Raw genomic sequence first — 55,125 nt, 5'->3', positions numbered from 1 at the left:
ACGCCCACCTCTCCTGATTCAAACTCCGGCCCGGCCAAGCCAAGCTCCTCCGGCAAGTCCTGGCTGCCGCGCTGGCTGGTCAAGTTCCTGTTGTGGAGCACGGGCCTGTTGCTGGCGGGCGTCGTCAGCGTCCTGCTGTTCGTGGCCGTGGCCCTGTCGGTCGCCTACCCCAACCTGCCCGATATCTCGGACCTGGTGGACTACCGGCCCAAGCTCCCGCTGCGCGTTTATTCCGCCGACGGCGTGGTAATCGGCGAGTTCGGCGAGGAACGGCGCAGCCTGACCCCCATCCAGGACATCCCCCAGGTCATGAAGGATGCCGTGCTGGCCATCGAGGACGCGCGCTTTTTCTCCCACGGCGGCGTCGACTACCTCGGCGTGATCCGGGCAGGACTTGCGAACGTCGGCCGTGCTAAAGCCCAAGGCGCCTCCACCATCACCATGCAGGTGGCCCGCAATGTCTACCTCTCGGCGGAAAAAAGCTATACCCGCAAGATCTATGAAATCCTGCTGACCTTCAAGCTGGAGCACATGCTGAGCAAGGACCAGATCCTTGAGATCTATATGAACCAGATCTTCCTGGGCAACCGGGCCTACGGCTTTGCCGCGGCCTCGGAGGCCTATTTCGGCAAGCCGCTCAAGAACATTTCCATTTCCGAAGCGGCCATGCTGGCCGGCCTGCCCAAGGCGCCGTCGGCCTACAACCCCATCATCAACCCCAAACGCGCCCGGGCTCGCCAGCTCTACATCATCGAGCGCATGGAGGAAAACGGCTTCATCACGGCCGAGCAGGCCAAAGTCGCCAAGGAAGAGCCCCTGAAGGTCAGGACCGGGCCCGACGCCGGCCGGGTGCATGCCGAGTACGTGGCCGAGACCGTGCGCCAGCTGGTCTACAACCAGTACGGCGACGAAACCTACACCCGCGGCCTGAACGTCTACACCACGCTGCGCGCCACCGACCAGACCGTGGCCTACAAGGCGCTGCGCAAAGGCATCATGGATTACGAGCGCCGCCAGATCTACCGCGGCCCCGAGAAATTCATAGACCTGCCCGTCAATCCCCAGGAAACCGAGGACGCCATTGACGACGCGCTGACCGACAACCCCGACAACGGCGACGTGATGTCGGCCGTGGTGCTGGAGGCCAATCCCAAGCGCATCCTGGCCATGCGCCAGAACAGCGAAACCGTCGAAATCACCGGCGACGGCCTCAAACCCGCGCAGTCCGGCCTGGCCGAGAAGGCCGGCCCGAATATCAAGATACGCCGCGGCGCCCTGATCCGCGTGGCGAAAACGCCGAAAAACACCTGGGAAATCACCCAGCTGCCCGAGGTCGAGGGCGCATTCGTGGCGCTGGACCCGCGCGACGGCTCCATACGCGCGCTGGTGGGCGGCTTTGACTTCGAGAAAAACAAGTTCAACCACGTCACCCAGGCCTGGCGCCAGCCCGGCTCCAGCTTCAAGCCCTTTATCTACTCGGCCGCGCTGGAAAAAGGCTTCACCCCGGCCACCGTGGTCAACGATGCCCCCCTGTTCTTCGATGCCGGCGTGACCGGCGGCCAGCCCTGGGAGCCGAAAAACTACGACGGCACTTTCGACGGCCCCATGAGCCTGCGCACCGGCCTGAAAAAATCCAAGAACATGATTTCCATCCGCATCCTGCAGGCCATAGGCGCGCCCTACGCCCAGGACTGGATCACCCATTTCGGCTTTGAGGCGGAAAAACACCCGGCCTACCTGACCATGGCACTGGGCGCCGGCTCGGTCACACCCATGCAGATGGTGACCGCCTACTCCGTGTTCGCCAATGGCGGCTACCGCGTCAATCCCTACCTGGTCACCAAGATCACCGACCAGCGCGGCAAGGTGCTGCTGGAGACCAAGCCTCCCGCGCTGGACGAGTCGGCCCGCGGCATAGACGCGCGCAATGCCTTCATCATGGACAGCCTGCTGCAGGAAGTCGCACGCTCGGGCACGGCAGCCAGGGCGCAAGCCACACTCAAGCGGCCCGACCTCTACGGCAAAACCGGCACGACCAACGACTCCATAGACACCTGGTTCGTGGGTTTCCAGCCCACGCTGGCGGCGGCGGTCTGGATGGGCTACGACACGCCCAAAAAGCTGGGCGACCGGGAAACCGGCGGCGGCCTGAGCCTGCCGATCTGGATCAATTACATGGAATACGCCCTCAAGGGCGTGCCGGTCGCCGAATACCCGCCGCCCGAAGGCGTCGTCAATGTGGGCAACGAGTGGTATTACAGCGAGTACGCCCGGGGCTCGGGCGTCAGCACCGTGGGCGTCCAGCAGGACCCGGCGGCCGCCAATGCCGGCCAGCCGGCCGCCCCGGGCGGCCCGATCCAGGTCTTGCCGCCTTCGGACGAGAAAAAGCGCATCCTGGATCTGTTCAAGAACTAAGCAGGCGGCGCGGCCCGCATGAAAAAGCGGCCCTCCCGGGGCCGTTTTTTATTTCCGGCAAAGCTTCCGGAACCTCAGTCCTGTGCCCTGAACGCCAGTGGCTGGCCGGCCTGCTCGCTGGCATAACGCGACAAATTGGCGAAGAACTCGCTGGAATCCTTGGTGTCGGCCCAGCGCCCTTCCCTGTATTTATAGTGAAACCCGCCGGCCTTGGCCGCCATCCAGATTTCCTGCAAGGGCTTTTGCAGGTTGATCACGATCTGGCTGCGGTTGGAAAATGTCAGCGTGACCATGCCGCCGGTGCGCTGGTTATCGATGTCCGCGTTGGTTTCATCGTTGATCCGGTCGCAGGCCGCTTCCACCGCCTGGAGCGCGCGTTCGGCCAGATCCTGGTATTCAAGGTCCGTCATTACAATCCCGTCATGGTTTCTTCAGTTCAAATTTTAGGTCGCCGCCGCAATCCCGCCTTACGGTATGGCCTTGCCGCCATTGTGGCCGGCGCCGCGCTGCTGGCCGGTTGCGGCCAGAAAGGCCCGCTGTACCTCCCGGTGCCGCCCAAGGTTCCAGCTACGGCCCGCCCCACCCAGCCCGCCACCACGCTTCCCGAGGCGCCGGTCACGGCGACTACACCGGCCTTGCCGGCTTCCGCCGCTCGCTAAGCCACCGCCCGTATTTGCCCGCCCGCGCCGCCAGGTTTCAGGCCATTACCGGCCTGAACCTTCAAATCCAAGGCGGCGGCTGAAATTCACCTTGAATCGGTCATGGCGCGCAGGCCGCGCGCTCCTTAAGATACCCCGAACCCTCACAGCCCACTCACTCCCATGACCCGTCCATCCCTCCCCGGCCATCCGCATTTCGCCTACCGCGAGGGCGAGCTCTTTGTTGAAAACCTCAGCCTGCGCGAGCTCGCCGCCACGCACGGCACGCCGCTCTTCGTCTATTCCAAGGCCGCCATGCTGTCGGCGCTGGCCGCCTACCAGCGAGGTTTTGCCGGCCGCGACGCGCAGATCTGCTACGCCATGAAGGCCAACTCCTCGCTGGGCGTGCTGCAGGTCTTCGCGCGCGCCGGCTGCGGCTTCGACATTGTCTCGGGCGGCGAGCTGGACCGCGTGCTGGCCGCCGGCGGCGAGGCCGGCAAGATCATTTTTTCGGGCGTGGGCAAAACCCGCGCCGAGATGCGACAGGCGCTGGCCGCCGGCATAGGCTGCTTCAACGTCGAGAGCGAAGCCGAGCTGGACGTGCTGTCCGAAGTCGCGCTGGCCCAGGGCCTGCGCGCGCCCGTCAGCATACGCGTCAACCCCAATGTGGACCCCAAGACCCATCCCTATATTTCCACGGGCCTGAAGGACAACAAGTTCGGCGTGGCACATGAGGATGCGCTGCGCATCTACCGGCATGCGGCTTCGCTCAAGGGCCTGCGCGTGGTCGGCATCGATTGCCACATCGGCTCGCAGATCACCGAGGCCACGCCCTACCTCGACGCCATGGACCGGGTGCTGGACCTGGTGGCCTCCATCGAAGCCGCCGGCATTGCGCTGGAACACATCGATTTCGGCGGCGGCCTGGGCATCAACTACAACAACGACACCCCGCCCGAGGCCGATGCCTTGTGGCAGCAGTTGCTGGCCCGGCTCGACGCGCGCGGCTACGGCGGCAAAAAACTCATGATCGAACCCGGCCGTTCGCTGGTCGGCAATGCCGGCGTGTGCCTGACGCAAGTTCTGTACGTCAAGCCCGGCGAGCACAAGAATTTCTGCATCATCGACGCGGCCATGAATGACCTGCCGCGCCCCGCCATGTACCAGGCTTTCCACGCCATCGTCCCGCTATCGGCCGTCGCCACCCAAGGCGTGCCCGAAATGACGTACGACGTGGTCGGGCCGGTTTGCGAAAGCGGCGACTGGATAGGCCGGGACCGCGCGCTCGCCGTGGCGGCGGGCGACCCGCTGGCCGTGATGTCGGCCGGCGCCTACTGCATGAGCATGGCCAGCAACTACAACACCCGCGGCCGCGCGGCTGAAGTGCTGGTGGACGGCGACAAGGCACACCTGATACGCCGCCGCGAAAGCGTGCAAGACCAGATGCGGCAGGAACAGCTGGTGGACGGCTGAAGGCCGGCGGCGGTGCCAGCTACGGCAGCTGTCGCTAGGACAGCTTGCCGCGCACGCCGTAGGCGGGCTGCGGCTTCTTTTTCCTGAGAAACTGCTGCACGCGCCAGCCCAGCAGTACCGCGATGATCGCGGCGTAGACAAACACCTCGGCGAAATTGTTCTTGCCCGCGCGCATCCAGAAAAAATGCAGCAGCCCCAGGCCGGCGATCAGGTAAACCAGCTTGTGCAGCCACTGCCAGCGCTTGGCACCCATGGCTTTGATCGCGGCGTTGAAAGACGTGGCCGCCAGCGGCGTCAGCAGCACAAAGGCCGAAAAGCCCACCAGGATGAAAGGCCGCTTGGCGATGTCCTTGGCAATGTCTGCAAAGTCGAAGCCCATGTCGAACCAGCTGTAGCTCAGCAGGTGGACGACCACATAGAAGTACGCGAACAGCCCCAGCATGCGCCTGAACCGTGCCAGCGACGGTGTACCACTGATGACCCGCAGCGGCGTGACCGCCAGGACGATGCAGATAAACCGCAGCGTCCAGTCGCCGGTCGCGCGTATCAGCGCTTCGGCCGGGTTGGCACCCAGCTGGTTGGTAAAGGCGCCGTAGAACAGCCAGGCAAAAGGCAACAGGCAGGCGACGAAGAGTATGGGTTTCGCGGCAGGATGCAGCAACCATTTTTGCCGCGATGCCAACAGGGTGGCCATCAGAAATTCTTCTTGAGGTCCATGCCGGCATAGAGCTGGCCCACCTGGGCTTCGTAGCCGTTGAACATCAGGGTCTTGCGCTTCTTGGCGAACAAGCCGTCTTCGCCGATGCGGCGTTCGGTGGCCTGGCTCCAGCGCGGGTGATCCACCTCAGGATTCACATTCGAATAAAAACCGTACTCCTGCGCCGCGGCCTTGTTCCAGGCCGTGCGCGGCTCCTTGTCGGTGAAGCGGATCTTGACGATGCTTTTGCCGCTCTTGAAGCCGTACTTCCAGGGCAGCACCATGCGCACCGGCGCGCCGTTCTGGTTGGGCAGCACTTCGCCGTACATGCCGAAAGCCAGCAGCGCCAGCGGGTGCATGGCTTCGTCCATGCGCAGGGCTTCCACATAAGGCCAGTCGAGCACGCGCGAGCCCACAAAAGGCATGGTCTTGGGATCGGCCAGGGTGATGAACTCGACGTATTTGGCGCTGCCCAGGGGCTCGACCTTCTTGATCAGCTCGGACAATGAATAGCCGACCCAGGGAATCACCATGGACCAGCCCTCGACGCAGCGCAGGCGGTAAATACGCTCTTCCTGTGGAGCCAGCTTGATGAGGTCTTCCAGCGTGAAGGTCTTGGGCTGCTTGACCAGGCCCTCGACGGCCACCGACCAGGGTTTGGTCACCAGCGTATGGGCATTCCTGGCCGGGTCGGCCTTGTCGGTGCCGAACTCGTAGTAATTGTTGTAGCTGGAGGCGTCTTTGTAGTCGGTGATTTTTTCCAGGGTCACCGCGCCGGCCACCGCCGACTTGCCGCCGGGCAGGGCCGCGAGCTTGCCGGGTTTTTGCACCGTCTGCGCCATCGCCTGGCGCCCCGCCCAGCTGGCCATGGCCGCACCCGCGGCGCCCGTGGCCATGAGCTTGATCAGGTCGCGGCGGCCGTGGTAAATGCCCTGCGGCGTGATCTCACTGGGAACAGGGTGGTCGAAGCCGCTGGCGTGGGTTTTGATGAGCATGGGGCGTCCTTGATAAATCCGTTATGGCTTAGTCTGAATACGCGTCAGGTTCTTACACGGATTCAGCCGGGGGCTTCTACAAGGACTCCTCGCCGGCTACAAGGTTCCGTAGCTGTGCAGGCCCGATAGGAACATGTTGACGCCCAGGAAGGCAAACGAGGTGACCGCCAGCCCCACCAGGGCCCACCAGGCGGCAACCGTGCCTCGCAAGCCCTTCATGAGCCGCATGTGCAGCCAGGCCGCGTAGTTGAGCCAGACGATCAGCGCCCAGGTTTCCTTGGGGTCCCAGCTCCAGTAACCGCCCCAGGCCTCGGCGGCCCACAGGGCGCCCAGCACCGTGGCGATGGTGAAGAAGGCAAAGCCGACGGCAATCGCCTTGTACATCACGTCGTCCAGAATCTCAAAGCTGGGCAGGCGCGCCGCGATGCGCTTGCGGCCCAGCAGGATGCCGGCGGCGATCAGCCCCGACACCGCCAGGTAGCCGACCCAGTAGTAGCTGCCGCCCACTTCGGCCGGCGACTTGCTGCGAAACACGATGGGCACAAAACACAGCACCACACCCAGCAGCCACAGCGGCGTAAGCCGGTACCACTGCTTTTCGTCGGCTTGCTGCTTGATCAGGTAAGACAGCGACACCATGGCGGCCAGCGAGAACATGCCGTAGCCGATGAAGTTGGCCGGCACATGCAGCTTCATCCACCAGCTTTTGAGGGCGGGCACCAGCGGCTGGATTTCATGGGCTTCGCGCACCACGGTGTACCAGAGCAGAAAACCAACCGCGGCACTGACCACCAGCATCACGAACGCGCCCAGCGCGCGCGTGTTGTACTGCGATTCGAAGTAGAGGTAGAAGGCCGCCGTCATCCAGCAAAACAGCACGAAGACTTCATACAGGTTGCTCACGGGAATGTGGCCGACGTCGGCGCCGATCAGGTAGCTCTCATACCAGCGCACCAGCGTGCCGATCAACGCCATGCCGACGGCAACCCAGGCGATTTTGGAACCCAGCGACTCCAGCGTGCCGCTTTGGCCTTTGGCGAACATCCCCAGCCAGTAAAAAATCGTGCTCATGAAAAACAGCACGCTCATCCACAGGATGGCCGACTGGCTGGAGAGGAAGTACTTGAGCCAGAACACCTGATCGGCCCGCGCGAGATCGCCCTGGTAGGACGCAATGCCCAGCAAGGCAAAGACACTCACCACCACCATGAGCACCCGCAGCGGCCGCCAGAACCAGCCCATCGCGACGGCCGCCGGAATGGCCGCCAGCAGGATGCCTTTTTCGTAGACGTCCATGAACGCGCCGTAGCGCGCGAAGGCGTAGAGAAAGCCGCCGGCGACCAGCGCGGCAAAGACCCAGTCCAGCACGTTGCGCCGCGCGAAATAGCCCTCATTGAGGCTGAGCGTGCTGTCGCCGCCGGCCTTCAGCGTGGTGGTGTTCACCGCCGTGGTGTTGATGGTGGAGGTATTCATTGGGGAGCCTGCAACAGTTTCGTTTTCAACATCTCGAACTCCTTGTCGCCATCCATCGTTTTGCGGTTGGTGGACAAGGCCATGGTGGCCTGGCTGCTTACAGCTGATTCTGGCACTGAACCCACGCCATTGCCACCCTCGACCTGGGCACCGTCTTTGCCGCGCGGCGCCAGCCAGACCCAGACGCGGCGCTCGCGCACATAGAGCATGGCGAACACGCCGAGGATCAGCAAAGCGCAACCCAGGTACACAATGGTCTTGCCTGGGGCGCGCGCCACCTGGAACACGCTGGCCTGGACCTGGGTGAAATCCTTGAGTTCAAAGGCCATGGGCGCGGGGTAAAAATGGGCGTCCGACAGGCTCAGCACCATCTGCGACATAAAGCCCAGGGTTTTTTCGTCCTGCGGCATGGGCTTGAGCCCGGCCTGCTCGCGCGTCATCTGGGCCAGCTCAAACAGCGCGCCGTTGAGGATGCGCACCAGCACCTCGCCGGCGCGGTTGCGCTCGGCCTCGGGCACGTTGGCCTCCATGAAGTCGGATATCGCCTGCAGGCCCGCCGTGGTCTTTCCATTGCCGTTGGCCGCATCGGGGCCGCTGCCGGCGAACAGCGCCAGCGCGCGCGAGGCCGAGGCCGCAAGCTGCTGCGCCAGTTCGGGCCGGTCGCGGCCTATGGCCTGGCTGGCATAGCGCTTGACGGCCAGCTCGCGCTGGGCCGGATTGGCCAGCGCGGCGCGCAGGCGCAAGAAGGTGTCCATGCCGCCTTCGGCATCGACCGGGATGCGCAGGTACTGGAAGGGGGCCGAGGGCGTCTCGCGCACGCCCAGCAGGTAGACCGCCGGGCTGTTTTCGCCGGGGTCGGTCTTGACCGGCAGCATGTAGTTGTGGAACTCGCGGGCCTGGCCGGCGGCGTCGCGCAGCTTGTAGCTCACGCTGGGCCCGACGTTGCGCAGCTCTTTTTGCGTGACCGTCTTGTTGGCCGCGCCCAGCCGCGAATCGATGGCCTGGTGCAGGTCGACCTTGCGCACGTCGGCGCCCGAGCCGGCCATGCTGCCGCCCGAGGCGAAGTTTTCGACGTTGATGACGCGCAGCGCGGTGTACTCGAGCGTCAGTTTTTCGGCGCCCTCGCCCTGGCCGTTGCTCAGGCTGCTGGTGCCGCCTATCGTGCCCTGGATTTCAAACGGCTTGGTGGCCGCCGCCATGGGAATGGCCTTGAGCGTGACGCTGGAGCCGCCGTCGTCAAAGCTGGACTGGTAAATCTCGATGCCGCGATGGCGCGCCGGGTGGTTGACTTCCACGCGCGCCGGAATCTTCTCGCCGGTTTCCTTGTCGTGGATGATGATGTCGCTGGCGAACAGCTTGGGCATGCCGGTCGAGTAGTACTCGACGATGAATTTTTTCAGCTCGATGGAAAACGGCAGCTCCTGCAGCAGCACGCCGCCGGGCTGGTTCAGGATGGCGGTGCCGGACTGCGTGCCCTCGGCCACCAGCAGGTTGGCGCGAAAGGTCGGGTTGCTGTCGCTCAGGCGGTATTTCGCCGGCACGTCGGCGATCAGGCCGCCGCCGGTGTAGATGGACTTTCCATTGAGCCACATCTGCGCGCGCACGATCATGTCGCCGTCCAGCAGGCCGCCCACGCACACCAGCACGATGGCGCTGTGCGCCGCGATGTAGCCCAGCTTGTTGGCCGCGCCCTTCTTGGCCGCCACCATCCAGCCGCCGCCTTCGGGCGTCTGGCGCTGCTGCAGCTTGACCTTCCAGCCGCTTTGCACCAGCGTCTGGCCGATGCGGCGCGCGGCGGCTTCGGGCGCTTCGGCCAGCGCGGCTTCGGCGCGGTGGCCGAAGGCCTTGAGGCTTTGCTCGCGGACGTTCTCCTTGAGCTGGCTCAGGTCCGCCAGGATTTTGGGCGTGTTGCGCGCGATGCACAGCGAGGTGGAAATGACCAAAAAGGCCAGAATCAGCAAAAACCACCAGGCGCTGTAGACGGTGTTCAGGCTCAGCAGGCTGAAGGCCTGCGCCCAGAACGGGCCGAATTGGTTCACGTAATTGCCCAGCGGCTCCGCCTGCTTGAGCACCGTGCCGATGATGGACGCGATGCAGATCACCGTCAGCAGCGAAATGGAAAACCGCATGGACGACAGCAGTTCCACCGACGCCCGCAAGCTGCGGGAGCCCCAATTGACCTTCAAACCCTGGGTGGAAACTGTCATGCTTTAAGTGGAACCGGATCGGCTGGCGGCAGCCGGCAAGGGAAAAAGAAAAAGGCGGGCCTTCATCAGAAAGACCCGCCTTGGTGTGATTGGTTTTAGCGGCTTGGGTTCAATACTGCAGTCGGCCTGCGTGTATTTTCAGCAAAAAAGCCCGCCTCCTGGCGGGCAGCGGCTCAGCGCAAGCCGGCAATGTAGTCGGCCAGCGCGCGGATTTCGCGGTCGTTGAGCTTGGCGGCGACCTGGGTCATGGGGATGCTGTTCTTGCGGCCGCCGTCACGGAAAGCCGTCAGCTGCGTCACGGTGTAGTCGGAGTGCTGGCCGCTCAGGCGCGGGTACTGGGAGGGAATGCCGGCGCCGGTCGGGCTGTGGCAGCCCGCGCAGGCGGCGATCTGGCGATCCTGCACGCCGCCGCGGTAGATGCGCTCACCGAGGGCGACCAGTTCCTTGTCCTTGGCAAAGCCGGTCTTGGCTTTTTTCGAGGTAGCCCAGTAGGCGATGTTTTTCATGTCGTCGTCGGACAGCGCCGAGGCGAAGCCCTGCATGATGGGGTTTTTGCGCTTGCCGGATTTGAACTCCTGCAGCTGCTTGACCAGGTATTCGGGGTGCTGCTGCGCCAGCTTGGGATTGGCCGGCGTGCCGGAATTGCCGTCGGCGCCGTGGCAGCTCGCGCACACGGCGGCGAAGCTGGCCTCGCCCTTGACCAGGTCGGGTTTGGCAACCTTGGCCGGAGCCGCTGCGGCGGCCGGGGCGGCATCGTGCGCGGGTGCGGCTGCTTCGCCGGCGGCGAAGGACGATACGGCGGGCACGGCCAGCAAAGCGGCCAGGAGGGAAGTAACGAACAGCTTCATATCGGGGGTTTTAATTGGTTGGCGCACAAAACGTATAACTTTCTGATTTTACAATGGCTTCAGGGCACCCCCGATTATTCGGGGTCTTGCCGCGGCAAGCCGCCAGGAGTTCCCTGCCGGTTGACGGCCTCCCAAGCCCCGCCCACAGGGGCTTTGGCCCCTTTCAACGCATGCCGCCGGCATGCAAACGACCTTCAGGGACCGCCCGACCATGACCTCCGCACCGCCGCCCAAACCAGCCCCCGCCGCACCCGGCGCCCCCGATCCCAAGATCGCCATGGGCTGGCTGCACACGGCCAAGTTCCTCACTACGGCGCCCGAGCTCAAGCATCTGCCGCGCGTCGACGTGCCCGAAATCGCTTTTGTGGGCCGCTCCAACGCGGGCAAATCCACCTGCATCAACACGCTGACGCAGCAGCACAGGCTGGCTTTTGCCTCCAAGACACCCGGGCGCACACAAAGCATCAACCTGTTCAGCCTGGGCAAGCAGGGCGTGATGGACGCGGTGCTGGCCGACCTGCCGGGTTACGGCTATGCGGCCGTGCCCAAGGAAGCCAAATACCGCTGGCAGCAGGTGATGGGCAATTATTTGCAGACACGCGACAACCTCAAAGCCGTGGTGCTGCTGTGCGACCCGCGCCTGGGCCTGACCGAACTCGACGAAATCCTGCTCGACGTGATCCGGCCGCGCGTCGAGGAAGGATTGAAATTCCTGGTGCTGCTGACCAAATCGGACAAGCTCAACAAGACCGAGGCGGCCAAGGCGCTGTCCATTGTGCGACTGCAGGCCGGCGGCGGAGACGTCAAACTCTTTTCTTCGCTGAAGCGCCAGGGCGTCGAGGAAGTCGCCCAGCATTTGTGGGACTGGGCGCACCCGGCCGACCATGAAAAACCGGGCAGGCCCGCCAAGGATGCGCCCGACGACTTGCCTGAAATCAACGATTGAGGCCGGCCGGCGCTTTCGGCCCCGGATAGAAAGCCTAGCGCCATGATTGAAACCCGTTTGCAGGCCCTGCCCCACGGCATCACCCTGTCCTGCCGCACCAGCGGCGCCAAAGGCCGGCCCGTGCTGATGTTTCTGCACGGCTTTCCCGAAGCCGCTTTTGTCTGGGACGGCTTGCTCGAACACTTTGCCCGGCCTGAAAACGGCGGCTTTCGCTGCATCGCACCCAACCTGCGCGGCTTTGAACAATCCAGCGCGCCCGCCGAGGCCGCCGCCTACCGGCCCAAGCACCTGGTGCAGGACATCGCGGCACTGGTCGCGCTGGAGGGTGGCCAGCTCGAATGCCTGGTGGCCCATGACTGGGGTGGCGCCGTGGCCTGGAACCTGGCGGCCGGCCATCCGGCCTTGATGAAAAAACTGGCCATCATCAACTCGCCCCATCCCGGCACTTTTTTGCGCGAGCTGCAGCATTCGCCGGCGCAGCAGGCCGCCAGCGCCTACATGAATTTCCTGATCCGCCCCGACGCCGAGGCGCTGCTGGCCGAGGACGACTTTCGCCGCCTCTGGGAGTTTTTCACCCACATGGGCGCGGCCGACGGCCCGCACGCCTGGCTCACCGATGCGCTGCGCGAACAATACCGCGGCATCTGGCGCCAGGGCCTGACCGGCCCCTGCAACTACTACCGCGCCTCGCCGCTGCGCCCTCCCCGGCCGGGCCCGCCGCACAACGACCCGGCCGCGGCCGCCGTGACGATTCCGCGCGAGATGCTGGAAGTTCACCTTCCCACCCTGGTGCTCTGGGCCATGGACGACATCGCCCTGCCGGCAGCCCTGCTGGACGGCCTCGAAGACTACGTGCCGCAAATGACATTGCAGCGCATCGCTGGTGCGACCCACTGGATCCTCCACGAACAGCCGGCCTTGGTGGCGGCCTGCCTGCGAGATTTTTTGCGCTAGCGGCCGCGGGCCTGCGCCAGCTCAATACATCGAAGGGTCGCCCTCGGGCCGGGTCTTGAAGCGCTTGTGCACCCAGTAGTACTGCGCCGGCATGGCTTCAATGTAGTCGCGCAGCCGCGCGTTCATGAGCGCGGTGTCGGCCACCGGGTCTTCACTGGGGAAATCGTCCCAGGCCGGCAGTACCTGCACCTCGTAGCCGGCGGCGGTGATGCGCGGCAGCAGCGGCAGCACCTTCGCGCGGCCCAGCCTGGCAAAGCGCGAGAGCGATGGCACGGTGGCAGTGGGCACGCCGAAAAACGGCACAAACACCGAATCGTCGGGGCCGAAATCCATGTCCGGCAGCAAATAGAGGGGCTGGCCTTCGCGCAACGCCGCGACGATGGGTTTGACGCCGGCGGCGCGGCCGAACAGCCGCAGGTTGCCGAAGCGCCGGCGCCCGCGCAGTATCCAGCGGTCCACCAGCTTGTTGGACTGGTCGGTGTAAATCGTGGTGGAAGGCCTGGGCATTTGCAGCGCCACCGCGGTCCAGGCCGCGTCCAGGCCCACAAAATGCGGCAGGAAAATCACCGTGGGCGCATTACCCGCGAGCTCTTCAACCGCGCCTGTCAGGTGCACGCGGCGCTGCACCCAGGCTTTGGGTGCATGCCACAGCCAGGCGCGGTCCAGCCAGGCCTGGGCGAAGTACACAAAAGTCTGCACATTCAGGCGGCGCCGCTCTTCGGTGGAAAGCGCCGGGAAACACAGGGCCAGGTTGGTGTCCACCACGCGCCGGCGCGCACCCACCACGGCATACAACACCCAGCCGAGCAGCACGCCCAGGCCGCGCGTCCAGGAAAGCGGCACCAGGGCCAGCAGCTGCATAAAAAGAATGCCGCCGCGGGTTACGAGCCGGCTGGCCATCTGGCGGACAGTCTTCACAGCGGTGCTTCCTTGCGTGGTGTCTTGTAGCGCGCGTAGCCCCACAGGTACTGGCCGGGCTGGCTCAGCACGATGGCTTCAATCGCGCGGTTGATCTGCGTCACGGCCTGCAGCAGCTCGGCGCGCGGCTTGCCGGCATCGTCGGGTTGGACCCCCTGGACCGCCGGCCATATCTTGAGGAAGTAGCCGCTGCCATGCGGCAAGCGCTCGCAGCTCACCGGCAGCAGCACCGCCCCGCTTTGCAGCGCCAGCCGCGCCGCCAGGGTCATGGTGTAAGCCGGTTTGCCGAAGAACGGCGCCCAGACGCCCAGCCCCTCGGGCGGCACCTGGTCGGTCAGCAGCGCCACAGCCTGGTTGGCCTTGAGGGTTTTGTGCATCAGGCGTATGCCGCTCAGGGAGGCCGGAACCACGGTGAGGTTGGCGCGGTCGCGCGCCAGGCGCTCCAGCCGCGCCAGCCAGGCCTTGCGCGCGGGCCGGTAGATCGCGGTGATGGGCCCGTACAGCTCGGCCAGCGCCTGCGGGCCCAGCTCGAAGCTGCCGCAGTGCGGGCCGAAAAAAATCACACCTCGGCCTTGCGCGAAAGCGCTTTCGGCATGGGCCTGGCCCTCCACGCGCACATTGCCCAGGCAGGATTCCGTGGCGGGCCGCATCCACAGCTTGGGCAGCTCGGCGATAAAGCGCCCGGCCTCGGCGATCGCCGGGCGGGCCAGCTCAAAGGGCAGGCCGGCCTGCGCCACATGGGCGCGGAACTGCGCGCGGTAGCGCGGGCTCAGCGCCCAGACCAGCCAGCCCAGCCCGGCGCCCAACGCATGCAGGGCGGCCAGCGGCCAGAGGGCAAAAAATCGGAACAACCAGGGCATTGATCAGGCAAAAGGGGTATTGATGGGCCAATCCAGCCGAAAAAGGGCTGTCTTATAATGGGGGCTGTCGCCGAGTTATTGAACAACTTGCAGGGCGACATTAAACCAAACTGCTAAAGCGTTCGCCGAAGCACCCCAGCCGGCAACGCGCCGACAAACTTCATGGAGTGTACGCAATGGCGAACGATTTTCTCTTCACATCCGAATCCGTCTCCGAAGGCCATCCCGACAAGGTTGCCGACCAGATTTCCGACGCGATTCTCGATGCGATCTTCAAGCAGGATCCGCGCAGCCGCGTCGCCGCCGAAACCCTGACCAACACCGGCCTGGTCGTGCTGGCCGGCGAGATCACCACCAACGCCCACGTTGACTACATCCAGGTCGCGCGCGACACCATCAAGCGCATCGGCTACGACAACACCGAATACGGCATCGACTACAAAGGTTGCGCCGTCATGGTCTGCTACGACAAGCAGTCCAACGACATCGCCCAGGGCGTGGACCACGCCTCCGACGACCACCTGAACATAGGCGCTGGCGACCAGGGCCTGATGTTCGGTTATGCCTGCGATGAAACGCCCGACCTGATGCCCGCGCCGATTTACTACGCGCACCGCCTGGTCGAACGCCAGGCCCAGCTGCGCAAGGACGGCCGCCTGCCTTTCCTGCGTCCCGACGCAAAAAGCCAGGTGACCATGCGCTACGTGGACGGCAAGCCGCACAGCATTGACACCGTGGTGCTGTCCACCCAGCACAGCCCCGACCAGAGCGAAACCCCGCACAAGATGAAGGCTTCTTTCAACGAGGCCATCATCGAGGAAATCATCAAGCCGGTGCTGCCCAAGGGCATGCTGACCAAGGACACCCGTTACCTGATCAACCCGACCGGCCGCTTCGTCATCGGCGGCCCGCAAGGCGACTGCGGCCTGACCGGCCGCAAGATCATCGTCGACACCTATGGCGGCGCCTGCCCGCACGGCGGCGGCGCCTTCAGCGGCAAGGACCCCAGCAAGGTGGACCGTTCGGCCGCCTACGCCGCCCGCTACGTCGCCAAGAACATCGTGGCGGCCGGCCTGGCCCGCCAGTGCCAGATCCAGGTGGCGTACGCCATCGGCGTGGCCAAGCCCATGAACGTCACGGTCTATACCGAAGGCACGGGCGTGATTTCCGACGAGAAGCTCTCGGCCCTGGTCAACGAACACTTCGACCTGCGCCCCAAGGGCATCATCCAGATGCTGGACCTGCTGCGCCCCATCTACGAAAAGACGGCAGCCTACGGCCACTTCGGCCGCGATGAGCCGGAATTCACGTGGGAAAAGACGGACAAGGCCGCTGCGCTTCGCGCAGCTGCGGGCCTGTAAGGCCCCGAGCGAAGCGAGCTTGTCCGGCTTTCAGCGCAGGCTCACTTCGCGCAGCGAAGTTAAGGGCCAAAGGCCCGTGCCGAAGCTAAAGAACCGATAAAGCTGCTGCACTCCGCGCTGCAGCCGGCCTGTAAGGCCGCCGGGCAAGGCGGCGTCCTACGCTGCAGCTGACCAAACGCCAGCAACATAGAGCCACCTTCGGGTGGCTTTTTCATGCCTGGCCGAAGGGCCGGTTTCTAGAATTTCGGGCAGGTTGCGCCCGGCCGGCGGCACCATTTCGAGAACGCCATCACGAAAGCTCCCATGCGAAGCACCCTCCACAAAATGGCCGCCAACGTCGCCTGCGCCTTGATCGCCGTGCTCACCCTGATCGGCATCAGCGAGCTGTCGTATGACAAATCCATGGATGCGATGGACGAGGTGGCGCAGGCCCACCTCACACGCAGCCATGTCCAGCGGCTGCTGCGCGACGTGCTCGACGCGGAGACCGGGCAGCGCGGCTACTTGCTGACCGGCGACACCATGTACCTGGAGCCCTACAAGGCCGCCATCGCGGACATCGGCCAGACGCAGGACCAGCTGCGCGAGCTGCTCGCCGCCCGCCAGGATCTGGCCGGGACGCTGTCGCTGCTGGGACGCACGGTGCAGCGCAAGCTGGCGGAGATGGACCTGTCCATCCGCATGAAGAACGAAGGCAAGGACGAGGCCTGGCGTTTTGTCCTGACCACGGAGGTGGGCAAGGAGCAAATGGACGCCATACGCAACAGCGCCGGCCGGCTCATTGATGAAACCAACCAGGACACCGCCAGGGGCTACGCGGAGGTCCGGCGTTCGCTGCTGCTCACGCGCATAGGCATCACCCTGGTGGCGACCGTCGCCTTTGTGGCCTTCTGGCTGTATTTGCGCCAGACCGCCGCCCTGGACCAGGCCGGGCAGCGCCAGCAACTGGCATTGCAGGCCGAGCGCGACCTGCTGAACGTCCAGGTCAAGGAGCGCACCAGCCGGCTGGCCGAGCTGGCCACCCACCTGCAGCAGGTGCGGGAACAGGAAAGAGAGCACCTGGCGCGCGAACTCCACGACGAGCTCGGCGCGCTGCTCACGGCCGCAAAGCTCGACATCACGCGCATCAAAGCCAGGCTGTCCGGCGAAAACGGCGACTTGCCGGCCCGCATCGAGCACCTGATTGAAACGCTCAACAGCGGCATCGCGCTGAAGCGGCGCATCATCGAAGACCTTCGCCCTTCCTCGCTGTCCAACCTCGGGCTGCTGCCGGCCCTGGAGATCCTGACGCGCGAGTTCGCCCAGCGTTCGGGCTTGAGCATCGTCACCAACCTCGAGCCGACGGAACTGGACGAAACCATACAGCTGACGGTCTACCGGCTGGCCCAGGAGGCCCTGACCAATATTGCCCGTTATGCGCAGGCGCAGAACGTGGAAATCAACCTGCTGAGCTACAAGGACTACATCATCGTGACCGTGCACGACGACGGCCGGGGCTTCGATCCGCAGGCCGTGCAGGCATCCAGCCACGGCCTGCAGGGCATGCGCCACCGGGTGGAGGCCTCGGGCGGCCACCTGGAGATCAACACCACCCAGGGCACGACCATTTCGGCCACATTGCCGCTGGTGGTGCGGCGGACCGCGGCGGCACATGTGGCGGGCGGCGCAAATGAAAGCCCGCCTCAGCCGCGCGTGTAAGGCGTCTTCCCAATATGCGGGGTATGGCCCAGTTCCTCTGAGGGCTGGCCATCGGCCTTGGGTTCGGGGATGGTTTTGTTGGTGCCTTCCCGGCCGAATTCATCGGAGGGCGTTTTTTCGGGCCGGCCTGCGGGCGTTTTTGTGCCGCCGGCCCGGCGGCTTTCCGGCGTGGCGCTGGTTCTGGGTTTCATCGCCCGTCCGTCCGAATTCATCAGGTGACAAAACTGCTGGCGGCCGCCATGCAGCCGGGCCCGCCCGCCGCGTGGGGGTTTGCCGATGCCGCCGGCAGGCCGAAATCCTTGCCGGACACAGGAAAAGGCCAGGGATGGCGCGACCGGGCCGGCTCGGCCGCCGGCTCCCGCACCGGGCGCATGGCACGGCTGTCCTGGGCTTCTTCGCGTGGAAAACTGTCTAGAAACATGGTGATGCCGGGTCCGGCCGTGAATGAAGAGGATTTGACTTTAGGGGCCGGCATGGGTGGCAGGTCGTCAGCGGCAGAGGAATTCCGTGTAGGACAAGCTCGGATCGGGTGCATGCCCGGCATCCAGGCCCAATCCCTTGGCGCCGAGGTGGCAACGGGGGCCCAGCTCACGCCCATAGCTTCCCGCTCCACACTTGAAAACAGGATTTTCCAGCCCGCTGCCTTGAAAACACCCCGAATTGCCCCTATGATTAGCACTCGATGGTATTGAGTGCTAACAAGGCCTCGTCAATCCACCAAAGTTAACAAGCACCCACTTTACGCGGGTGCTTTTTGATTCCCAAAACCCAGTGTTCTCAAACAAGGAGCTCTCATGAAACTTCGTCCTTTGCACGACCGCGTGATCGTCAAACGCGTGGAAAACGAAACCAAAACCGCTTCCGGCATCGTCATTCCCGACAGCGCCGCTGAAAAGCCTGATCAAGGCGAAGTGCTGGCCGTTGGCCCAGGCAAGAAGAACGACAAGGGCGAACTGAGCCCCGTGGGCGTCAAAGTGGGCGACCGCGTGCTGTTCGGCAAATACAGCGGCCAGACCGTCAAGGTCGACGGCGACGAACTGCTCGTCATGAAAGAAGAAGACCTGTTTGCAGTGGTTGAAAAATAATTCGCAACGCGAATTATTTTCGTCGAGGCTAACTTCGCGAAGCGAAGTTAAAGGCCGAAAGGCCCGGCCGGAGACAAAAGTAAATCTTCACCACAAACCCCTTATTAACTGAATTCTGGAGAATTAAACATGGCAGCAAAAGACGTCATTTTCGGCGGCGAAGCCCGCGCCCGCATGGTCGAGGGTGTGAACATCCTGGCCAACGCCGTCAAGGTAACCCTGGGCCCCAAAGGCCGTAACGTGGTTCTGGAGCGCTCGTTCGGCGCCCCCACGGTGACCAAGGACGGTGTGTCCGTCGCCAAGGAAATCGAACTGAAGGACAAGCTGCAGAACATGGGCGCGCAGATGGTCAAGGAAGTCGCTTCCAAGACCTCCGACAACGCCGGCGACGGCACCACCACCGCCACCGTTCTGGCACAAGCCATCGTCCGCGAAGGCATGAAGTACGTTGCCGCCGGCATGAACCCCATGGACTTGAAGCGCGGTATCGACAAGGCCGTGCTGGCTCTGACCGAAGAGCTCAAGAAGGCTTCCAAGCCCACCACCACCTCCAAGGAAATCGCCCAGGTCGGCTCGATCTCCGCCAACTCCGACGAATCCATCGGCAAGATCATTGCCGACGCGATGGACAAGGTTGGTAAGGAAGGCGTGATCACCGTGGAAGACGGCAAGTCCCTGCAAAACGAACTCGACGTCGTCGAAGGCATGCAGTTCGATCGCGGCTACCTCTCCCCTTACTTCATCAACAACCCTGAAAAGCAGTCCGCGCTGCTGGACAACCCCTTTGTGCTGCTCTACGACAAGAAGATCAGCAACATCCGCGACCTGCTGCCCACCCTGGAGCAAGTCGCCAAGGCCGGCCGTCCGCTGCTGATCATCGCCGAAGAAGTCGAGGGCGAAGCCCTGGCAACCCTGGTGGTGAACACCCTGCGCGGTATTCTGAAGGTCGTGGCTGTCAAGGCTCCCGGCTTCGGCGACCGCCGCAAGGCCATGCTGGAAGACATCGCCGTCCTGACCGGCGGCAAGGTCATCGCTGAAGAAGTCGGCATGTCGCTCGAAAAAGTGACGCTGGCCGATCTCGGCCAGGCCAAGCGCATCGAAGTGGGCAAGGAAAACACCATCATCATCGACGGCGCCGGCGCCGCTGCCGACATCGAAGCACGCGTCAAGCAAGTGCGCGTCCAGATCGAGGAAGCGACCAGCGACTACGACCGCGAAAAACTGCAAGAGCGCGTGGCCAAGCTGGCCGGCGGTGTTGCCGTGATCAAGGTCGGCGCTGCCACCGAAGTCGAAATGAAGGAAAAGAAGGCCCGCGTGGAAGACGCGCTGCACGCCACCCGCGCAGCCGTGGAAGAAGGCATTGTGGCCGGCGGCGGCGTCGCGCTGCTGCGCGCCAAGCAGGCTGCTGGCGCCATCAAGGGCGACAACGCCGACCAGGACGCCGGTATCAAGCTGGTGCTGCGCGCCATTGAAGCCCCCCTGCGCGAAATCGTCTACAACGCAGGCGGCGAAGCCTCCGTGGTGGTCAACGCGGTTCTCGGCGGCAAGGGCAACTACGGCTTCAATGCGGCCAACGACACCTACGGCGACATGATCGAAATGGGTATCCTGGATCCCACCAAGGTCACCCGCACCGCACTGCAGAACGCCGCTTCCGTGGCATCGCTGATGCTGACGACCGAAGCCATGGTGGCCGAGTCTCCAAAGGACGAAGCAGCTGCCGGCGGCGGCATGCCAGGCGGCATGGGTGGTATGGGCGGCATGGGCGACATGGGCATGTAATGCCCGCCTGAGCTTCTCGCTCCATCAAAAAGGGCCGCTTTCGCGGCCCTTTTTTTATGCGTGCTTTTTATTGCTCGCCCGTCGAGCCGGCGGCAGGCACAGCCGGCGCGGCGCCTTCGTCATACTGGTTGGGACCTTCCGAAGGCTGAACGCACCAGTACAACAGCAACAGGTTGACCAACGGGATCAGGCCGATCAGCAGCAGCCAGCCGGTCTTGCCGATGTCATGCAGGCGGCGCACACCCACCGCGATTCCCGGCAGCAGCATGGCCAGGGCGGCGATGCCGTACAGGATGTTGCTGATCATGCCGGTGACGATCAGGACGATGATCTGAAACAGGAAGAACCACCAGAATTCCGGACGCGATGCCCGGCCGGTGAACGTGACGTACTTGGAAAAGCAGGTAGAGATGGCTTGGCCAAAATTCATGACAGTAGTCCTCCTCGCAAGGTGTTAACAGGGTGAATTCCCTGCCGCATGATAATGCGGCGCGCCTCGCGGGGCTACCGCGGCGTCCGGGGGGCCGGCACGGCGGCCGGTTCGGGCGGGCAAAAGCGCATTGCGCGCATCCGTACAAACCTTGTACGAAGAACGTTTTCAATCGACAAAAGCCGTTGCGTCTGCGCTTCATCGCCTGGACAAAACCCCCATGCAAGCCAGCGCGCACCGGCGCTTGCCGCTACCATGACATTGACACCGATCCCCTGGATGAACCTCCAACACCTTAAAGCAGTCACCCAGCCACATCACCGGACTCGCCATGCCCCTTTCCAGACAACACCTGATTGCCGCGGCCATCATGGCCTCGTCCACATTCCCCGCTTTCGCGCAACAGGCCGGCACCTGGTCTTTGTCGGCCGGCGTCACGCGCATCAAGCCCTCCGTGGACAGCGGCACACTGACGGGCAACATACCCAACGTGCGTGTGGGCGTCAGCAACGATACCCGGGTGACGGGCGCGATCAACTACATGGCCACCGAGCACCTCAACCTGCACCTGCCGCTGGGCCTGGGTTTCCGGCATGACGTCACCGGCGACGGCACGCTCGCGGGTTTCGGCAAGGTGGCCGACACCCGGGCGCTTCCGGTCACGCTGATAGGCCAGTACCGCTTTTTCGAGGCCGAAGCCCGGTTCCGGCCCTACCTGGGCGCCGGCCTGTCGTATGTACGGTTTTACAAGGAGCAGGGCAGCGCCCTGCTGACCGCGCTGACCAACCCCGGCGGCCCGCCCACCGGGGTGTCATTCAAATCCAAGCTGGCCCCCTCCTTCCAGGTCGGAGGCGTCTACAACCTCAATGACAAATGGTTTGTGGAGGGCAGCTATACCAAGACACTGCTGAAAACCCGCGGCACGCTGAGCACGGGACAGACGATTGACGTGGTGCTCGATCCCAACTGCTTCACCCTGCAACTGGGCTACAAGTTTTGAGCAGGGCCACCGCCCCGCGTTGAGCGGGCACTGACGCGGCGCTACTTGCTCGCGACGGCCGAAGCCGAAGCGGGTATGAGCTTGAGCGGCCCGTAGAAGGCCTGCAGCTGGCCTTCGTCCCTTTCACCTTCGGTAAAGACCGCGAAGCTCAGCAAGGCGCCCGGGTCTTCGCCAAAAGCCTTGCGGTAGTCGGCGCGGATGTCGCGCTCGTAGCTGCGCCATTCGTTGTAACCGTGGTCGCCCGAATCGACCACGATCTTGCGGATGCGGTCGGTGCGATCATTGACGACGACCTCGCCGGGCTGCTTGACCCGCGACCACGAATAGACCAGGGTCGCGAACGGCATCTCCTCGCCGGTCAGCAGGCGGCTCAGCTCCGACAGCATGGCGTTTTTCATCGACAGCCGCGAGCGGTCGCCTTCAAAGGCGAGCACCACCCGAACCGGCACATCCTCGAGCTGCGGCAACGCGGCATTGGCACCCGCGCCCGCGACCGCGTTTGGCACGTTCCATGAAAAGCGCACAAGGCCGAGCTGGTCCGGCTCGATGCGGTGGCGGTGGCGCAGGATGCTGCCGGAAGCCTCGACCTTCGCGAGTACCGCATCGCGGCCTTCATGGCGCACATAGCTGTAGCTGGCCGGCTGCTTGCCGGGCACGCGGAATATCTCCCACCGAAGGTCGTCGGGCTTGAGCTCCCCGGCTTTGGGCGGTGCCGACATCGCCGCCCAGGCCGTGCCGGTCACCCCTTCGGCCACACCCACGGTGCCGCCCTGGCTGACGGGCTCGTCGGCGTCGGCGTCCTCAGCATCGGGGGCGCGCGTTGCGCAGCCGGCGGCCAGCGCTGCCGTGAGCACCGCCGCGGCGAACATCGAAAAACGGGAAAAAACTCGGCAAGGCGTGACGGGTAAAGACATCATGCGAAATCATCGAAAAATCAGCGAAGCGGCAAGTTGACCACGAAACCGCGCGCTCCCGTCAGGGAAAAAAGCACGGTTTTGCGCGAATCAGCCGGAAATCTTGCGTAACAGGCCGGCCGTCGAGCCGTCAAGGCCGGACAGGTCACCGCTTTGCAGGCGCGGCTCTATGTCCCTGGCCAGCACCTTGCCGAGCTCGACGCCCCACTGGTCGAAGCTGTTGATGCCCCAGATCGCACCGCTGACAAACACGCGGTGCTCCTGCAGCGCGACCAGCGCGCCCAGACTGGCGGGCGTGAGCCGCTCCAGCAGCAAGAAGGTGCTGGGCCGGTTGCCGGGAAAATGTTTGTGGCCACCCACATCGTCCTTTCCCTGCATCAACGCCTGCGCCTGGGCCAGCACATTGGCCAGCAAGGTGGCGTGATGCCCAGGCAGGCTATGGCCGGCCTGCTTGACGGCGACAAACTCCACCGGCACCACCGAGCTGCCCTGGTGCAGCATCTGGAAATAGGCGTGCTGGCCGTTGGTGCCGGGCTCGCCCCACAGCACGGGTGAGGTGGCAAAAGGCAAGGCCTGGCCCTCGGCGTCGACGCGCTTGCCGTTGCTTTCCATTTCAAGCTGCTGCAAATAGGCCGGCAAGCGCCGCAAAGCGCTGCTGTAAGGCGCGATGCTGCGGCTGCTGAAGCCGTAAAAATTGCGGTACCAGACGTCGAGCAAACCCAGCCGCACCGGCAGGTTGCGCGCCAGCGGCGCCGTGCGGAAATGCTCGTCCATGGCATGCGCGCCGGCCAGCAGCTCACGAAAGCCGGCCGCGCCTATGGCGATGGCGATCGGCAAACCTATGGCCGACCAGAGCGAATAGCGCCCACCCACCCAGTCCCAGAAGCCGAAAGTCGTCTTGATGCCGAAAGCACGGGCCGCCGCAACATTGGTCGTGAGGGCCGCGAAATGCCGGCCGACATCCGTGCCGCCCTGCGATTCAAACCAGCGCCTGGCCGAATGCGCATTGGTCATGGTCTCGGTGGTGGTGAAAGTCTTGGACGCCACCAGGAACAGCGTGTTTTGCGGCTTGAGCCCCTGCAGCACGCCGGCCAGCTCGCCGCCGTCGACGTTGGAGACAAAGTGAAAACGCTTGCCGGGGATGGCGAATTCAGCCAGCGCCAGCACCGCCATCTGCGGGCCCAGGTCGGAGCCGCCTATGCCGATGTTGACGATGTCGGTGATGGCCGCGTCGGCGCGCAGTTGCTCGGCATAGGCCAGCATGGCGTCCAGGGTTTCATGCACGCGCGCGAGATCGCCGTCCATGCCGGCAGCGGCCGGGCTCCGCAATAAAAAATGCTTGACGGCGCGCTGCTCGGTGCCATTGATCAGCTCGCCGGCAAACATGGCATCGCGGTGCTGCTCGAGCCGGCATTGCGCGGCCAGATCCAGAAGCAGAGTCTCGCTGGTCGTGTCGATCAGGTTTTTGGAGAGATCGGCAAAAACATGCGGCGCTTCCTGGCTGAAATGCGCAAAGCGCCCCGCGTCGGCCGCGAAGGCCTGGCGCAGGTCAAAGGATTTTCCCTGGGTGTCGAAGCAGTCCTGCAGCGCGGCCCAGGCCGGCGTGCGGTCGCAGCGGGGTCTTGGCTGCACGGCCATGCCTCAGGCCGCCAGCATCAGCTGTTCGAGCTTCACGGCGTCGGCCGCGAAGGCGCGTATGCCCTCGGCCAGCTTTTCGGTGGCCATGGCGTCTTCATTGAGCGCGTAGCGAAAACCCGCTTCGTCGTAGTTGACGGCGGGCAGGTCCAGCGCGGCCGCCGCCTTGGCGTCGAGCGCACGCGACAGCGGCGCGTCGGAAGCCGCCAATTGGCCCAGCAGCTCGGGGCTGATGGTCAGCAGGTCGCAGCCGGCCAGCGCGGTGATCTGGCCCACGTTGCGAAAGCTCGCGCCCATCACCTCGGTGGCGATGCCGAAGTGTTTGTAATGGTTGTAGATCTCGCGCACCGACTTGACGCCGGGGTCGTTGGCGCCGGCCATCGCGGCCTCGTCCCAGGCCGCGCCGGCGGATTTTTTGTACCAGTCGTAGATGCGTCCGACGAAGGGCGAGATCAGCTGCACCTTGGCCTGGCCACAGGCCACCGCCTGGGCGAACGAGAACAGCAGGGTAAGGTTGGTGTGGATGCCACGCTGTTCGAGCTTTTCGGCCGCCTGTATGCCCTCCCAGGTGGCTGCCACCTTGATCAGCACGCGGTCTATGTGTATGCCCTCGGCCTGGTAGAGCTCGACGATGCGCTCGCCGCGCGTGTAGGTGGCATTGGCGTCAAAGCTCAGGCGCGCATCGACTTCGGTCGAAACGCGGCCCGGAATGATGGAGAGGATTTCGCAGCCGAAGCGCACCAGCAGGCGGTCCATGGTTTCGTCGAGGGCGCGCCCCTTGAAGCGGGCCACGGTGTCCTTGAGCAAGGGCTGGTAGTCGGGCTTTTGCACCGCCTTGAGGATCAGCGAGGGGTTGGTGGTGGCGTCCTGCGGCTTGAACTGCCCCAGCTGCTTGAAATCACCGGTGTCGGCAACCACGGTGGTGAACTGTTTGAGGGCGTCGAGTTGGGTCATGGCGGGGATGCTGGGCATAAACGCGAAAGTGGTCCGGATGAAACACCGCGGGAGCACCTGGAGGCGTGCATCTCGCGGGTTCAGGGTCGAGTTACCATTATGCCCATAGAATATGAAACTTAATTACCAAGACACTTTTTTACCATGAGTTTTGACCTCATCCTCTTCGGCGGCACCGGCGACCTGGTGTGGCGCAAGATCATGCCGGCCCTGTTCCAGGCCTTTCGCCATGGCTCACTGCCGCCGGGCGGGCGCATTGTGGGTGTGGCGCGCGACGATCTGTCCGACGACCAGTACCGCGCGCTGATCAAGTCCCGCTTCGACAACGTCGAGCTGGCCAAGCGCCCCAGCGAGGAGGAGTTCTCGCGCTTTGCCGCGCTGCTGGGCTACCTGCGCATGGATTTGTCCAACCCGGCGGATTACGCGGGGCTGGCCGCCAGGCTGCAGCAACGGCCGGCCGATGTGGTCGTGATGTATGTGGCGACGGCGCCCAGCCTGTTCACCACGGTGTGCGAGCAGATCGCCGCCGCCGGCCTGAACGGCCCGCAGACGCGTGTGGTGCTGGAAAAACCGCTGGGCCACGACCTGGCCTCGAACCGCGCCATCAACAAAACAGTGCGCAGCGTGCTCAACGAGCAGCAGATCTTTCGCATTGACCACTACCTGGGCAAGCCCTCGGTGCAAAACCTGTTCGCGCTACGTTTCGGCAACTCGCTGTTCGAGCCGCTGTGGCGCCGCGAGACCATCGCCAACATCCAGATCACGATCGCCGAGGACCTGGGCGTGGAAAAACGCGGCGCCTTCTACGACAGCACCGGCGCGCTGCGCGACATGGTGCAGAACCACGCGCTGCAGCTGCTGTGCGCCATCGGCATGGAGCCGCCCATCAACTCGCATGCCGACGCCATACGCGACGAAAAGCTCAAGGTGCTGCGCTCGCTCAAGCCCTGGACGCCAGAAACACTGGGCCAGCACGTGGTGCGCGGCCAGTACGCGGCCGGCAGCATTGACGGCGAGGCCGTGCCGGGCTACCGCGACGAAAAAGGCGTGCCCCCCGACAGCCGGACCGAAACCTTTGTCGCCCTGCGCACCGAAATCGCCAACTGGCGCTGGGCCGGCGTGCCCTTTTACATCCGCACCGGCAAGCGCCTGGCCGGCCGCGACGCACACATCGAGGTCAACTTCCGGCCGGCACCGCACGCGATTTTCAAGGCCTCCACCTCCGGCTCCAACGTGGCCAACCGGCTGGTCATCAACCTGCAGCCCAAGGACGGCCTGGAGCTGCACCTGCTGGCCCAGGGCGCCGACCAACGCCGCGGCACATCCTCGCTGGCGCCGGTGCAGCTGGACCTGGATTTCGACAAACGTTTCGGCTCCGAACGCGTGGGCGCCTATGAAAGGCTGCTGCTGGACGTGATCGACGGGAGGCTTAACCTTTTTGTGCGCAGCGACGAACAGGAAGAAGCCTGGCGCTGGGTGGAGCCCATCCTGGACAGCTGGAGCAACGATTCCGGCGCGCCTCGGCCTTATGCCGCCGGTAGCTGGGGGCCTAGCGCGGCTAGCGCGATGATCGCCAGAGACGGATATTGCTGGTCTGAGGAGTGCTGAGCATGCTCGACCGGATCAAGGCGTCTCTTTCCTCCTTAGCCCCCGCCGAGCAACGCGTGGGCCGCCTTGTGCTGTCCGACCCACGATCTTTTGCCAACCTGCCGATCACCGAGCTGGCCGGCCGCTCGCATGTGAGCAAGCCCACCGTGGTGCGCTTTTGTCGCAGCATGGGTTACGACGGCCTGTCGGACTTCAAGCTCAAGCTGGCGGGCAGCGTGAGTGAGGGCGTACCCTTTATCCATCGCAGCGTGGACGCCGACGACAAGACCGCCGACGTGATGGTCAAGGTGATAGACAACACCGTGGCGGCGTTTTTGAAATACCGCAACGATGCGAGTTCGGTGGCCGTGGAAAGAGCGGCGGACGCGTTGCTGGCGACCTATAACACCGGCAAACGCATCGAGTTTTTCGGCGTGGGCAACTCGGGCATCGTGGCGCAGGACGCGCAGCACAAGTTCTTTCGCCTAGGCATCACCAGCATTGCCTACAGCGACGGCCACATGCAGGTCATGAGCGCCTCGCTGCTGGGCCCGGGCGACTGCGTGGTGGTGATTTCCAACTCGGGACGCACACGCGACCTGATGGACGCCTGCGACATCGCGCGCAAAAACGGCGCCACCACCATCGTCATCACCGTCACCGGCTCACCGCTGGCCGCAGCCGGCAACATCCACCTGGCGGCCGACCACCCCGAGGGTTATGACCGCTACAGCCCCATGGTGTCGCGCCTCATGCACCTGATGATCGTCGACATCCTGGCGACCTGCGTGGCACTGCGCATAGGCAGCAAGCTGCAACCGCTGCTCAAGGAAATGAAGAACAACCTGCGCAACAAGCGCTACGCCTGAGCTCAGGCCAGCGGCAGCGAACGCTCCACAATGCCCGCGAACAGCGCCGAGCCCAGCGGCAGCACGCTGTCGTTGAAGTCATAGCAGCTGTTGTGCAGGAAGCGGCTGCCCACGCCGCCGATGGTGCCGCCTTTGCCGTCGGGCAGTTGCTCGCCCTGGCCCAGGCGCAGGTAGGCACCCGGCTTGACGCGCAGCATGAAGGAAAAATCTTCCGAGCCCATGCTGGGTTCAAGGTTGCTCACCACGTTTTCCGCACCCACAAGCTGGTCCGCCACGGCGGTGGCCAGCGCGTATTCGGCCGGCGAATTGATGGTGGCCGGGTAGATGCGTTCATACTTCACCGTGGCGGTAGCGCCGAAGCCCTGGGCCACGGCCGCGCACAGCTCCTTGAGGCGGCGCTCGACCAGGTTCTGCACCTCGGGCTTGAAGGTGCGCACCGTGCCCACCAGCATGGCCGTTTCGGGCACCACGCTCATGGCGCCCAGGTCGCCCGCCTGCACGGCGCAAATACTGATCACGGCGTTGTCCATGGCCTTGACGTTGCGCGACACAATGCTTTGCACCGCGGTGATGATGTGAGCGGCCACCAGCACCGGATCCACCGTCAGGTAAGCGTGTGCACCGTGGCCGCCTTTGCCGGTCACCTCGATGGTGATGCGGTCGGCCGCGGCCATCATGGGACCGGGGTTGATGCCTATGGTGCCGGGCCGCATCGCGGGCCAGTTGTGCATGGCGTAGATCGCCTGCACCGGAAAACGCTCGAACAGGCCGTCCTTGATCATCGCGTCGGCCCCGCCGCGCCCCTCTTCCGCGGGCTGGAACACCAGCACGGCGTCGCCGGCGAAGTTGCGCGTCTCAGCCAGGTAGCGGGCGGCACCCACCAGCATGGTGGTGTGGCCGTCGTGGCCGCAGCCGTGCATCAGGCCGGCCTTGGAAGACTTCCAGCCGAATTCGTTGTGCTCGGTCATGGGTAGCGCATCCATGTCGGCGCGCAGGCCCACCATAGGCCTTGCACCCGCCTTGGCGGGCTGTTGGCCCTTGATGACGGCCACTACGCCGGTTTTGCCGATACCGGTGTGCACCTCGTCCACCCCGCACAGCTTGAGCGCATGCACGACGCGGCTGGAGGTATAGACCTCTTCGAAACCGAGTTCGGGATGGGCGTGAAGGTCACGCCGGAATGCCGTCAGTTCGGGGTGGTACTGCACGATCTGCGCGAAGGCACGGCCGCTGGCGCGCAGTTGGGGCGGCCGGTCAGAACTATCAGCGTTATCGGGGCTGTCTGCCGCGGTGGATGGGAGGGAGGAGGCAGCTGGAAGGCTTGGAAGGGTGGCCGGAGCGCGCATGTCAGTGAGGTTCCGAGTTCAGCAGTTTGAATACTAGTCTTGAAGGGATGGCGGTGCAAACACAGGGCTTTGGGAAATCCTGGCCGATGCGGCGGTCATACCGGGGACGGCCGTGGCGTTCAAGGACTTGCTCATCAATCTGACAGGGCCGTACCATGCCGAGGCTTTTTGCCGTGTGTTGTCGCTGTCCGTCATGATGGCAATGCCGACCAGTGCGCCCGGTGCTTCGCCGAAGGCTTTCTCATAATCGGCGCGGATGTCGCGCTCATAGTCAAGCCATCGGCCCAGCCGCGCGGGCCCGGACTCAAGCACCAGCTTGCGGATGCGGTCGGTGCGGGGATTGATGAGCACGCTTTCCGGCGCGCTATGGGTGCCCCACACATACATGAGGGTCGCATAGGGCATAGGCTCACCCGTCAGGGCCAATGCCAGTTCGGACAGCATGGCATTTTTGGCGGAAAACTTGGAACGGTCGCCCTCGAAGGCCAGCAGCACACGCACCGGAGAGTCATCGCTGTCGCGCTGCGTCATGTCGGCGCCGGAAATCATCGTGGGCACCTTCCAGGAGAAGCCCAGTTTGCCCAGCTCCGAAGGCTCGACCCGCAGATGTTGCCGCAGCATGCTGGCGGCGCTGTCGGACTCACTGAGGACGGCATCGCGTCCGTCCAGGCGAACCGCCCGGTAACGCGTGGATTTTTTACCCGGGAATGCGCAGTGCTGCCATTTCACCGTCTCGGGGTTTGAAAGAGGACTTGCATTGGAATTCAAGGGCGACGCCGAAGTCCAGTGCACATCCTGGCTGGCTGCGGGCGCGCTTGTTTCGACTCCCGCACAGGCGGTCAACAGCAACAGGCAACTGATGACCACAAGGGTGCGCAGCACGCCCAAGGAGCAAAAAAACGATGTGGTCATGAAAAAGATAGCGGGTATTCGGGGAGGTTGCCAGGCTTGCAGGCTTGATGTACCCGGAAAAACAGGGAACCAGATAACTCAACGCGGCGGGCGCGGAAAAGTTTCAAAAAACCGCACGGCTTTTGCCATAAAAAAAGCCGCCTCGGGTTTCCCCGAAGCGGCTTTTGGATTCTCATAAGAAACTGGCTTAAGCCAGCTTCAAATTAGAACGTGTGGCGAATGCCAGCTGCGTACGTGGTGGTACGGGTGATGTTGCTGGTAGGAGCCAGCGTCATGGTGCTGTTAGCCACGTTGTCGTAGTTCTTCGTGCTGACGGCACCCGTGTACAGGGTGGTGCGCTTGCTCAAAGAGTACAGAGCCTGGATACCCCAGCCAGTGCTGGAACCCAGATCGTCACCCTTGGAACGTGCATAGCCAGCGCTCAGGGTCGTTGCGCCCAGAGGCACTGCAACGCTCAGGCTGTACTCTTTTTGAGCTGCCAGTTCGTGGGAAACGCCGGTACGGAAGGTCGTCAGGACGTCCTTGAACTTGGCGCGGTTGGCACCGAAGCCGACTTTGGCAACGCCGAAGTCATAAGAAACGTTCAGCAGCGTGTTGACCAGGGCTGGCTTGGTCGTGGCGGTGCGAGCAGCGCCTTCGGACTGGTAGCCGCCGGAGATCAGCAGAGGACCGTTTGCGTACTTCAGGTTGGCAGAGATCGAGTTGCTTGCGCTGACAGCGGTCGTCTTGTCTTCGCCGAAAGCGTACATGAACGAGCCGGTGAAGCCGCCGAAATTAGGCGAAACGTACTTGACGCTGTTGTTGAAGCGGGTGTTGAAACCAACCCAGGTCACGTGAGCGCCGGAACCTTTGCCCGAGCTCAGGACGCCTGCGCTGGTAACACTACCGTGCGTCAACAGTGCGACATTGCCATTCAGCGTGCCGATTTGGCCAACGGTAGTCGTGCTGAAGCCGTTGTTGGTGTTCGAAGGATCGAACGGGCTCTGGGCCATCATGGCGTGGTCACCAGCGACGTCGTCGTAGGAGCTGGAGTTGCGACCGATGGTCACGGTACCGAAGCCGCTGGAGATACCCACGTTGGCGCGACGGCCGAACAGCAGGCCGCCTTGGCCGGAAGAACCATCGTCAAGGTTGATACCGCTTTCGAGGTTACCGATGACAGCCATGCCGCCGCCGATGTCTTCGCTGAAGCGAATGCCCCAACGCGAACCGTTCAGGCCGCCGGAGTCAATTTTGGCTTGGCTCAGGCCGGAGACTGCAGTACCAGCAGCGTTGAGCTGATTGGTCTTGTAGCTGCCGATGTTGGCGTCGAGCAGACCATAGATGGTCACGGTCGACTGAGCTTGTGCTGCACCAGCCATCGCGCCGAGTGCGGCCAAAGCGATAAGGGTCTTTTTCATTGAGAGTTTCTCCAAGGTTAAACATAGGGCTCCGGCACGGGGACCATTTCTGACTTGCGTCTTCATGGCTCCACCAGAGACCCGGGCCAACCCCCTTTCGGGAAGTTGGCTCTATTGCACCAGACTGGGCTTCAATTCGCAAAGGAATGCCCGAAAAAACAGGCAAGCCGTTGTGCTCAAACCACAAACAAAGGGCTGACAGTGGAAAAGAAACAACGCCCGAGCAAACCGGGGATTCCGGCTCGCCAAAACCCGCTTTTTGGCTGGTTTCGGCCAACCCAACAAAAAAAGCCGCTTCAAGGAAGCGGCTTTCCACGCAACCCCGCGCCAGGGCGGGGTTGAGCTTAAGACTCAGGCCAAGCCTGGATCAGAACGTGTGGCGGATGCCGACGCCGTAGGTGGTGGTCTTGCGATCAGCCACGCCGGTGTTGGTTTCCTTGCCGGTCTGCACGCCAGCGTACAGGTTCGAACGCTTGGACAGTGCATACAGGCCAGCCAGACCGTAGCCGGTGCGCTTCAGGTCAGGAGCGCCAGCCAGGCGGGTGCTCTTGGAGCGGGCATAGCCGCCGGACAGCGTGAAGGTGCTGGAGACAGGGAAGTCCAGGCCGATCTGGTATTCCTTGGTCTTGTCCGTTGCCAGGGCGGTCACGGGGCTGACGCCGTTCTTCACGTTGCCGTAAGCGCCGAGCAGCTTGACCACGCCGAAGTCATAGGAGCCGTTCAGCTGCGTGTACTTGACGGCGGTGGCAGCGGCAGTGGCCTTTTCGCTCTGGTAAGCCAGCGAAGCGCCGATGGGGCCGTTCGCGTAAGCAACGTTAAAGCTGATGATTTTGCCTGCGCCGACAGCGGCGGTCTTGTTTTCACCGAAGCTGTACATACCGGCAGCGGAGAAACCGCTGATGTCCGGGGTCTGGTAGTAGATCGAGTTGCCGGGACGGTCCGAGTAGTTGTTGCTGGCCCACACGCTGGTGGAAGGCGCAAACAGCAGCGAGTCAAAGCCGGCAGCGCCAGAACCCTTGACCATATCGTAAGGGGTCCACATCTTGCCGAGCTTCAGTTCACCGAAACCACCGGAAACGCCAACCCATGCCTGACGGCCGAAGACCGCGGTGGAAACTGCGTTGGTGTAGGGGTTGGTGTAGTTGTTGGCGGCGCCGGTGCTGGGGTCAAAGCCGGCTTCCAGCAGGAAGTTGGCTTTCAGGCCGCCACCGAGGTCTTCAGAGCCCTTCAGGCCGAAACGGCTGGTCTGCAGACCACCGCCGCTGCCGGAGAAAGGATGCGGGACGTTCACGCCGGACTGGCTGAGGTTGTTGTCCTTCACGGTACCGATCCATGCATCCACCAGACCGTAGATGGTCACGGTGGACTGGGCGGATGCCACGCCGGAAACGGCCAGCACTGCCAGGGCGACTAGGCTTTTCTTCATCATTAAAAATCTCCAAAAAGGTGGGGAACACATGAACACATAAAAATTGCGAACATTTAAAGGGCTTTCTGACTACCCCAGGTCGATTTGAATCGATCTGTCACAAATCACACAAAGCCCTTGCCGCTCTATTAGCAACTTTCACGCCCGATTGTTGGTGTCTCGCGACACATCGCTCGTTGCGCCTTTCAGCAGGGCATCACTTTGGCTCGATATGCCTTTTGATGCCGCGCGAACACACCAAAATGGCGCTTTTTTCGCGGCATGCATCGTTTTGGTGAAAAACTCGGTAGCAACCAGCAACCAGCAACCAGCAACCTGCGTTCGGCTGCGTTCGGTTTTCCGGTCTTCCATAGCAATCCCGAGGACACTGCGGCAAGCGGTTCTCGCCGAACCGCCGCGGTGATTCGCCGGAATGTGGCTCACTTACCACGGGCCGGCCAAAATAGAGCCCACCCCCTAAGCCGCATTCAGGCATCCGCCGACAGGGCGCCTAACCAGCCCCCGGCTGGACGCGGAAGCCGCCGCCACAGAGGGGATGAGCCGGAAATGACGGAGTTGCCCGGCATTTTTTCGGGCTTTGCCGGGCCGGCAAAAACCTCGGGTTTTCCCCTGTCGCGAAAGTGATACCCCCCGTAGTGGCACTCTTTACGGTTCACCCCATCGCCATTAATCTTTCCTTCACAAAGACGGCCTGCAGGGTAAGGACGGGCGTCAAAGTTTTCCCGCCATTCACCGCTTTTTTATCAATTACAAACTCCTGGAGACTCCATGAAAAAACTGACCCTCGTTGCAACTGCGATCATGGGACTTTTGTCCACCTCGGCCGCCATGGCGCAAAGCACCGTGACCGTCTACGGCATTCTTGACGCAGGCTATAACCACGTCAGCGGCCTGCGCCAAGGCTCCGTGAGCACGATCGCCAGCGGCATCATGGAAGGTTCGCGTTTCGGCCTTCGCGGCTCGGAAGACATAGGCAGCGGCTACAAAGCCATCTTCACCCTCGAAAACCGCCTGGAACTGGACACCGGTTCCGTGACCAACCGCCCGAACTCCGGCACCCAGATGCCTGACCGCGTCGCCACCTCGGTGGCCGCCGGTGTCGCGGGCCTTCCGATTCCTGTCGCAACCCGGGATACGATCATCGCCGGCGTGAACAACACGCTCGCGACCGGCGCATTCGGCGTGAACCTGGCCGGCAACCTGTTTGACCGCCAGGCCTATGTCGGCCTGGTGACCCCCGTCGGTGCCTTCACATTCGGCCGCCAGTACACGCCCGGCTACCTGGTCGCCGCGCAGTTTGATGCTTCGCAGACCCAGTCCAGCCTGGCCGCCGGCCAGGTCGCCAGCCTGCCCGCCGCATTTGACATCCGCCTGAGCAACACGCTGCAATACGCGATCCAGACCGGCGGCGTCACCGCATTGCTGATGTACGGCGCGGGTGAAGTTGCCGGCAGCAACTCCGCAAGCAGGTTCTGGGGTGGCATGGTCACTTACAAGGGCGACGGTTTCTCGGTGGGCTATGGCCACAACGGCAAGAACAACGAGCTGGGCCAGAAATCCCTGACCAACGACCTCATCGGCGCCACGGTCGACGTCGGCCCCGGCACGCTGTACGGCCAGTACGCCACCATCAAGGACGACAACCCAAGCGGCATCTCCTCGATCGCCTCCTCGGTCACCACCCTGTCGGGTAGCGCGGTTGTCGGCGCGGCGTTCCAGAACGCCTACAACGCCGCCTTCCGCCAGGATGCCCGTCTGATGCACATCGGCTACCGCCTCACCACCGGCCCACACACCTGGGTGGTGGCCTTCAACCGCCTGGATGACAAGCGCACGGTCAATGCCGATACCGATTCCTACGGTTTCACCTACACCTACGCACTGTCCAAGCGCACCAACCTGAATGCCGTGCTGACCCGCTTCAACAACAAGGGCCAGGGCCAGGTTGCACCCGGCGGCAACGGTTTCCTCGGCGGCGTGACCTCGTCTGCCGGCGTGGGCTCCACCAACATCGCCTTGGGCATCCGCCACACGTTCTAAACCGAACCCCGCTGCCCGATTCAAACCGGGCCGGTTACGCAAAAAAGCCTCCTCACGGGGGCTTTTTTCATGGGCGTTCCCATGGCGCGTGCCCGGCGCTAACATGGCACCATGACCACCGCACTCGACACCGCGCTGAATGCCGCCGACGGCGCATTGCGCACCCTTTTCGCCGCCCCCCGCGCCAGCCGCGCCTGCCCCACCGTGCCCGGTGAAAAAACCGAGCTGGCGCTGCAGGACAAAGCCTTGTCGGGCGCGCTGATGCGGGTCAACCATGTGGGAGAGGTCTGCGCGCAGGCCCTGTATGCGGCGCAGGCGCTGGGCACGCGCGATCCGGCGCTGCGCGAGCACTTTTTGCAGGCCAGCCGCGAGGAAGGTGACCACCTGGCCTGGACCAAGGCTCGCTTGGACGAACTGGGCGCGCGTCCCTCCCTGCTCAACCCCCTCTGGTATGCCGGCGCCTTCGGCCTCGGGCTGGTCGCCAGCCGGCTGGGCGACCGCCTGAGCCTGGGTTTTGTCGTCGAGACCGAGCGCCAGGTCGAAGCCCACCTGGCCGGCCACCTGGAACGCCTGCCGCAAGGCGACCATGAGTCTCGCGCCATCGTGGCGCAGATGAAAGACGACGAGGCCCTGCATGCGCGCGAGGCCGAACAGGCCGGCGCCCTGCAGCTGCCCGAGCCGGTCAAGGCGCTGATGCGTTCGGCCGCGCGCGTCATGACCACGACGGCGCACTACCTCTGAAACGGCAGCGCCCCGTCCGGGCTGCTTAAACCTCCAGCACTTCGAAGCTGGTGGTGATCTCCGCGGTTTTCGCCAGCATGATGGTGGCCGAGCAGTATTTGTCGTGGCTCATGGCCACGGCGCGCTCCACGGCGCTGGCGGACAAGCCCTTGCCCGTCACCACGAAGTGCATGTGGATCTTGGTGAACACCTTGGGGTCCACCGGTGCCCTTTCGGCACTGAGCTTGACCGAGCAGCCGCGCACGTCCTGCCGGCCGCGCTTGAGAATCAACACCACGTCATAGGCCGTGCAGCCGCCGGTGCCCGCCAGCACGGTCTCCATGGGCCGGGGCGCCAGGTTGGCGCCGCCGTTTTCGGGCTTGTCCGCGTCGGGCGCGCCGTCCATCACCAAGGTGTGGCCGCTGCCGGTTTCGGCAAGAAAGCTCATGTTGGAGCGTGACCCCGTGATAGTGCTGTTACCCGTCCAGCTCACCGTGCATTCCATAAACCCCGCTCCTTATGCATAAAATTTATAACTGAAACCGTGAAAAATGTGGAGTTTGTGCCACAAGAGATTGTGCAGCGCAACATTGCTCCGCTATACTGAAATCATCGCACCAATACCGATGCCCCGGGCGTCCCAAGGTATTTTGTGCACTGGTTGTCTCCTCCACCTCCTCTAAGGGTGGATTTACAGGCCCAGACCGCAAGGTCTGGGCCTTTTTTCTTGCCGGCACGGCTTCTTGCGGCGCTTCTTCGCTGGTTTCTCGCCCCACTATGATGTCAGGCTGCGAGAAAAACATGCCCACCCCGACCAAACCCGCCTCATCCCGCCCTAAAACCGCCCCGTCCGGCAAATCCGGCAAGCCGCTCAGCCCCGCCGACTACCTGAAAAAAATTCTGACGGCACGTGTCTACGACGTGGCCGTGGAGTCCAGCCTCGAGCCCGCCAGGAACCTGAGCCTGCGCCTGAAAAACACCGTGTTGCTCAAGCGCGAGGACCAGCAGCCGGTGTTCAGCTTCAAGCTGCGCGGCGCCTACAACAAGATGGCCCATTTGAGCCCGGCGCAACTCAAGAAAGGCGTGATCTGCGCCTCGGCCGGCAACCACGCGCAGGGCGTGGCGCTCAGCGCGCAAAAGCTGGGCGCGCGCGCGGTCATTGTCATGCCCACCACCACGCCGCAGCTCAAGGTCGACGCGGTCAGGGCCTGGGGTGGCGAAGTCGTGCTGCGCGGCGACAGCTATTCGGACGCCTACGGCCACGCAGTAGTCCTGGAGAAAAAGCAGGGCCTGACCTTTGTCCATCCCTTTGACGACCCCGACGTCATCGCCGGCCAGGGCACGATCGCGATGGAAATCCTCATGCAGCTGCAAAGCCTGGGCTCCAGCCGGCTGGACGCCGTATTCGTGGCCATAGGCGGCGGCGGGCTGATCTCCGGCGTGGCCAACTACATCAAGGCCGTGCGCCCCGAGATCAAGGTCATAGGCGTGCAGACCAACGACTCCGACGCCATGCTGCAGTCCGTTGACGCCAAAAAACGCGTCACCCTCAGCGATGTCGGCCTGTTCGCCGACGGCACGGCCGTCAAGCTGGTGGGCGAGGAAACCTTCCGCATCAGCCGCGAGCTGGTCGATGAATTCATCACCGTCGACACCGACGCGGTCTGCGCCGCCATCAAGGACGTGTTCGTCGACACGCGCAGCATCGTCGAGCCTTCGGGCGCGATGGCCGTGGCCGCCGTCAAGCAGTACGTGGCCACCCACAAGACCAAGGGCGAGACCTACGCGGTAATTCTGTGCGGCGCCAACATGAACTTCGACCGCCTGCGTTTTGTCGCCGAGCGCGCCGAAGTCGGCGAAGAACGCGAAGCCCTGTTCGCCGTGACGATTCCCGAAGAGCGCGGCAGCTTCCGCCGCTTTTGCGAAGTCATAGGCGAGCTGCCCGGCGGGCCGCGCAGCGTGACCGAGTTCAACTACCGCATCAGCGACGACGCCAAGGCCCATGTCTTCGTGGGTCTCACCACCTCGGCCAAGGGCGAGAGCGGCAAGATCGCCGCCAATTTCTCGCGCCACGGCTTCAAGACCCTGGACCTCACGCACGACGACCTCGCCAAGGAACACATACGCCACATGGTGGGCGGGCACAGCGCCCTCTCCAGGGACGAGCGCCTGCTGCGCTTCATCTTTCCCGAGCGCCCCGGCGCGCTGATGAAGTTTCTCTCCAGCATGCGGCCGGGCTGGAACATCAGCCTGTTCCACTACCGCAACCAGGGCGCCGACTACGGCCGCATCCTGGTGGGCCTGCAAGTGCCCAAGGCCGACAACAAGGCCTTCAAGGAATTCCTCGACACCCTGGGTTACCCCCACGTCGAGGAAACCGCCAACCCGGTTTACCGGCTCTTCCTGCAAAGCTAGGGCACGCCGCCATGAACCCGCAAGGCGCACCCTCGGCAAGGCCCGCATCGGCCAACACCTCGGTGTGCCCGCGCTGCGGCGCCGGCCTGCGCTGCGGCATGGTGGCGGGCGATGCCGAATGCTGGTGCGTGCAACTGCCGCACGTCATGCCTGTCCCTGGTGAACGTCCCGCGCGCACGGAAGCCAGCGCGCCATCCTGCTACTGCCCCGCCTGCCTCAAGCTGATCACCGATGAACGCTCCCGACTCTCCAATCCTGCTCCTGCCCGCGATTGAGCCCATTGCCGACGCCTCGCTGGAGGCCAGGCTACGGCACAAGATAGCCCACAAGACCAAGCCGCTGGGCGCCCTTGGCCGGCTTGAAGACCTGGCGCTGCAACTGGGGCTGGTGCAGCAAAGTGAAGACATCTCGCTGCGCGAGCCGCAAATGGTGGTGTTCGCCGCCGACCACGGCATCGCCGCCGAAGGCGTTTCGGCCTACCCGCAGGCCGTCACCGTGCAGATGGTCGGCAATATGCTGGCCGGCGGCGCCGCCATCAATGTCTTCGCCCGCCAGCATGGTTTTGCCCTGCGGGTGGTGGACGCCGGCGTCGCGGCCGAACTCGCGCCGCACCCGCAGCTGCTGCCGCGCAAGATCGCGCACGGCACACGCAACAGCCGCCACGAAGCCGCCATGACGGCCGCGCAGGCGCGCGCCGCCCTGCAGGCCGGCATGGACATCGTGGGCCAGTTGCCCGGCAATGTCGTCGCCTTCGGCGAGATGGGTATCGCCAACACCTCGGCCGCCGCCCTGCTGTTCGCGCGCCTGGCCGGCGTCGGCATTGATGAGGCCACGGGCCGCGGCACCGGGCTTGACGATGCCCAGCTCGCGCACAAACGCCAGGTACTGGCCGATGTCCTGGCTTGCCACGCCGGCGCCACCGATCCTCTTGCTGCGCTGGCCGCCCTGGGCGGCTTTGAAATCGCCATGATGGCCGGCGCCATGCTGCAGGCCGCGAGCGAGCGCCGCATGGTGCTGGTTGACGGCTTTATCGCCGGCGCGGCCGCGCTGGTCGCCCGAACCCTGGCGCCCGCCGCGCAGGACTACATGGTGTTTTGCCACCGCGGCGACGAACACGGCCATCGCCTTCTGCTGGCCCACCTGAAGGCCAGCCCGCTGCTGGACCTGGGCCTGCGCCTGGGCGAAGGCACGGGCGCGCTGCTGGCCTGGCCGCTGCTGCAGTCGGCAGCCAATTTCCTGGGCGAGATGGCCAGCTTTGAGTCCGCCGGCGTGAGCGGCAAGGAAGGCGCGTAAACCGCCATGGGCGCCGTATGACCGCCATTGCCCAGTTCGTGCGCGAGTATTTGCTCGCCGTGCAGTTCTTCACCCGCATCCCCATCACCGGGCGGCTGGCCGAATGGGTGGGCTACAGCCCCGAGATGCTGCGCGCCAGCGCGGGGCACTTCCCGGGTGTCGGAATCCTGGCCGGCGCCTTCGCCGCCGCCATGTACGCCCTGGTGCAGGCCCTGTTGCCCGACACCACCTTCACGCCGCTGGTGGCCGCCGTGCTGTCCACCGCCGCCACCGTGCTGCTGACCGGGGGCTTTCATGAGGACGGCCTGGCCGACACGGCAGACGGCCTGGGCGGCGGCCACGACAGGGAGCACGCGCTGCAGATCATGAAAGATTCGCGCGTGGGCGCTTTCGGCGCTATGGCGCTGGTGCTGGCCGTGCTCGCCAAGGTGTCCCTGCTGGCCATACTCGGCTCGGTCGAAGGCGCGCCCACCGGCTGGGAGGAAGCGCCCTTCGCCGGCTGGTACATCTGCGCCGCGCTGTGGACGGGCCACGTCGTCTCGCGCGGCCTGCCGCTGCTGCTGATTTACCTGCTGCCGCATGTGGGCGACACGGCCGCCTCCAAATCCAAACCCCTGGCCGACCAGATTGCGCCGGGCGCCCTGCTGATCGGCTTTGCCTGGTGTTTTGTGGCCCTGGCCCTGGCCGCCCTGGCATTGGACGCCCTGAACCTCATCGTCGCCTGCAGCTTTGCCCTCCTGGCCTTGCTGTGGATGGGGCGGATGTTCAAGCGCCGGCTGCAGGGTTTTACCGGTGACTGCCTGGGCGCCACCCAGCAGGTCTGCGAGATCGCTTTTTATTTCGGCCTGGCCATCAGCCTATGACCATGACTGGCGCTGCTGCCACAGCACGTCCAGCACGTACTGCGTCGCGCGTTCCACCGGGCCCGCCCGGTGCGCAATACCCAGCGACCGCCACAGCACGGGGCGCAAGGGCAGCATGCGGATGCGCGGATCAAGCGGCGTGGCGGACGATGCCTCGTGCGGCAGCAGCGTGGCACCGTAGCCGGCGGCCACCAGGCTCTTGATCGCATCGTTGTAGTTGAGCTGGATGCGCGCCTTGGGGTGCTCCCCCGCCAGCGCGAACCACTCAGCGCCCAGCCGCGACAGGCTGGTGCCCACATCGTTGAGGATCAGGGGCTGGGCCGCCAGCCACTTCGGCGTGGCGCGCTGGGGTGCGGCCCAGGACGACGGCACGAAGGCCATCACCGGATCCCGCCGCCAGGGCTGCACCTTCACCCCTTGCACCGCCGCCTGCGGCAGCGCCACCAGGCCCAGGTCGAGCGACCCGTTCGCCAGGCGCGCCATGGTGTCCTGCGAAGTGAGCACGGCCACCTGCACGTCGATGCCGGGATGGTTTCGGCCCAACACCTCCAGGGCCTGCGGCAGCAAGTGGGCAATCGCGCCCGTGGAGGCGCCCAGCCGCACCCGGCCCGCCAGCCCCTGCACCTGCCGCTGCACCACCTCCATGGCCTCGTCCGCATCGGCCAGCAGGCGCCGCGCCCGCTCGACCAGCGCCTCGCCCACACCCGAAGGCCGCACTTCGCCGCGCTTGCGCACCAGCAGGGGGGCGCCGCACAGCGCTTCCAGGTCGGCGATGTGCAGGCTCACCGTGGGCGCGGCCAGGTGCAGCACACGCGCCGCTTCGGCGAACGAGCCCAGTTCTGCGATGGTGACCAGCGTGCGCAGCCGGTCCAGGTTGAGTTCGCGCATGATGTTCAGTAAACCTGATGTTGGTGTTTATGAAATTCAACTTTTCAAATTCTACGGTGTCGCGGAAGATTTGCTCCTTCTTTCTTTGGCTTGAGCCATTCACCCCACCAGGAGCAACACATGGGCGCACCCCTTGTTTTCATCGACGGCGACCAGGGCACCACCGGCCTGCAGATCCACGAACGCCTGCGGGGCCGAAACGACCTGCGCCTGCTCACGCTGCCCGAGCAGGACCGCAAGGACCCGGTGCGCCGTGCGCAGGCCATCAATGCCTGCGACATCGCGCTGCTGTGCCTGCCGGACGGGCCCGCGCGCGAAGCGGCGGCCTCCATCGTGAACCCGGCCGTGCGTGTGATCGACGCCAGCTCCGCGCACCGCACCGATCCGCAGTGGGTCTACGGATTCCCGGAGATGGGCGCGCAGCAGTCCCGGCTCATCGCCAGCGCGCGGCGCGTCAGCAATCCCGGCTGCTACCCCACGGGCGCCATCGCCCTGCTGCTGCCGCTGGTGAAGGCCGGCCTGGTGCCCGCCGGCCATCCGCTGGCGATCCATGCGGTGTCGGGCTATTCCGGCGGCGGCCGCGCGCAGGTGGACGCGCATGAAGCCGCGGGCGCATCGCCTGCAGCCACGTTCCAGGTCTACGGCCTGGGGCTGGCCCACAAACACACCCCAGAGATCCAGGAGCACGCAGGCCTGGCACAGCGGCCTTTCTTCCTGCCGGCTTACGGCTCCTTCCGCCAGGGCATCGTGCTCACGATCCCCTTGCTGCTGCGGCAGCTGCCGGCGGGCCTCACCGCCGACCAGTTGCACGCCTGCCTGCAGCAGCACTATGAAGGCGCCGCATACGTGGAGGTGATGGCGCAAAAAGACGTTGAGGCCACGCAGCACCTGGACCCGCAGGCACTCAACGGCAGCAACCAGCTGCGGCTGGCCGTGTTCGCCAACCCGCAGCACGGGCAGGTGCTGCTGGCCGCCGTGTTCGACAACCTGGGCAAAGGCGCCTCGGGTGCGGCCGTGCAAAACCTTGACCTGATGCTGCAGCACGCGGCTTAGCGCTTAAACAGCACGGCAGGTTCGGCAAGGGATGCCCGCGGATGGCAGGCTCCCGCAAGCAGTTCCAGAGGTGAGCCCGCAGTGGCGCGGGGGCTTGCCGTGCCAGTGCCGCTCTAGAATAGGCCATGGGGCATGGCGGGCCCCATCGCACGCCACGCACTGCCTCACGCCCCAGCCCCCTTCCATGACCACCGCATCACTTCCCTCCATGACCAAGGCAGCCAGCAAGCCATGAAGCTCTGGCTGGCCCGCCACGCAACGCCGCTGGTTGACGCCGGCATCTGCTACGGCAGGCGGGACGTGGCGGCCGACACCGCGGCGACCGCCGAATGCGCGCAGACGCTGGCACAGTTGCTTCCCGCCGGCATCCGCGTCGTCCATTCCCCTTTGCAGCGCTGCGCGCAACTGGCGCAAGCCTTGTCTGGACTGCGGCCCGACCTGGCCTGCACCAGCGACCCGCGGCTGCAGGAGATGGACTTCGGCGCCTGGGAAGGCCGCGCCTGGCAAGACATCGCCCCCGCCGAGCTGCGGGCCTGGACGGACGGCTTTGCCGGATATGCCGCGGGCGGCAGCGGCGAAAGCACCAGCCAGTTCATGGCGCGTGTCGCCTCCGCCTTTGACGAATTGCAGGGCCAGTCCGACACGCTGTGGATCACCCACGCCGGTGTCATACGCGCTGCGGAACTGATTGCGCGTGGTGTGCGTCAGATCAAGCAAGCCAGCGATTGGCCAGTAGAAGCACCGGCCTACGGCCAATGGTGCACACTCGAACTAACACCCCCTTCCTAAAACCCAGACAAGGCACAAAAAAATGGCAGCAACCCTGGATGGTCAGCTCGTGGTGGCGATTTCGTCGCGCGCGCTGTTTGATTTTGAGGAAGAAAACCAGGTCTTTGAAAGCGGCATGGCGGCCGCGCCGCCGCCCGGCGTCAAAAAAGACGCGGCTTACATGAAGCTGCAGCTCGAACGCCTGGACGTACCGGCCAAGCCCGGCGTGGCTTTTTCGCTGGTCAAAAAGCTGCTGGCCTTCAACGACGCGCCCGAAAGCGCCGGCGAGGCCGCCAGCCCGGCGGCCCCCGCGCAGCGTGTGGAAGTCGTGATCCTCTCGCGCAACGACCCGGTATCCGGCATGCGCGTGTTCCGCTCGGCCCAGCACTACGGCCTCAAGATAGAGCGCGGTACCTTCAACCGCGGCGAAGCGCCCTGGCGCTACCTCAAGCCGCTGCACGCCAACCTGTTTTTGTCGGCCCACCTGAGCGACGTGCGCGACGCGCTGGCCGCGGGCGTGCCGGCCGCGCAGGTCTACCCGCATTCGGTGCGCGCCAGCGACGCCCATCCCAACGAAGTGCGCATCGCCTTCGACGGCGACGCGGTGCTGTTCTCGGACGAGGCCGAGCGCGTGTTCCAGGCCCAGGGCCTGTCCGCCTTCCAGCAGCACGAGCGCGACAAGGCTTCGCAGCCGCTGCTGGCCGGCCCCTTCAAGCCCCTGCTCGAAGCGCTGCACCGGCTGCAGCAGGCCGGCACCTCGCGCATGCGCATACGCACCGCGCTGGTCACCGCGCGCAGCGCCCCGGCACACGAGCGCGCCATCCGCACGCTGATGGAATGGAACATCGAGGTCGACGAGGCCATGTTCCTGGGCGGCCTGGCCAAGGGCGAGTTTTTGCGCGAATTCGAACCCGACTTCTTTTTTGACGACCAGACCGGCCACGTGAATTCCGCCGCCCAGCATGTGCCCTCGGGCCATGTGGCCAGCGGTGTGTCCAACCAGATTTCCTGAGCCGCGAAAGAGCCTTCATGAATCCATCCAGCCTTTTTGCCAAATTCAACAATTTCTGGCGTTTTGCAGGCCGCATAGGTGCACTCGCCGCGCCCTATTTCCGGTCCGAAGAAAAATGGAAGGCTCGCCTGCTGCTGGTGGCCATCGTGCTGCTCAATTTGGGCACGGTCTATATGGCAGTGCAGTTCAATGACTGGTACCGCGTGTTTTACGACGCACTTGAAAAGCGCGACCAGCTTGTCTTCTGGCAGCAGATGGGCCGGTTCACCTATCTCGCTTTCGGAGCGATCATCATCGCCGTCTACAAGTTCTACCTGACCCAGTTGCTGCAAATGCGCTGGCGCGCCTGGATGACACGCGACTACCTGCGCCGCTGGCTGTCTCACCATGCCTTCTACAAGATGGAACTGGCGCGCTATTCCGCGGCCACCGACATCAACGCCAGTCCCGACAACCCGGACCAGCGTATCCAGGAAGACGTGCACTCGTTCACCACCTCCACGATCACACTGAGCATGGGCCTGCTCAATGCGGTCGTGACGCTGGTCAGTTTTGTCGGCCTCCTCTGGGTTCAGTCGGGCCCGCTGGCCTTCAGCCTGGGCGGTAGCAGCTACTCCATCCCGGGTTACATGGTCTGGGCCGCAGTGGCCTACTGCCTGGTCGGCAGCGTGCTGGCGCATTACGTCGGGCGGCCACTGATCAAACTCAACTTCATGCAGCAGCGCTACGAGGCCAACCTTCGCCACCACCTGGTGCGGGTGCGCGAGTACAGCGAATCCATCGCGCTCGACCACGGCGAGGCGGTGGAGCGCGGCCAGCTCGACGGGCGCTTCACGACAGTCCTTGCGAACTACCTGAACCTGATACGCGCCAACAAAAAACTCATCTGGTTCCAGAGCTTCTTCGGCCAGGCGGCTCTGATCTTTCCCTTCCTGGTCGCGGCACCCCGCTTCTTCAGCGGCGCGATCCAGCTCGGCCAGCTGATTCAGATTTCCTCGACATTCGGCAAGGTTCAGGACTCGCTCAGCTGGTTTGTGGACAACTACGACAACCTCGCCAGCTGGCGTGCGACAACAGATCGCCTGACCAGTTTCGAAGACAGCATGATCGCGCAGACACAGGACAATGAGGCGCTGGTCACCACCCCATCCACCGAGCTTGAGTCCACAGGCCTCAAACTGGCGCTGCCCACAGGCGCCGTGCTGCTGGCGCAGACCTCGTTGAAGGCGCACACCGGCGACCACATCCTTCTGAAAGGCCCCTCGGGCAGCGGCAAGTCCACCTTGTTCCGCGCCTTCGCCGGCATCTGGCCTTTTGCCAGCGGCAGCATCGCCAAACCCGGCAACGCCATGTTCATCCCGCAGCGCCCCTATTTCCCCAACGGCTCGCTGCGCGATGCGCTGGCTTATCCGGAACCCGCCACAGCCTACAGCGATGACGCCCTCAGGCAGGCGCTTGAGGAGGCCCTGCTGCCCGACCTGGCGGCGCGGCTTGACCAGGAAGACGCCTGGAGCCAGAAGCTTTCGGGCGGCGAGCAGCAGCGCCTGGCGATCGCGCGCGTGCTGCTGAAAAAGCCCAAATGGATCTTCGCCGATGAAGCCACCAGCGCACTCGACGAAGCCGCCGAAAAGACGCTGTATGAGCGTTTGCTCGCGCTCGTCAAATCGTCGGGCGGCGCCATCATCTCCATTGCCCACCGGCCCAATGTGGCGGCCTTCCACGACAGGCAGTGGACGCTGGAGAAGCAGCCGCCGGGCTCAAATGCCCTGTACACCCTGACGGCCAGCCAGATCCCCCAAGGAAGCGCCGCGCATGCCTGAGGAAATGTCCAGGCCGCCCGCGCCGGAGCCCGCCGACCTCTCCGCCTGGGCGCCCATCAAGCGCCCGGTGTTCCGCATGCTGTGGAGCACCTGGCTGGTCGCCAACATCTGCATGTGGATGAACGACGTGGCGGCCGCCTGGATGATGACCTCCATGACCACCTCGCCGATCTGGGTGGCGCTGGTGCAGTCGGCCTCCACCTTGCCGGTGTTCCTGCTGGGCCTGCCCAGCGGCGCGCTGGCCGACATCCTGGACAGGCGGCGCTACTTCATCATGACGCAGTTCTGGGTGGCCGTGGTGGCCACGCTGCTCTCCATCACCGTGATCTCGGGCGTGATGACGCCGCCGCTGCTGCTGGCGCTGACTTTTGCCAACGGCGTGGGCCTGGCGATGCGCTGGCCGGTGTTCGCCGCCATCGTGCCCGAACTCGTGCCGCGCGTGCAGCTGCCCGCCGCGCTGGCGCTCAACGGCGTGTCCATGAACGCCTCGCGCATCGTCGGCCCGCTGGTGGCCGGCGCGCTGATCGCCGGCGCCGGCACCGAATACGTTTTTGTGCTCAACGCCGTGCTGTCGGTGATCTCGGGTTTTGTCATCATGCGCTGGCGCCGCGACCACGCGCCCAGCCCGCTGGGGCGCGAGCGCCTGGTCAGCGCCATGCGCGTGGGCCTGCAGTTCGTCGGCCAGTCGGCGCGCCTGCGCTCGGTGCTGCTGCGCATCGCCATCTTCTTTTTCCATTCCACCGCGTTGCTGGCGCTGCTGCCGCTGGTAGCGCGCGGCCTGCACGGCGGCGACGCCGGCACCTTCACCTTGCTGCTGGCCTCCATGGGCGCGGGCGCCATCGTGGCCGCGCTCAACCTGCCGCGGCTGCGCCAGATGATGCCGCGCGATGTGCTGGTGATGCGCGCCACGCTGCTGCAGTCGGCCTCCATGGCCGCCATGGCGTTTGCGCCCAATGCCTGGGTGGCGGTACCGGCCATGGTGCTCAACGGCATGGCCTGGATCACCTGCGCGAATTCGCTCAGCGTGTCGGCCCAGCTCGCCCTGCCCGACTGGGTGCGCGCCCGCGGCATGTCCATGTACCAGATGGCCATCATGGGCGCCAGCGCCGCCGGCGCCGCGCTGTGGGGCCATGTGTCCACCCTGAGCAGCGTCTCCACCGGCCTGCTGGTCGCCGCCGCCAGCGGCACGGTGGTGATGCTGGTGGCGCAGCGCCTGGTGTCCGACCTCAGCATCGAGGAGGACATGACGCCCTCGCGCCAGTTCAAGGCGCCCGTGGCCGAAGAGCCGCCCGGCGTGGGCAATGTGGTGGTGACGATTGAATACCTGATAGACCCGGCGCGCGCCGACGACTTCCGCGCGCTGATGCAGGAAAGCCGGCGCAGCCGTTTGCGCCAGGGCGCGCTGGAATGGGAACTGCTGCGCGATGTGAACAAGCCGGGACGTTTTGTCGAGCAGATCGTCGACGAATCATGGACCGAGCACCTGCGCCGCTTCGACCGCGTCACCGCCAGCGATGTGGTGCTGCGCGAGCGCAAGCTGGCCTTTCATATCGGCGAGGAGCCGCCGGTTGTGACGCGCTGCGTGATAGACAGCCTGTGAAGATAAGCCCCCACGCTCCCCCACTGCGTGTGGGTCGCTGCCCCCCGAGGGGGCCGCCCGCCTGCGGCCCGGCAAAGCCGGTTCCGCGGCTCATGCTGGGTTGAAGAGTTCAGCGAGCACAACCAGTTGGGGCCGCGGGACTGGCTTTGCCAGACCGCAGGCGCCGCCCCCTTGAGGGGGGAACAGGCTACACGGAGTGAGCCTGGACGGGGGTGGTCTTATACCGCTCGAACCCTCTGGCTCGTAGCTCGCAAGCCGGGCAAGTCCCGCAACCATAACCCCAGGCATGCCGGTGCACCCGGTCGCCCAGGTAGCAGGTATGGGTGTGCTCCACGATCAGCTTCACCAGCGCTTCGCCGCCTTGCGGCTGGCCCGATTTTTCGCCGATCTCATGCGCGAGCCGCCAGGTGTCGGCCTTGTCTATCCACATCAGCGGGGTTTCGATCAGGAAACGCTTGTCCATGCCCAGCGACAGCGCCAGCTGCATGGCCTTGATGGTGTCGTCGCGGCAATCGGGGTAGCCCGAAAAATCGGTTTCGCAGACACCGGTGACCAGCACCTGCAGGTCGCGCCGGTAGGCCAGCGCCGCCGCCAGCGTAAGGAACAGCAGGTTGCGCCCCGGCACAAAGGTGTTGGGCAGGCCCGAGCTTTCCATCTTGAAGGCCACGTCGCGGGTCAGCGAGGTATCGCTGACCTGGCCCAGCACCGCCAGGTCCAGCAAATGGTCTTCGCCAAGCTTGTGGGCCCACTGCGGAAACTGCGCCTTGATTTCACGCAGCACATTCAGGCGCGCCTCCAGCTCCACCTTGTGGCGCTGGCCGTAGTCAAAAGCCACGGTTTCGACACGTTCGTATTTGGACAGCGCCAGGGCCAGGCAGGTGGTGGAATCCTGCCCGCCGGAAAACAGCACAAGTGCGGATGTATGCATGCCAATCGCCTCCTTGCCGCGCTTAGATCAGCTTTCGCTTCGCCAGGCTTTGCATCAGCGCCGAGATGCCGAAGGTCCAGGGTGCGGCCTTGTCGGAGGTGGTCACGCGGTTGACCAGGCTGCCCAGCTGCGGCGTGGCCACCGTCACCAGGTCGCCCACCACATGGGTAAAGCCCTGGCCGGGACCGTGGCGGTCCTGCGTGGGCGCGAACATGGTGCCCAAAAAAAGCATGAAGCCGTCGGGGTACTGGTGGTTGGCGCCTATGGCCTGGGCCACCAGGTCCAGCGGGTCGCGGCTGATCTTGCTCAGCGAGCTGCCGCCTTTCATTTCAAAGCCCTCGGTGCCGGTGACCGTCATGTTCAGGTCGCTGCGGCGCACGTGCTCAATGTTGAATTTGTCGTCGAACAGGCGGATGAAAGGGCCAATCGCGCAGGAGGCGTTGTTGTCCTTGGCCTTGCCCAGCAGCAGCGCGCTGCGGCCTTCGAAGTCGCGCAGGTTGACGTCGTTGCCCAGCGCCGCGCCCACCGTCTCGCCGCGCGAATTGACGGCCAGCACGATCTCGGGTTCGGGGTTGTTCCAGTGGCTGTGCGGGTGTATGCCCACTTCGGCGCCCGTGCCCACCGCGCTCAGCGGCTGGCTCTTGGTGAAAATTTCGGCGTCGGGGCCTATACCCACTTCCAGGTACTGCGACCACACGCCCTGGGCGATCAGCACCTCCTTGAGCTTGTCGGCTTCGGGCGAGCCAGGCTGGATGCTGCTGAGGTTGTCGCCGATCACGCCGACCACCGCCTTGCGCACCGCCTCGGCCTTGCTGGCGTCGCCGCGCGCCTGCTCCTCGATCACACGCTCCAGCATGGAGGCCACAAAGGTCACGCCGGCCGCCTTGAGCGCCTGCAGGTCGCAGGGCGCCAGCAACCAGGGCAGCGCGGGCTTGCGCGCATCGGCCGCCGAATTGGCCAGCACCTCGGCCGTGCCCGCCAGGCGCGGTAGCGAAGGCGCGGCTGCGCGCACGGCCTTGGCCACGCCGGGCAGTTCGAGCAACTGGCTGGCCGTCGGTGCCACGCTGGACAGGTCGAACACGGACTCGGGCGTGACCAGTGCCAGCACCGGCCCCGTGCCCTCCACCCATACGCGCCCCACCAGCAAGGCGTCGGCGGCATCAACAGGCAAGGCGGAAGCAAGGCTCAGGGAGTTTTTCATGGTGGTAAGAGAAGAAGTGCGCCCAAAAACCGGGCTGAAGCCGCCAATACTACAGGGACTGCAAAGAGATGGGCAGCCGCCGGCGCCGCTACACTGAAATGCCCGTGCCGCCGCAGGCCGCCCACTCCCTCCTCTACCCGACAGCCATGCCCCTCACCCCTGAACAGATCACGCAAGCCGCCACGGAACTGGCCGCCCGGCGCAACAGCGGCAAACCCGGTGCCCGCCTGCCCGAAAGCTGCCGCCCGCTGGAACTCGAAGACGCCTGGCAGCTGCAGCTTGCCGTCACCCGCAGCCTGGGCCAGGCCATAGGTGGCTGGAAGGCCTCGCCGCCCAGCCCCGGCAAACTCGTGGTGGCGCCGATTTACCAGCCCGCCATCAGCCGCGCCGCGGTGTGCAGCGTGGCTTTTCCGGCGGACCGAGACCTGGGCAGCGTGAAGGTCGAACCCGAGCTGGCCTTTGTGCTGGCCAAGGATTTGCCCGCGCGCGCGCAGCCCTATACCGAGGCCGAGATTGACGCGGCCGTGGGCAGCGTGCATGCGGCCCTCGAGATCTGCGCGAGCCGCTATGCCGACTCCGCGGGCCTGCCCTTTCCAGAGATGCTGGCTGACGGCCTGGTCAACAACGGCCTGTGGCTGGGGCCCGAACTGGCGGCGCCCGAGGCCGCGGCCTTTGAACTGGGCTGGCAGGCCGGCGATGAGCCCCGGCAAACCGCCCAGGCCCGGCACCCCAACGGCGACCCGCGCGCGCCGCTCTACTGGCTGGCGAATTTTCTGCGCGAACGCGGCCTGGGCTTGCAGGCCGGCCAGGCCGTCATCACCGGTTCCTATGCCGGTGTGCTCACGGCGCCGGTCGGCCAGGTCCTCAAATTCGACTACGCGGGCTTGGCCCGTTTTGAGCTGGAATTCCGCAGGGGCTAAGCGCTTTCCCCAGGTGCTGGGTATATAGGGCAGGAAATGGCCGGCCTCGATGCCGCGCCTTGTTAAGCTGGCGGCCTACTCTTTTTCCAGCGGAGACAGCCCATGCAAGCCCTGCACCACCAGCAATTCCTGAAACTCCACCAGACCGGCAGCCTGCTGCTGTTGCCCAATGCCTGGGATGCCGCCAGCGCGAAGATTTTTGAGGCATCCGGCGCCAGCGCCGTCGCGACCAGCAGCGCCTCGCTGGCGTGGGCCTGCGGTTATGCCGACGGCGGCGCGCTACCGCCTGAAGAATTGCTGCACGCCGTCGGCAACATCACGCGCGCGCTGAAAGTGCCGCTGACGGTAGACATGGAAGACGGCTACAGCGCCCACCCGGCTGAGGTGGGCCGGCTGGCCGCCGAACTTGCGGGCAAAGGCGCCGTGGGCATCAACATCGAAGACGGCAGCGATGCACCCGCGCTGCTGGCGGGCAAGATAGGCGCCATACGCGCCGCGCTCAAAGGCAAGCCGCTGTTCATCAACGCCCGCACCGACGTTTACCTGCGCCGGCTCAAGGTCGAAGGCAGCCCGGCCCAGGCCAGTATTGAGCGCCTCAAGCTCTACCAGGCGGCCGGCGCCGACGGGGCTTTTGTACCCGGCCTCACGGCCCTGCCCGAGGTGCAGGAAATCAGCGCGGCCGTCAGCATGCCGCTGAATGTGATGGCCATGCCCGGGTTGCCGGCCGTCGCCGCGCTGCAAGCGGCCGGCGTGCGGCGCCTCAGCGTGGGCCCCGCCCCTTTCCAGGTGGCGTATGAACATGCCAAAACCAGCGTCGAGGCCTTGCTCAGGCAGGACCTGTCGCCGCTGCAGGGCCCCAAGCTGGATTATTCGGCGATGAACGCCCTGCTGGCGACCGACCGCTGATTCCAGGCGCCGCTCCCGCTGCCATCGCCTGAATCCGCCGGGGTTCAGGCGATTTTTCATTGGTGGGGGTCTTTTTTGGGGCCAGGCGTCACAAACGGCAAGGCAGGATCGTCAATACGGTGTGACACCCAACTTTTAAGTTTTTTTAAAGGAAACCACCATGACTGCCACCATCGCTACCACCGCCAACACCGCCCCCGTCCGTATCGACCTCGCCATTCCCGAGGTTTTCCCCACCCTGCTCAAGGCCAGTGAAACCATAGGCAGCCTGGGCCTGGACAAAAAGCTGCACCACCTGATCCATCTGCGCGCCTCGCAAATCAACGGCTGCGCCTTTTGCGTGAAGATGCACCTGCGCGAAGCGCGTGAAGACGGCGAAACCCAGGACAGGCTGGACCGCCTCGTCGTCTGGGCCCATGTGAACGACTTCAGCGAAGCCGAAAAAGCCGCGCTGGCCTGGACCGAAGCGCTGACCGAGCTTGACCACAAGACCGACTACGCCAGCCTGCGCGGCCGCCTGCGCGCCTCCTTCAGCGACAGGGAAATCGGCGCGCTGACCGCTACCATTGGCATGATCAACCTCTGGAACCGCATCCAGGTTTCGGCACACTAAGGTTCATCATGGCTACTGACATCGACCCGACCGCCGTGTTTGAAGAAAGGCGCAGGCATTTGTTCGGCTTGGCCTACCGCATCCTCGGTTCGCGGGCCGATGCCGAAGATGCCGTGCAGGACGTGTTCATCAAATGGCTGGCGGCCGACCATGCCAGCATCGCGACGCCGGCCGCCTGGCTCACCACCCTCTGCACACGGCACTGCATAGACATGCTGCGCGACGCCCAGCGCAGCCGGGTCGACTATGTCGGCACCTGGCTGCCCGAGCCGATCCAGACCCGCACCGACGAAACGCCGGAAACGCATGCGCTGCTGGCCTCATCCTTGAGCATGGCTTTTTTGCTGCTGCTGGAGCGGCTCACGCCCAAGGAGCGCGCCGCCTACCTCCTCTACGAGATTTTTGACACGCCCTACCCGCAGATCGCGGAGATGCTGGACATGGAAGAGGCCGCCTGCCGCAAGCTGGTGTCGCGCGCCAGCGTCAACATCGCCCAGGGCAAGGTGCGGCACGTGACGCCGCCCCAGGTGCAGGACGGCCTGCTCAACGCCTTTCGCGAAGCCATCACCGCGGGCAGCACCGAGGCGCTCGCCAGCCTGCTCTCGGACGACATCGCCGTCTGCGCCGACAGCGGCGGCAAGGTCAGTTCCATCGAAGGCGTTTTTCAGGGCAAGGGCAGCGTGCTCACGCTCATCAGCACCCAGCTGGCGCGCTACTGGGCCGCCTACGAGTGGCTGCCCTGCGAGATCAACGGCGGCCACGCCATCCTGCTGCGCGCGAACAACGGCGAGATCGCCGCGGCCATCACCTTCGCCTACAACGAGGAAGGCAAGGCCACCAACATCTACATCATGCGCAACCCCGACAAGCTCGACGGCCTGGCCTTCGGGCCCGAGGCCGTGGCCTAGGGCGTCCATGGCCGGGGCGCGTCAGACCAGCCCCAGGTCCCTGGACTTGATGCCGGCAAAGATTTGCTCGGTCTGCGCCGGACCCAGTCCGTACAACCGAGCCATCAGCCCTCCCAGCACCGCACGGTAGTCGTTCAGCACCTGGAAGTCGCGGTTCTGAAACAGCGAAGGCGCATCGACCTTGAGCTGTTCGCCGGCGATCTTGCCGCCGCGCAGGCCGCCGCCCAGGACCCAGTACACCGTGCCATGGCCGTGGTCGGTGCCGCGGTTGCCGTTCTGGCGGAAGGTGCGACCGAACTCGCTGAGCACCACCACCGTCGTGTCTTTCCACATCGCCCCCATTTCACTGGCATAGGCCGCCAGGCCGCGGCCGAGTTCGTCAAAACGCCCGGCCAGGTAACCGGTGCCCGCGCCCTGGTTCACATGCGTGTCCCAGCCGCCCACGTCGACAAAGCCGATGCTGTAGCGCTCTTTCATCAGCCGCGCGATGCGCCGCGACTCCAGCTCAAACCCCTTGGCGGAAATGGCGTTGCGGTTGGCCGCGTCCATTTCCGCGGACATCTCGCGCATCACTTCGTCGCGCACCATGAATCCCTCGTTTACCGCCGACGCCAGCGCGGTGTTCTGGTACATGGCGGAAATGATCTGGCTCTGGCGAACATCGAGCGAGGGCTTGGCGATGGCCTTGAGCGCCGTGTTGGGTACACGCGCCGTGCCCTGGAACACCAGCGGCAACTGGTCGGTGAAAGCCATGGGCTCGGCGCCGCGCAAGGTGGCGGCCAGCCGGTTCAGGAAACCCGAGCGGTAGTTCCTGCTCTGCTCCAGCGGCTGGCCCAGCTCGATGCTGTCCTGTGTTTCAAAGTGGCTGCGCGAGGTGTCGGGCGTGCCGGCAAACGGGATGAACGCCGCCTCGCCTTTCTGGAACATCGGGTAAATGCTCTCCCGCAAGGCCGGATGCAGGCCCCAGTCGCCGTCAAGGGGCAACGCGGTGTTCTGCTCGGCCGACGGCTTGGGGATCGCGATGTCACGCCGCGCCTCGTAATAAAAGCTGCTGCTTACCGGCACCAGCAGGCTGGCCGCGTCATAGCCGCCGCGCAAAAACACCAGCAGAAAGCGCGGCTGGCCGCTGCCCGCCGCAAACAAGCGGCCGCCCGCCAGCGACATGGCGCCGGCGCCCGCGGCTTTGACAAGATCGCGTCTGTTCATGGGGCAATTCCTTTCAGCGGTTCATCATCTCGGGAGACGACAGCAAAAAAGTGTTCCATTCCTGCGGCGAGGCGGCCTGCTCCAGCGCCTTGCGTGTGGCCGGGCTCAGGGTTTTGGCCACCGACTGGTAATACAGCGCATTGGCAAGCTGCGGAAAGGCCGCGCGCTCCACCGGCTGCGGCCCCTCGGTCTTGAAGAGCCCGGCGTTGCCCGAGCCGATCGCCTTGGCAATCTCAAAACGCGTGGCCATCTGGCCCGGGCTGGCCCAGGCCGATTCAGCCAGGGAGTAGCCATCGGGGGTCTGGCGGCCATACAGCGGCTCGCCCATGCGATTGAGCCAGTTCATGATGGGCCCGGCATTGAGGATGGGCTTGTCGTCATAGGCCATGCGCACGGCGGAAATCACGTAATGCATGGGGTCTTTGAACTTGCGGCCGGCGCCCTGCGCGAACTCGCTGGAGCCCAGCAGCGTTTTGAGCGTGGCGGCGATGTCCCCGTCGCTGCGCTGGAAGGTCTGGCTCATGCGGTCCACCAGCGCCGGCGGCGGCGCATCCGCCAGCCAGTACTGCGCCAGCTTGCGGCTGATGTAGCGGGCCGTGGCCGGGCTGCGGGCGAGGCGGTCGATGGCTTCGTCCACCTCAGGCAGGCCTTTGGCGGTGATGGGCTTTCCCAACAGTTGCTTGGCGCCAAAATCATGCCGCGCCGGGTTGAACTCGAACAGCCCGCGGCGCACATAAAACGCCTGCAGTTCGGGTTTCAGTGTTGGGTTGTTTGCCTGCAGGTTGATGCCCACACCCGTCAGCACACGGGCCAGCTCCTGCACGTCGTGCTGGCTGTACCCCCCGTCCACACCCAGTGTGTGCAGCTCCATCAGCTCGCGCGCGAAGTTTTCGTTGATGCGGCCGGCGGCGTTCTGCTCATTGTCCAGGTAGCGCAGCATCACCGGGTGGTACACCACCGCGCGCAGCAGTTCGCTGAACTTGCCCAGCGCCCTGGGCCGCACCGCCGTCTCCTCGTAGTCGCCCAGCATGGGACGGATGTTGCTCTTGTAAAGGTGAACGCTGAAGTGGTTCATCCAGAACCAGGTCATCTGCTCCTGCACCTGGTTGCTGGAATACAAGGCCCGCAGCACATGCCGCGTGGCG

General features: G+C 64.7%; 53 protein-coding genes (2 of these 53 cut by a window edge). 28 read left to right on the top strand and 25 right to left on the bottom strand.

The window, feature by feature from the left end; translation table 11 throughout:
* On the top strand, positions 1-2,415 hold the 3' portion of the coding sequence (locus tag AC1DUN_RS12465; protein ID WP_477714229.1) for a penicillin-binding protein 1A. Its footprint begins 9 nt before the window's first position; the window shows 2,415 of its 2,424 coding nt (coding positions 10-2,424); its start codon lies off the left edge, out of view; it ends in the stop codon at positions 2,413-2,415.
* A gap of 74 nt (positions 2,416-2,489) precedes the next feature.
* On the opposite strand, the gene cyaY is transcribed toward AC1DUN_RS12465, so the two are convergent.
* Entirely contained in the window at positions 2,490-2,825 is a 336-nt protein-coding gene (cyaY, locus tag AC1DUN_RS12460) for an iron donor protein CyaY (RefSeq protein WP_477714228.1), read from the bottom strand.
* A 12-nt stretch (positions 2,826-2,837) separates the two neighbouring features.
* Between cyaY and lptM the strand changes: the two genes are divergently transcribed.
* Together lptM and lysA are read left to right on the top strand one after the other, a co-directional pair.
* A complete protein-coding gene (gene lptM / locus AC1DUN_RS12455) occupies positions 2,838-3,074 on the top strand; it encodes an LPS translocon maturation chaperone LptM (RefSeq protein WP_477714227.1) in 237 nt (78 codons plus the stop codon).
* A 162-nt stretch (positions 3,075-3,236) separates the two neighbouring features.
* Positions 3,237-4,526 (top strand): diaminopimelate decarboxylase, encoded by a 1,290-nt coding sequence (gene lysA / locus AC1DUN_RS12450; RefSeq protein ID WP_477714226.1) that lies wholly within the window; start codon positions 3,237-3,239, stop codon positions 4,524-4,526.
* A gap of 34 nt (positions 4,527-4,560) precedes the next feature.
* Here lysA and AC1DUN_RS12445 read toward each other — a convergent pair whose 3' ends face one another.
* From AC1DUN_RS12445 to AC1DUN_RS12425, 5 genes are all read right to left on the bottom strand, one after another.
* Positions 4,561-5,220, bottom strand: coding sequence for a protein-methionine-sulfoxide reductase heme-binding subunit MsrQ (locus tag AC1DUN_RS12445; protein ID WP_477714225.1), 660 nt, complete (start codon positions 5,218-5,220; stop codon positions 4,561-4,563).
* Positions 5,220-6,218, bottom strand: coding sequence for a protein-methionine-sulfoxide reductase catalytic subunit MsrP (msrP, locus tag AC1DUN_RS12440; protein WP_477714224.1), 999 nt, complete (start codon positions 6,216-6,218; stop codon positions 5,220-5,222). The genes AC1DUN_RS12445 and msrP overlap by 1 nt, the downstream gene beginning before the upstream one ends.
* Positions 6,219-6,314: 96 nt before the next feature.
* Positions 6,315-7,691 carry a c-type cytochrome biogenesis protein CcsB gene (gene ccsB / locus AC1DUN_RS12435; RefSeq protein WP_477714223.1) on the bottom strand — a complete coding sequence of 459 codons (1,377 nt, stop codon included), beginning with the start codon at positions 7,689-7,691 and terminating at the stop codon, positions 6,315-6,317.
* Positions 7,688-9,898 (bottom strand): cytochrome c biogenesis protein ResB, encoded by a 2,211-nt coding sequence (locus AC1DUN_RS12430; protein ID WP_477714222.1) that lies wholly within the window; start codon positions 9,896-9,898, stop codon positions 7,688-7,690. Before AC1DUN_RS12430 ends, ccsB begins: the two co-directional genes overlap by 4 nt.
* Positions 9,899-10,071: 173 nt before the next feature.
* Positions 10,072-10,746 (bottom strand): c-type cytochrome, encoded by a 675-nt coding sequence (locus tag AC1DUN_RS12425; RefSeq protein WP_477714221.1) that lies wholly within the window; start codon positions 10,744-10,746, stop codon positions 10,072-10,074.
* A gap of 211 nt (positions 10,747-10,957) precedes the next feature.
* Between AC1DUN_RS12425 and yihA the strand changes: the two genes are divergently transcribed.
* Together yihA and AC1DUN_RS12415 are read left to right on the top strand one after the other, a co-directional pair.
* Positions 10,958-11,692: a ribosome biogenesis GTP-binding protein YihA/YsxC gene (gene yihA / locus AC1DUN_RS12420; RefSeq protein WP_477661027.1), complete on the top strand. Its 735-nt coding sequence runs from the start codon at positions 10,958-10,960 to the stop codon at positions 11,690-11,692.
* 42 nt (positions 11,693-11,734) lie between these two features.
* Complete coding sequence (locus AC1DUN_RS12415) at positions 11,735-12,646, top strand: alpha/beta fold hydrolase (protein ID WP_477714220.1); 912 nt, start codon at positions 11,735-11,737, stop codon at positions 12,644-12,646.
* A gap of 21 nt (positions 12,647-12,667) precedes the next feature.
* Here AC1DUN_RS12415 and AC1DUN_RS12410 read toward each other — a convergent pair whose 3' ends face one another.
* Positions 12,668-13,564, bottom strand: a complete 897-nt coding sequence (locus AC1DUN_RS12410; protein ID WP_477714219.1) for a lysophospholipid acyltransferase family protein — start codon at positions 13,562-13,564, stop codon at positions 12,668-12,670.
* Entirely contained in the window at positions 13,561-14,424 is an 864-nt protein-coding gene (locus AC1DUN_RS12405; RefSeq protein ID WP_007868238.1) for a lysophospholipid acyltransferase family protein, read from the bottom strand. Before AC1DUN_RS12405 ends, AC1DUN_RS12410 begins: the two co-directional genes overlap by 4 nt.
* A gap of 176 nt (positions 14,425-14,600) precedes the next feature.
* Here AC1DUN_RS12405 and metK point away from each other — a divergent pair, with 176 nt between their 5' ends.
* Positions 14,601-15,785 (top strand): methionine adenosyltransferase, encoded by a 1,185-nt coding sequence (gene metK / locus AC1DUN_RS12400; protein WP_477714218.1) that lies wholly within the window; start codon positions 14,601-14,603, stop codon positions 15,783-15,785.
* A 303-nt stretch (positions 15,786-16,088) separates the two neighbouring features.
* Positions 16,089-17,483, top strand: a complete 1,395-nt coding sequence (locus AC1DUN_RS12395) for a CHASE3 domain-containing protein (RefSeq protein ID WP_477714217.1) — start codon at positions 16,089-16,091, stop codon at positions 17,481-17,483.
* On the opposite strand, the gene AC1DUN_RS12390 is transcribed toward AC1DUN_RS12395, so the two are convergent.
* Together AC1DUN_RS12390 and AC1DUN_RS12385 are read right to left on the bottom strand one after the other, a co-directional pair.
* Positions 17,468-17,674: a hypothetical protein gene (locus tag AC1DUN_RS12390; RefSeq protein WP_477714216.1), complete on the bottom strand. Its 207-nt coding sequence runs from the start codon at positions 17,672-17,674 to the stop codon at positions 17,468-17,470. The two genes, AC1DUN_RS12395 and AC1DUN_RS12390, sit on opposite strands and share 16 nt — an antisense overlap.
* Positions 17,675-17,694: 20 nt before the next feature.
* Positions 17,695-17,904: a hypothetical protein gene (locus tag AC1DUN_RS12385; RefSeq protein ID WP_477714215.1), complete on the bottom strand. Its 210-nt coding sequence runs from the start codon at positions 17,902-17,904 to the stop codon at positions 17,695-17,697.
* Between the two features lie 373 nt (positions 17,905-18,277).
* Here AC1DUN_RS12385 and AC1DUN_RS12380 point away from each other — a divergent pair, with 373 nt between their 5' ends.
* Positions 18,278-18,568 carry a co-chaperone GroES gene (locus AC1DUN_RS12380; RefSeq protein ID WP_007872916.1) on the top strand — a complete coding sequence of 97 codons (291 nt, stop codon included), beginning with the start codon at positions 18,278-18,280 and terminating at the stop codon, positions 18,566-18,568.
* A gap of 129 nt (positions 18,569-18,697) precedes the next feature.
* A complete protein-coding gene (gene groL, locus AC1DUN_RS12375) occupies positions 18,698-20,350 on the top strand; it encodes a chaperonin GroEL (RefSeq protein WP_477661019.1) in 1,653 nt (550 codons plus the stop codon).
* A 67-nt stretch (positions 20,351-20,417) separates the two neighbouring features.
* Here groL and AC1DUN_RS12370 read toward each other — a convergent pair whose 3' ends face one another.
* Complete coding sequence (locus AC1DUN_RS12370) at positions 20,418-20,780, bottom strand: DUF805 domain-containing protein (RefSeq protein WP_477714214.1); 363 nt, start codon at positions 20,778-20,780, stop codon at positions 20,418-20,420.
* Positions 20,781-21,111: 331 nt separating this feature from the next.
* Between AC1DUN_RS12370 and AC1DUN_RS12365 the strand changes: the two genes are divergently transcribed.
* Positions 21,112-21,780, top strand: a complete 669-nt coding sequence (locus AC1DUN_RS12365) for an OmpW/AlkL family protein (RefSeq protein ID WP_477714213.1) — start codon at positions 21,112-21,114, stop codon at positions 21,778-21,780.
* Between the two features lie 41 nt (positions 21,781-21,821).
* Here AC1DUN_RS12365 and AC1DUN_RS12360 read toward each other — a convergent pair whose 3' ends face one another.
* The 3 genes from AC1DUN_RS12360 to tal form a co-directional block, all read right to left on the bottom strand.
* Positions 21,822-22,697 carry a DUF3047 domain-containing protein gene (locus AC1DUN_RS12360; RefSeq protein ID WP_477714212.1) on the bottom strand — a complete coding sequence of 292 codons (876 nt, stop codon included), beginning with the start codon at positions 22,695-22,697 and terminating at the stop codon, positions 21,822-21,824.
* Positions 22,698-22,784: 87 nt separating this feature from the next.
* Positions 22,785-24,332, bottom strand: a complete 1,548-nt coding sequence (gene pgi, locus AC1DUN_RS12355; protein ID WP_477714211.1) for a glucose-6-phosphate isomerase — start codon at positions 24,330-24,332, stop codon at positions 22,785-22,787.
* A gap of 3 nt (positions 24,333-24,335) precedes the next feature.
* Complete coding sequence (gene tal / locus AC1DUN_RS12350; protein WP_477714210.1) at positions 24,336-25,283, bottom strand: transaldolase; 948 nt, start codon at positions 25,281-25,283, stop codon at positions 24,336-24,338.
* 144 nt (positions 25,284-25,427) lie between these two features.
* Between tal and zwf the strand changes: the two genes are divergently transcribed.
* Together zwf and AC1DUN_RS12340 are read left to right on the top strand one after the other, a co-directional pair.
* A complete protein-coding gene (gene zwf, locus AC1DUN_RS12345) occupies positions 25,428-26,891 on the top strand; it encodes a glucose-6-phosphate dehydrogenase (protein ID WP_477714209.1) in 1,464 nt (487 codons plus the stop codon).
* Positions 26,892-26,893: 2 nt separating this feature from the next.
* Positions 26,894-27,739 carry a MurR/RpiR family transcriptional regulator gene (locus AC1DUN_RS12340; protein WP_477714208.1) on the top strand — a complete coding sequence of 282 codons (846 nt, stop codon included), beginning with the start codon at positions 26,894-26,896 and terminating at the stop codon, positions 27,737-27,739.
* A gap of 2 nt (positions 27,740-27,741) precedes the next feature.
* Here the strand turns inward: AC1DUN_RS12340 and AC1DUN_RS12335 are convergent, their stop codons facing one another.
* A complete protein-coding gene (locus AC1DUN_RS12335; RefSeq protein ID WP_477714207.1) occupies positions 27,742-29,085 on the bottom strand; it encodes a M20 aminoacylase family protein in 1,344 nt (447 codons plus the stop codon).
* Positions 29,086-29,118: 33 nt separating this feature from the next.
* Complete coding sequence (locus AC1DUN_RS12330) at positions 29,119-29,814, bottom strand: DUF3047 domain-containing protein (RefSeq protein ID WP_477714374.1); 696 nt, start codon at positions 29,812-29,814, stop codon at positions 29,119-29,121.
* On the opposite strand from AC1DUN_RS12330, the gene AC1DUN_RS12325 reads away from it, so the two are divergent.
* Entirely contained in the window at positions 29,774-30,175 is a 402-nt protein-coding gene (locus AC1DUN_RS12325; RefSeq protein WP_477714377.1) for a hypothetical protein, read from the top strand. The two genes, AC1DUN_RS12330 and AC1DUN_RS12325, sit on opposite strands and share 41 nt — an antisense overlap.
* Positions 30,176-30,200: 25 nt before the next feature.
* Here AC1DUN_RS12325 and AC1DUN_RS12320 read toward each other — a convergent pair whose 3' ends face one another.
* The 3 genes from AC1DUN_RS12320 to AC1DUN_RS12310 form a co-directional block, all read right to left on the bottom strand.
* The gene (locus tag AC1DUN_RS12320; protein ID WP_477714206.1) at positions 30,201-31,397 is read right to left on the bottom strand and encodes a porin; all 1,197 of its coding nucleotides are present in this window, start codon (positions 31,395-31,397) and stop codon (positions 30,201-30,203) included.
* Positions 31,398-31,764: 367 nt separating this feature from the next.
* Positions 31,765-32,826, bottom strand: coding sequence for a porin (locus tag AC1DUN_RS12315; protein ID WP_477714205.1), 1,062 nt, complete (start codon positions 32,824-32,826; stop codon positions 31,765-31,767).
* Between the two features lie 138 nt (positions 32,827-32,964).
* Positions 32,965-33,177 (bottom strand): hypothetical protein, encoded by a 213-nt coding sequence (locus tag AC1DUN_RS12310; protein WP_477714204.1) that lies wholly within the window; start codon positions 33,175-33,177, stop codon positions 32,965-32,967.
* 417 nt (positions 33,178-33,594) lie between these two features.
* Here AC1DUN_RS12310 and AC1DUN_RS12305 point away from each other — a divergent pair, with 417 nt between their 5' ends.
* Both AC1DUN_RS12305 and coq7 read left to right on the top strand, forming a co-directional pair.
* Positions 33,595-34,866 carry a porin gene (locus tag AC1DUN_RS12305; RefSeq protein WP_477714203.1) on the top strand — a complete coding sequence of 424 codons (1,272 nt, stop codon included), beginning with the start codon at positions 33,595-33,597 and terminating at the stop codon, positions 34,864-34,866.
* Between the two features lie 111 nt (positions 34,867-34,977).
* On the top strand, positions 34,978-35,607 hold the full coding sequence (gene coq7 / locus AC1DUN_RS12300; protein WP_074577865.1) for a 2-polyprenyl-3-methyl-6-methoxy-1,4-benzoquinone monooxygenase: 630 nt from the start codon (positions 34,978-34,980) through the stop codon (positions 35,605-35,607).
* A gap of 25 nt (positions 35,608-35,632) precedes the next feature.
* Here the strand turns inward: coq7 and AC1DUN_RS12295 are convergent, their stop codons facing one another.
* Positions 35,633-36,091: an OsmC family protein gene (locus AC1DUN_RS12295; RefSeq protein ID WP_477714202.1), complete on the bottom strand. Its 459-nt coding sequence runs from the start codon at positions 36,089-36,091 to the stop codon at positions 35,633-35,635.
* 296 nt (positions 36,092-36,387) lie between these two features.
* On the opposite strand from AC1DUN_RS12295, the gene ilvA reads away from it, so the two are divergent.
* From ilvA to AC1DUN_RS12275, 4 genes are read left to right on the top strand one after another with little or no spacing between them, the layout of a single operon-like run.
* Positions 36,388-38,001, top strand: a complete 1,614-nt coding sequence (gene ilvA / locus AC1DUN_RS12290) for a threonine ammonia-lyase, biosynthetic (protein ID WP_477714201.1) — start codon at positions 36,388-36,390, stop codon at positions 37,999-38,001.
* An 11-nt stretch (positions 38,002-38,012) separates the two neighbouring features.
* A complete protein-coding gene (locus AC1DUN_RS12285; protein ID WP_477714200.1) occupies positions 38,013-38,276 on the top strand; it encodes a cysteine-rich CWC family protein in 264 nt (87 codons plus the stop codon).
* Complete coding sequence (gene cobT, locus AC1DUN_RS12280) at positions 38,233-39,294, top strand: nicotinate-nucleotide--dimethylbenzimidazole phosphoribosyltransferase (RefSeq protein ID WP_477714199.1); 1,062 nt, start codon at positions 38,233-38,235, stop codon at positions 39,292-39,294. The genes AC1DUN_RS12285 and cobT overlap by 44 nt, the downstream gene beginning before the upstream one ends.
* 17 nt (positions 39,295-39,311) lie before the next feature.
* Positions 39,312-40,157: an adenosylcobinamide-GDP ribazoletransferase gene (locus AC1DUN_RS12275; RefSeq protein WP_477714198.1), complete on the top strand. Its 846-nt coding sequence runs from the start codon at positions 39,312-39,314 to the stop codon at positions 40,155-40,157.
* Here the strand turns inward: AC1DUN_RS12275 and AC1DUN_RS12270 are convergent.
* Entirely contained in the window at positions 40,152-41,045 is an 894-nt protein-coding gene (locus AC1DUN_RS12270; RefSeq protein WP_477714197.1) for a LysR family transcriptional regulator, read from the bottom strand. The two genes, AC1DUN_RS12275 and AC1DUN_RS12270, sit on opposite strands and share 6 nt — an antisense overlap.
* A gap of 120 nt (positions 41,046-41,165) precedes the next feature.
* On the opposite strand from AC1DUN_RS12270, the gene argC reads away from it, so the two are divergent.
* The 5 genes from argC (at position 41,166) to AC1DUN_RS12245 (ending at position 47,298) form a co-directional block, all read left to right on the top strand.
* Positions 41,166-42,098 carry an N-acetyl-gamma-glutamyl-phosphate reductase gene (gene argC / locus AC1DUN_RS12265; RefSeq protein WP_477714196.1) on the top strand — a complete coding sequence of 311 codons (933 nt, stop codon included), beginning with the start codon at positions 41,166-41,168 and terminating at the stop codon, positions 42,096-42,098.
* A gap of 231 nt (positions 42,099-42,329) precedes the next feature.
* Entirely contained in the window at positions 42,330-42,887 is a 558-nt protein-coding gene (locus tag AC1DUN_RS12260) for a histidine phosphatase family protein (protein WP_477714195.1), read from the top strand.
* Between the two features lie 22 nt (positions 42,888-42,909).
* Complete coding sequence (locus AC1DUN_RS12255; RefSeq protein WP_477660998.1) at positions 42,910-43,878, top strand: 5'-nucleotidase; 969 nt, start codon at positions 42,910-42,912, stop codon at positions 43,876-43,878.
* A 17-nt stretch (positions 43,879-43,895) separates the two neighbouring features.
* Complete coding sequence (locus tag AC1DUN_RS12250) at positions 43,896-45,698, top strand: ABC transporter ATP-binding protein/permease (RefSeq protein ID WP_477714194.1); 1,803 nt, start codon at positions 43,896-43,898, stop codon at positions 45,696-45,698.
* Complete coding sequence (locus tag AC1DUN_RS12245) at positions 45,691-47,298, top strand: MFS transporter (RefSeq protein ID WP_477714193.1); 1,608 nt, start codon at positions 45,691-45,693, stop codon at positions 47,296-47,298. The genes AC1DUN_RS12250 and AC1DUN_RS12245 overlap by 8 nt, the downstream gene beginning before the upstream one ends.
* Before the next feature lie 187 nt (positions 47,299-47,485).
* Here the strand turns inward: AC1DUN_RS12245 and queC are convergent, their stop codons facing one another.
* Positions 47,486-48,226 carry a 7-cyano-7-deazaguanine synthase QueC gene (gene queC, locus AC1DUN_RS12240; protein WP_477714192.1) on the bottom strand — a complete coding sequence of 247 codons (741 nt, stop codon included), beginning with the start codon at positions 48,224-48,226 and terminating at the stop codon, positions 47,486-47,488.
* A 22-nt stretch (positions 48,227-48,248) separates the two neighbouring features.
* Positions 48,249-49,427, bottom strand: a complete 1,179-nt coding sequence (locus AC1DUN_RS12235) for a fumarylacetoacetate hydrolase family protein (RefSeq protein WP_477714191.1) — start codon at positions 49,425-49,427, stop codon at positions 48,249-48,251.
* 146 nt (positions 49,428-49,573) lie between these two features.
* On the opposite strand from AC1DUN_RS12235, the gene AC1DUN_RS12230 reads away from it, so the two are divergent.
* The 4 genes from AC1DUN_RS12230 to AC1DUN_RS12215 all read left to right on the top strand — a co-directional run bounded on the left by AC1DUN_RS12230 (position 49,574) and on the right by AC1DUN_RS12215 (position 52,774).
* Positions 49,574-50,347: a fumarylacetoacetate hydrolase family protein gene (locus AC1DUN_RS12230; RefSeq protein WP_477714190.1), complete on the top strand. Its 774-nt coding sequence runs from the start codon at positions 49,574-49,576 to the stop codon at positions 50,345-50,347.
* Positions 50,348-50,449: 102 nt separating this feature from the next.
* Positions 50,450-51,253 carry an isocitrate lyase/PEP mutase family protein gene (locus AC1DUN_RS12225; protein ID WP_477714189.1) on the top strand — a complete coding sequence of 268 codons (804 nt, stop codon included), beginning with the start codon at positions 50,450-50,452 and terminating at the stop codon, positions 51,251-51,253.
* Positions 51,254-51,413: 160 nt separating this feature from the next.
* On the top strand, positions 51,414-51,866 hold the full coding sequence (locus AC1DUN_RS12220; protein WP_477714188.1) for a carboxymuconolactone decarboxylase family protein: 453 nt from the start codon (positions 51,414-51,416) through the stop codon (positions 51,864-51,866).
* An 8-nt stretch (positions 51,867-51,874) separates the two neighbouring features.
* Entirely contained in the window at positions 51,875-52,774 is a 900-nt protein-coding gene (locus tag AC1DUN_RS12215; protein WP_477714187.1) for a sigma-70 family RNA polymerase sigma factor, read from the top strand.
* A gap of 21 nt (positions 52,775-52,795) precedes the next feature.
* Here AC1DUN_RS12215 and AC1DUN_RS12210 read toward each other — a convergent pair whose 3' ends face one another.
* Together AC1DUN_RS12210 and AC1DUN_RS12205 are read right to left on the bottom strand one after the other, a co-directional pair.
* Positions 52,796-53,980, bottom strand: a complete 1,185-nt coding sequence (locus AC1DUN_RS12210) for a DUF1501 domain-containing protein (RefSeq protein WP_477714186.1) — start codon at positions 53,978-53,980, stop codon at positions 52,796-52,798.
* A gap of 13 nt (positions 53,981-53,993) precedes the next feature.
* Positions 53,994-55,125: the 3' portion of a DUF1800 domain-containing protein gene (locus AC1DUN_RS12205; RefSeq protein ID WP_477714185.1), read on the bottom strand. The gene runs 428 nt beyond the window's last position; the window shows 1,132 of its 1,560 coding nt (coding positions 429-1,560); its start codon lies beyond the right edge, outside the window — the gene reads right to left on this strand; the stop codon is at positions 53,994-53,996.

Source organism: Polaromonas sp. P4_F6 (genome assembly GCF_056401275.1).
This window is presented reverse-complemented; position numbering and strand designations above follow the sequence as displayed.

What these genes read in the sequence shown, in the direction of transcription:
- cyaY (WP_477714228.1), bottom strand. Translation starts at nt 2,825, where the DNA reads ATGACGGACCTTGAATACCAGGATCTGGCCGAACGCGCGCTCCAGGCG.
- lptM (WP_477714227.1), top strand. Translation starts at nt 2,838, where the DNA reads ATGGTTTCTTCAGTTCAAATTTTAGGTCGCCGCCGCAATCCCGCCTTA.
- lysA (WP_477714226.1), top strand. Translation starts at nt 3,237, where the DNA reads ATGACCCGTCCATCCCTCCCCGGCCATCCGCATTTCGCCTACCGCGAG.
- AC1DUN_RS12445 (WP_477714225.1), bottom strand. Translation starts at nt 5,220, where the DNA reads ATGGCCACCCTGTTGGCATCGCGGCAAAAATGGTTGCTGCATCCTGCC.
- msrP (WP_477714224.1), bottom strand. Translation starts at nt 6,218, where the DNA reads ATGCTCATCAAAACCCACGCCAGCGGCTTCGACCACCCTGTTCCCAGT.
- ccsB (WP_477714223.1), bottom strand. Translation starts at nt 7,691, where the DNA reads ATGAATACCTCCACCATCAACACCACGGCGGTGAACACCACCACGCTG.
- AC1DUN_RS12430 (WP_477714222.1), bottom strand. Translation starts at nt 9,898, where the DNA reads ATGACAGTTTCCACCCAGGGTTTGAAGGTCAATTGGGGCTCCCGCAGC.
- AC1DUN_RS12425 (WP_477714221.1), bottom strand. Translation starts at nt 10,746, where the DNA reads ATGAAGCTGTTCGTTACTTCCCTCCTGGCCGCTTTGCTGGCCGTGCCC.
- yihA (WP_477661027.1), top strand. Translation starts at nt 10,958, where the DNA reads ATGACCTCCGCACCGCCGCCCAAACCAGCCCCCGCCGCACCCGGCGCC.
- AC1DUN_RS12415 (WP_477714220.1), top strand. Translation starts at nt 11,735, where the DNA reads ATGATTGAAACCCGTTTGCAGGCCCTGCCCCACGGCATCACCCTGTCC.
- AC1DUN_RS12405 (WP_007868238.1), bottom strand. Translation starts at nt 14,424, where the DNA reads ATGCCCTGGTTGTTCCGATTTTTTGCCCTCTGGCCGCTGGCCGCCCTG.
- metK (WP_477714218.1), top strand. Translation starts at nt 14,601, where the DNA reads ATGGCGAACGATTTTCTCTTCACATCCGAATCCGTCTCCGAAGGCCAT.
- AC1DUN_RS12395 (WP_477714217.1), top strand. Translation starts at nt 16,089, where the DNA reads ATGCGAAGCACCCTCCACAAAATGGCCGCCAACGTCGCCTGCGCCTTG.
- AC1DUN_RS12390 (WP_477714216.1), bottom strand. Translation starts at nt 17,674, where the DNA reads ATGAAACCCAGAACCAGCGCCACGCCGGAAAGCCGCCGGGCCGGCGGC.
- AC1DUN_RS12385 (WP_477714215.1), bottom strand. Translation starts at nt 17,904, where the DNA reads ATGTTTCTAGACAGTTTTCCACGCGAAGAAGCCCAGGACAGCCGTGCC.
- AC1DUN_RS12380 (WP_007872916.1), top strand. Translation starts at nt 18,278, where the DNA reads ATGAAACTTCGTCCTTTGCACGACCGCGTGATCGTCAAACGCGTGGAA.
- groL (WP_477661019.1), top strand. Translation starts at nt 18,698, where the DNA reads ATGGCAGCAAAAGACGTCATTTTCGGCGGCGAAGCCCGCGCCCGCATG.
- AC1DUN_RS12370 (WP_477714214.1), bottom strand. Translation starts at nt 20,780, where the DNA reads ATGAATTTTGGCCAAGCCATCTCTACCTGCTTTTCCAAGTACGTCACG.
- AC1DUN_RS12365 (WP_477714213.1), top strand. Translation starts at nt 21,112, where the DNA reads ATGCCCCTTTCCAGACAACACCTGATTGCCGCGGCCATCATGGCCTCG.
- AC1DUN_RS12360 (WP_477714212.1), bottom strand. Translation starts at nt 22,697, where the DNA reads ATGATGTCTTTACCCGTCACGCCTTGCCGAGTTTTTTCCCGTTTTTCG.
- pgi (WP_477714211.1), bottom strand. Translation starts at nt 24,332, where the DNA reads ATGGCCGTGCAGCCAAGACCCCGCTGCGACCGCACGCCGGCCTGGGCC.
- tal (WP_477714210.1), bottom strand. Translation starts at nt 25,283, where the DNA reads ATGACCCAACTCGACGCCCTCAAACAGTTCACCACCGTGGTTGCCGAC.
- zwf (WP_477714209.1), top strand. Translation starts at nt 25,428, where the DNA reads ATGAGTTTTGACCTCATCCTCTTCGGCGGCACCGGCGACCTGGTGTGG.
- AC1DUN_RS12340 (WP_477714208.1), top strand. Translation starts at nt 26,894, where the DNA reads ATGCTCGACCGGATCAAGGCGTCTCTTTCCTCCTTAGCCCCCGCCGAG.
- AC1DUN_RS12335 (WP_477714207.1), bottom strand. Translation starts at nt 29,085, where the DNA reads ATGCGCGCTCCGGCCACCCTTCCAAGCCTTCCAGCTGCCTCCTCCCTC.
- AC1DUN_RS12320 (WP_477714206.1), bottom strand. Translation starts at nt 31,397, where the DNA reads ATGAAAAAGACCCTTATCGCTTTGGCCGCACTCGGCGCGATGGCTGGT.
- AC1DUN_RS12315 (WP_477714205.1), bottom strand. Translation starts at nt 32,826, where the DNA reads ATGATGAAGAAAAGCCTAGTCGCCCTGGCAGTGCTGGCCGTTTCCGGC.
- AC1DUN_RS12310 (WP_477714204.1), bottom strand. Translation starts at nt 33,177, where the DNA reads ATGGAAGACCGGAAAACCGAACGCAGCCGAACGCAGGTTGCTGGTTGC.
- AC1DUN_RS12305 (WP_477714203.1), top strand. Translation starts at nt 33,595, where the DNA reads ATGAAAAAACTGACCCTCGTTGCAACTGCGATCATGGGACTTTTGTCC.
- coq7 (WP_074577865.1), top strand. Translation starts at nt 34,978, where the DNA reads ATGACCACCGCACTCGACACCGCGCTGAATGCCGCCGACGGCGCATTG.
- AC1DUN_RS12295 (WP_477714202.1), bottom strand. Translation starts at nt 36,091, where the DNA reads ATGGAATGCACGGTGAGCTGGACGGGTAACAGCACTATCACGGGGTCA.
- ilvA (WP_477714201.1), top strand. Translation starts at nt 36,388, where the DNA reads ATGCCCACCCCGACCAAACCCGCCTCATCCCGCCCTAAAACCGCCCCG.
- AC1DUN_RS12285 (WP_477714200.1), top strand. Translation starts at nt 38,013, where the DNA reads ATGAACCCGCAAGGCGCACCCTCGGCAAGGCCCGCATCGGCCAACACC.
- cobT (WP_477714199.1), top strand. Translation starts at nt 38,233, where the DNA reads ATGAACGCTCCCGACTCTCCAATCCTGCTCCTGCCCGCGATTGAGCCC.
- AC1DUN_RS12275 (WP_477714198.1), top strand. Translation starts at nt 39,312, where the DNA reads ATGACCGCCATTGCCCAGTTCGTGCGCGAGTATTTGCTCGCCGTGCAG.
- AC1DUN_RS12270 (WP_477714197.1), bottom strand. Translation starts at nt 41,045, where the DNA reads ATGCGCGAACTCAACCTGGACCGGCTGCGCACGCTGGTCACCATCGCA.
- argC (WP_477714196.1), top strand. Translation starts at nt 41,166, where the DNA reads ATGGGCGCACCCCTTGTTTTCATCGACGGCGACCAGGGCACCACCGGC.
- AC1DUN_RS12260 (WP_477714195.1), top strand. Translation starts at nt 42,330, where the DNA reads ATGAAGCTCTGGCTGGCCCGCCACGCAACGCCGCTGGTTGACGCCGGC.
- AC1DUN_RS12255 (WP_477660998.1), top strand. Translation starts at nt 42,910, where the DNA reads ATGGCAGCAACCCTGGATGGTCAGCTCGTGGTGGCGATTTCGTCGCGC.
- AC1DUN_RS12250 (WP_477714194.1), top strand. Translation starts at nt 43,896, where the DNA reads ATGAATCCATCCAGCCTTTTTGCCAAATTCAACAATTTCTGGCGTTTT.
- AC1DUN_RS12245 (WP_477714193.1), top strand. Translation starts at nt 45,691, where the DNA reads ATGCCTGAGGAAATGTCCAGGCCGCCCGCGCCGGAGCCCGCCGACCTC.
- queC (WP_477714192.1), bottom strand. Translation starts at nt 48,226, where the DNA reads ATGCATACATCCGCACTTGTGCTGTTTTCCGGCGGGCAGGATTCCACC.
- AC1DUN_RS12235 (WP_477714191.1), bottom strand. Translation starts at nt 49,427, where the DNA reads ATGAAAAACTCCCTGAGCCTTGCTTCCGCCTTGCCTGTTGATGCCGCC.
- AC1DUN_RS12230 (WP_477714190.1), top strand. Translation starts at nt 49,574, where the DNA reads ATGCCCCTCACCCCTGAACAGATCACGCAAGCCGCCACGGAACTGGCC.
- AC1DUN_RS12225 (WP_477714189.1), top strand. Translation starts at nt 50,450, where the DNA reads ATGCAAGCCCTGCACCACCAGCAATTCCTGAAACTCCACCAGACCGGC.
- AC1DUN_RS12220 (WP_477714188.1), top strand. Translation starts at nt 51,414, where the DNA reads ATGACTGCCACCATCGCTACCACCGCCAACACCGCCCCCGTCCGTATC.
- AC1DUN_RS12215 (WP_477714187.1), top strand. Translation starts at nt 51,875, where the DNA reads ATGGCTACTGACATCGACCCGACCGCCGTGTTTGAAGAAAGGCGCAGG.
- AC1DUN_RS12210 (WP_477714186.1), bottom strand. Translation starts at nt 53,980, where the DNA reads ATGAACAGACGCGATCTTGTCAAAGCCGCGGGCGCCGGCGCCATGTCG.